Annotated in this window: 56 protein-coding genes (2 of these 56 cut by a window edge); 40 read left to right on the top strand and 16 right to left on the bottom strand. The window is 36.7% G+C overall.

All coding sequences use genetic code 11. From position 1 onward, the window contains the following. On the bottom strand, positions 1 to 193 hold the start of the coding sequence (locus tag ACFQU5_RS06270; protein ID WP_390285838.1) for a DUF2935 domain-containing protein. The gene continues 569 nt to the left of window position 1, outside the view; 193 of the gene's 762 nt are visible here — the first part of the coding sequence; its start codon is at positions 191 to 193; its stop codon lies off the left edge, out of view. A 166-nt stretch (positions 194 to 359) separates the two neighbouring features. On the opposite strand from ACFQU5_RS06270, the gene ACFQU5_RS06265 reads away from it, so the two are divergent. Next, complete coding sequence (locus ACFQU5_RS06265; protein ID WP_390285836.1) at positions 360 to 1,145, top strand: class I SAM-dependent methyltransferase; 786 nt, start codon at positions 360 to 362, stop codon at positions 1,143 to 1,145. A gap of 82 nt (positions 1,146 to 1,227) precedes the next feature. Continuing rightward, entirely contained in the window at positions 1,228 to 1,887 is a 660-nt protein-coding gene (locus tag ACFQU5_RS06260) for a potassium channel family protein (protein WP_390285834.1), read from the top strand. A gap of 126 nt (positions 1,888 to 2,013) precedes the next feature. Here ACFQU5_RS06260 and rnjA read toward each other — a convergent pair whose 3' ends face one another. Both rnjA and ACFQU5_RS06250 read right to left on the bottom strand, forming a co-directional pair. Further along, positions 2,014 to 3,681, bottom strand: coding sequence for a ribonuclease J1 (gene rnjA, locus ACFQU5_RS06255; protein ID WP_390285831.1), 1,668 nt, complete (start codon positions 3,679 to 3,681; stop codon positions 2,014 to 2,016). Positions 3,682 to 3,687: 6 nt separating this feature from the next. Then, entirely contained in the window at positions 3,688 to 3,897 is a 210-nt protein-coding gene (locus ACFQU5_RS06250) for a DNA-dependent RNA polymerase subunit epsilon (protein ID WP_390285829.1), read from the bottom strand. A 585-nt stretch (positions 3,898 to 4,482) separates the two neighbouring features. On the opposite strand from ACFQU5_RS06250, the gene ACFQU5_RS06245 reads away from it, so the two are divergent. Beyond that, positions 4,483 to 5,253 carry a Cof-type HAD-IIB family hydrolase gene (locus tag ACFQU5_RS06245; RefSeq protein WP_390285827.1) on the top strand — a complete coding sequence of 257 codons (771 nt, stop codon included), beginning with the start codon at positions 4,483 to 4,485 and terminating at the stop codon, positions 5,251 to 5,253. A 161-nt stretch (positions 5,254 to 5,414) separates the two neighbouring features. Here the strand turns inward: ACFQU5_RS06245 and def are convergent, their stop codons facing one another. Further along, a complete protein-coding gene (gene def / locus ACFQU5_RS06240) occupies positions 5,415 to 5,972 on the bottom strand; it encodes a peptide deformylase (RefSeq protein ID WP_390285825.1) in 558 nt (185 codons plus the stop codon). 484 nt (positions 5,973 to 6,456) lie between these two features. On the opposite strand from def, the gene pdhA reads away from it, so the two are divergent. From pdhA to ACFQU5_RS06185, 11 genes are all read left to right on the top strand, one after another. After that, positions 6,457 to 7,569 (top strand): pyruvate dehydrogenase (acetyl-transferring) E1 component subunit alpha, encoded by a 1,113-nt coding sequence (gene pdhA / locus ACFQU5_RS06235; RefSeq protein WP_390285823.1) that lies wholly within the window; start codon positions 6,457 to 6,459, stop codon positions 7,567 to 7,569. A gap of 3 nt (positions 7,570 to 7,572) precedes the next feature. Next, positions 7,573 to 8,550: an alpha-ketoacid dehydrogenase subunit beta gene (locus ACFQU5_RS06230; protein ID WP_390285821.1), complete on the top strand. Its 978-nt coding sequence runs from the start codon at positions 7,573 to 7,575 to the stop codon at positions 8,548 to 8,550. 24 nt (positions 8,551 to 8,574) lie between these two features. Continuing rightward, on the top strand, positions 8,575 to 9,933 hold the full coding sequence (locus ACFQU5_RS06225; protein WP_390285819.1) for a dihydrolipoamide acetyltransferase family protein: 1,359 nt from the start codon (positions 8,575 to 8,577) through the stop codon (positions 9,931 to 9,933). 3 nt (positions 9,934 to 9,936) lie between these two features. Continuing rightward, the gene (gene lpdA, locus ACFQU5_RS06220) at positions 9,937 to 11,349 is read left to right on the top strand and encodes a dihydrolipoyl dehydrogenase (protein ID WP_390285817.1); all 1,413 of its coding nucleotides are present in this window, start codon (positions 9,937 to 9,939) and stop codon (positions 11,347 to 11,349) included. 272 nt (positions 11,350 to 11,621) lie between these two features. Next, positions 11,622 to 13,253, top strand: a complete 1,632-nt coding sequence (locus tag ACFQU5_RS06215) for an ATP-binding protein (RefSeq protein ID WP_390285815.1) — start codon at positions 11,622 to 11,624, stop codon at positions 13,251 to 13,253. Further along, complete coding sequence (locus ACFQU5_RS06210; RefSeq protein WP_390285813.1) at positions 13,222 to 13,914, top strand: response regulator; 693 nt, start codon at positions 13,222 to 13,224, stop codon at positions 13,912 to 13,914. Before ACFQU5_RS06215 ends, ACFQU5_RS06210 begins: the two co-directional genes overlap by 32 nt. 264 nt (positions 13,915 to 14,178) lie before the next feature. Then, positions 14,179 to 15,195, top strand: a complete 1,017-nt coding sequence (locus ACFQU5_RS06205; RefSeq protein WP_390285811.1) for a tripartite tricarboxylate transporter substrate binding protein — start codon at positions 14,179 to 14,181, stop codon at positions 15,193 to 15,195. Positions 15,196 to 15,354: 159 nt separating this feature from the next. Continuing rightward, a complete protein-coding gene (locus tag ACFQU5_RS06200) occupies positions 15,355 to 15,810 on the top strand; it encodes a tripartite tricarboxylate transporter TctB family protein (protein ID WP_390285809.1) in 456 nt (151 codons plus the stop codon). A 14-nt stretch (positions 15,811 to 15,824) separates the two neighbouring features. Next, positions 15,825 to 17,351, top strand: a complete 1,527-nt coding sequence (locus ACFQU5_RS06195) for a tripartite tricarboxylate transporter permease (RefSeq protein ID WP_390285807.1) — start codon at positions 15,825 to 15,827, stop codon at positions 17,349 to 17,351. A gap of 149 nt (positions 17,352 to 17,500) precedes the next feature. Next, positions 17,501 to 18,091, top strand: coding sequence for a CidA/LrgA family protein (locus ACFQU5_RS06190; RefSeq protein WP_390285805.1), 591 nt, complete (start codon positions 17,501 to 17,503; stop codon positions 18,089 to 18,091). After that, positions 18,066 to 18,743 carry an LrgB family protein gene (locus ACFQU5_RS06185; protein ID WP_390285803.1) on the top strand — a complete coding sequence of 226 codons (678 nt, stop codon included), beginning with the start codon at positions 18,066 to 18,068 and terminating at the stop codon, positions 18,741 to 18,743. The genes ACFQU5_RS06190 and ACFQU5_RS06185 overlap by 26 nt, the downstream gene beginning before the upstream one ends. A gap of 104 nt (positions 18,744 to 18,847) precedes the next feature. On the opposite strand, the gene ACFQU5_RS06180 is transcribed toward ACFQU5_RS06185, so the two are convergent. Then, positions 18,848 to 20,317: an aminotransferase class I/II-fold pyridoxal phosphate-dependent enzyme gene (locus ACFQU5_RS06180; RefSeq protein ID WP_390285801.1), complete on the bottom strand. Its 1,470-nt coding sequence runs from the start codon at positions 20,315 to 20,317 to the stop codon at positions 18,848 to 18,850. A 142-nt stretch (positions 20,318 to 20,459) separates the two neighbouring features. On the opposite strand from ACFQU5_RS06180, the gene ACFQU5_RS06175 reads away from it, so the two are divergent. Both ACFQU5_RS06175 and ACFQU5_RS06170 read left to right on the top strand, forming a co-directional pair. Continuing rightward, positions 20,460 to 21,419, top strand: a complete 960-nt coding sequence (locus ACFQU5_RS06175; protein ID WP_390285799.1) for an NAD(P)H-dependent flavin oxidoreductase — start codon at positions 20,460 to 20,462, stop codon at positions 21,417 to 21,419. Between the two features lie 21 nt (positions 21,420 to 21,440). Beyond that, a complete protein-coding gene (locus ACFQU5_RS06170; protein WP_390285797.1) occupies positions 21,441 to 21,710 on the top strand; it encodes a UPF0223 family protein in 270 nt (89 codons plus the stop codon). A gap of 96 nt (positions 21,711 to 21,806) precedes the next feature. On the opposite strand, the gene ACFQU5_RS06165 is transcribed toward ACFQU5_RS06170, so the two are convergent. Together ACFQU5_RS06165 and ACFQU5_RS06160 are read right to left on the bottom strand one after the other, a co-directional pair. Beyond that, positions 21,807 to 23,048 (bottom strand): NAD(P)/FAD-dependent oxidoreductase, encoded by a 1,242-nt coding sequence (locus ACFQU5_RS06165; protein ID WP_390285795.1) that lies wholly within the window; start codon positions 23,046 to 23,048, stop codon positions 21,807 to 21,809. Between the two features lie 403 nt (positions 23,049 to 23,451). Beyond that, positions 23,452 to 24,078 (bottom strand): YktB family protein, encoded by a 627-nt coding sequence (locus ACFQU5_RS06160; RefSeq protein ID WP_390285793.1) that lies wholly within the window; start codon positions 24,076 to 24,078, stop codon positions 23,452 to 23,454. Between the two features lie 117 nt (positions 24,079 to 24,195). On the opposite strand from ACFQU5_RS06160, the gene ACFQU5_RS06155 reads away from it, so the two are divergent. Further along, entirely contained in the window at positions 24,196 to 24,393 is a 198-nt protein-coding gene (locus ACFQU5_RS06155) for a hypothetical protein (protein ID WP_036202626.1), read from the top strand. A gap of 185 nt (positions 24,394 to 24,578) precedes the next feature. Continuing rightward, entirely contained in the window at positions 24,579 to 25,370 is a 792-nt protein-coding gene (locus tag ACFQU5_RS06150) for an inositol monophosphatase family protein (protein WP_390285791.1), read from the top strand. Positions 25,371 to 25,573: 203 nt separating this feature from the next. Here the strand turns inward: ACFQU5_RS06150 and ACFQU5_RS06145 are convergent, their stop codons facing one another. Then, positions 25,574 to 25,759: a DUF5325 family protein gene (locus ACFQU5_RS06145; protein ID WP_390285789.1), complete on the bottom strand. Its 186-nt coding sequence runs from the start codon at positions 25,757 to 25,759 to the stop codon at positions 25,574 to 25,576. A gap of 143 nt (positions 25,760 to 25,902) precedes the next feature. Here ACFQU5_RS06145 and typA point away from each other — a divergent pair, with 143 nt between their 5' ends. The 5 genes from typA to ACFQU5_RS06120 all read left to right on the top strand — a co-directional run bounded on the left by typA (position 25,903) and on the right by ACFQU5_RS06120 (position 30,913). Continuing rightward, positions 25,903 to 27,744: a translational GTPase TypA gene (gene typA, locus ACFQU5_RS06140; protein ID WP_390285787.1), complete on the top strand. Its 1,842-nt coding sequence runs from the start codon at positions 25,903 to 25,905 to the stop codon at positions 27,742 to 27,744. A 135-nt stretch (positions 27,745 to 27,879) separates the two neighbouring features. Next, the gene (locus ACFQU5_RS06135) at positions 27,880 to 28,185 is read left to right on the top strand and encodes a YlaH-like family protein (RefSeq protein WP_390286538.1); all 306 of its coding nucleotides are present in this window, start codon (positions 27,880 to 27,882) and stop codon (positions 28,183 to 28,185) included. Between the two features lie 174 nt (positions 28,186 to 28,359). Further along, a complete protein-coding gene (locus ACFQU5_RS06130) occupies positions 28,360 to 29,358 on the top strand; it encodes an ABC transporter substrate-binding protein (protein WP_390285785.1) in 999 nt (332 codons plus the stop codon). Further along, positions 29,359 to 30,126: an ABC transporter ATP-binding protein gene (locus ACFQU5_RS06125; RefSeq protein ID WP_390285783.1), complete on the top strand. Its 768-nt coding sequence runs from the start codon at positions 29,359 to 29,361 to the stop codon at positions 30,124 to 30,126. Then, on the top strand, positions 30,119 to 30,913 hold the full coding sequence (locus ACFQU5_RS06120; RefSeq protein ID WP_390285781.1) for an ABC transporter permease: 795 nt from the start codon (positions 30,119 to 30,121) through the stop codon (positions 30,911 to 30,913). The genes ACFQU5_RS06125 and ACFQU5_RS06120 overlap by 8 nt, the downstream gene beginning before the upstream one ends. Positions 30,914 to 31,165: 252 nt before the next feature. Here ACFQU5_RS06120 and ACFQU5_RS06115 read toward each other — a convergent pair whose 3' ends face one another. Both ACFQU5_RS06115 and ACFQU5_RS06110 read right to left on the bottom strand, forming a co-directional pair. Then, complete coding sequence (locus tag ACFQU5_RS06115) at positions 31,166 to 31,369, bottom strand: YlaI family protein (RefSeq protein WP_390285779.1); 204 nt, start codon at positions 31,367 to 31,369, stop codon at positions 31,166 to 31,168. Positions 31,370 to 31,385: 16 nt separating this feature from the next. Then, the gene (locus ACFQU5_RS06110; protein WP_390285777.1) at positions 31,386 to 31,886 is read right to left on the bottom strand and encodes a peptidyl-prolyl cis-trans isomerase; all 501 of its coding nucleotides are present in this window, start codon (positions 31,884 to 31,886) and stop codon (positions 31,386 to 31,388) included. 176 nt (positions 31,887 to 32,062) lie between these two features. Here ACFQU5_RS06110 and ACFQU5_RS06105 point away from each other — a divergent pair, with 176 nt between their 5' ends. The 3 genes from ACFQU5_RS06105 to pyc all read left to right on the top strand — a co-directional run bounded on the left by ACFQU5_RS06105 (position 32,063) and on the right by pyc (position 37,099). Continuing rightward, complete coding sequence (locus ACFQU5_RS06105; protein WP_390285775.1) at positions 32,063 to 32,344, top strand: Fpa/YlaN family protein; 282 nt, start codon at positions 32,063 to 32,065, stop codon at positions 32,342 to 32,344. A gap of 138 nt (positions 32,345 to 32,482) precedes the next feature. Then, positions 32,483 to 33,652, top strand: coding sequence for an FtsW/RodA/SpoVE family cell cycle protein (locus tag ACFQU5_RS06100; RefSeq protein ID WP_390285773.1), 1,170 nt, complete (start codon positions 32,483 to 32,485; stop codon positions 33,650 to 33,652). 12 nt (positions 33,653 to 33,664) lie between these two features. Continuing rightward, positions 33,665 to 37,099: a pyruvate carboxylase gene (pyc, locus tag ACFQU5_RS06095; RefSeq protein WP_390285771.1), complete on the top strand. Its 3,435-nt coding sequence runs from the start codon at positions 33,665 to 33,667 to the stop codon at positions 37,097 to 37,099. Positions 37,100 to 37,257: 158 nt separating this feature from the next. On the opposite strand, the gene ACFQU5_RS06090 is transcribed toward pyc, so the two are convergent. Then, the gene (locus tag ACFQU5_RS06090; RefSeq protein WP_390285769.1) at positions 37,258 to 38,190 is read right to left on the bottom strand and encodes a COX15/CtaA family protein; all 933 of its coding nucleotides are present in this window, start codon (positions 38,188 to 38,190) and stop codon (positions 37,258 to 37,260) included. Positions 38,191 to 39,418: 1,228 nt separating this feature from the next. On the opposite strand from ACFQU5_RS06090, the gene coxB reads away from it, so the two are divergent. The 6 genes from coxB (at position 39,419) to ACFQU5_RS06060 (ending at position 45,007) form a co-directional block, all read left to right on the top strand. Next, a complete protein-coding gene (gene coxB, locus ACFQU5_RS06085; protein WP_390285767.1) occupies positions 39,419 to 40,489 on the top strand; it encodes a cytochrome c oxidase subunit II in 1,071 nt (356 codons plus the stop codon). Between the two features lie 38 nt (positions 40,490 to 40,527). Next, positions 40,528 to 42,420: a cytochrome c oxidase subunit I gene (locus ACFQU5_RS06080; RefSeq protein WP_390285765.1), complete on the top strand. Its 1,893-nt coding sequence runs from the start codon at positions 40,528 to 40,530 to the stop codon at positions 42,418 to 42,420. Further along, positions 42,420 to 43,043 carry a cytochrome (ubi)quinol oxidase subunit III gene (locus ACFQU5_RS06075; protein ID WP_390285763.1) on the top strand — a complete coding sequence of 208 codons (624 nt, stop codon included), beginning with the start codon at positions 42,420 to 42,422 and terminating at the stop codon, positions 43,041 to 43,043. Before ACFQU5_RS06080 ends, ACFQU5_RS06075 begins: the two co-directional genes overlap by 1 nt. A gap of 1 nt (position 43,044) precedes the next feature. After that, positions 43,045 to 43,386, top strand: coding sequence for a cytochrome C oxidase subunit IV family protein (locus ACFQU5_RS06070; RefSeq protein ID WP_390285761.1), 342 nt, complete (start codon positions 43,045 to 43,047; stop codon positions 43,384 to 43,386). 176 nt (positions 43,387 to 43,562) lie between these two features. Beyond that, the gene (gene ctaG / locus ACFQU5_RS06065) at positions 43,563 to 44,483 is read left to right on the top strand and encodes a cytochrome c oxidase assembly factor CtaG (RefSeq protein ID WP_390285759.1); all 921 of its coding nucleotides are present in this window, start codon (positions 43,563 to 43,565) and stop codon (positions 44,481 to 44,483) included. Positions 44,484 to 44,545: 62 nt separating this feature from the next. Then, positions 44,546 to 45,007 (top strand): DUF420 domain-containing protein, encoded by a 462-nt coding sequence (locus ACFQU5_RS06060; RefSeq protein WP_390285757.1) that lies wholly within the window; start codon positions 44,546 to 44,548, stop codon positions 45,005 to 45,007. 224 nt (positions 45,008 to 45,231) lie between these two features. Here the strand turns inward: ACFQU5_RS06060 and ACFQU5_RS06055 are convergent, their stop codons facing one another. Next, entirely contained in the window at positions 45,232 to 45,597 is a 366-nt protein-coding gene (locus ACFQU5_RS06055; RefSeq protein WP_390285755.1) for a YugN family protein, read from the bottom strand. Between the two features lie 149 nt (positions 45,598 to 45,746). Here ACFQU5_RS06055 and ACFQU5_RS06050 point away from each other — a divergent pair, with 149 nt between their 5' ends. The 3 genes from ACFQU5_RS06050 to ACFQU5_RS06040 all read left to right on the top strand — a co-directional run bounded on the left by ACFQU5_RS06050 (position 45,747) and on the right by ACFQU5_RS06040 (position 49,133). Continuing rightward, on the top strand, positions 45,747 to 46,817 hold the full coding sequence (locus ACFQU5_RS06050; RefSeq protein ID WP_390285753.1) for a CAP domain-containing protein: 1,071 nt from the start codon (positions 45,747 to 45,749) through the stop codon (positions 46,815 to 46,817). A gap of 136 nt (positions 46,818 to 46,953) precedes the next feature. Beyond that, positions 46,954 to 48,432: a UDP-N-acetylmuramoyl-L-alanyl-D-glutamate--2,6-diaminopimelate ligase gene (locus tag ACFQU5_RS06045; protein ID WP_390285751.1), complete on the top strand. Its 1,479-nt coding sequence runs from the start codon at positions 46,954 to 46,956 to the stop codon at positions 48,430 to 48,432. 251 nt (positions 48,433 to 48,683) lie between these two features. Next, positions 48,684 to 49,133: a YlbF/YmcA family competence regulator gene (locus ACFQU5_RS06040; RefSeq protein WP_390286536.1), complete on the top strand. Its 450-nt coding sequence runs from the start codon at positions 48,684 to 48,686 to the stop codon at positions 49,131 to 49,133. Positions 49,134 to 49,413: 280 nt separating this feature from the next. Here the strand turns inward: ACFQU5_RS06040 and ACFQU5_RS06035 are convergent, their stop codons facing one another. After that, positions 49,414 to 50,340, bottom strand: a complete 927-nt coding sequence (locus tag ACFQU5_RS06035; RefSeq protein WP_390285749.1) for a glycerophosphodiester phosphodiesterase family protein — start codon at positions 50,338 to 50,340, stop codon at positions 49,414 to 49,416. Between the two features lie 335 nt (positions 50,341 to 50,675). Here ACFQU5_RS06035 and ACFQU5_RS06030 point away from each other — a divergent pair, with 335 nt between their 5' ends. Continuing rightward, positions 50,676 to 50,948 carry a YlbG family protein gene (locus tag ACFQU5_RS06030; RefSeq protein WP_107933808.1) on the top strand — a complete coding sequence of 91 codons (273 nt, stop codon included), beginning with the start codon at positions 50,676 to 50,678 and terminating at the stop codon, positions 50,946 to 50,948. Positions 50,949 to 51,456: 508 nt separating this feature from the next. Here the strand turns inward: ACFQU5_RS06030 and ACFQU5_RS06025 are convergent. Then, positions 51,457 to 51,846: a DUF7147 family protein gene (locus ACFQU5_RS06025; protein ID WP_390285747.1), complete on the bottom strand. Its 390-nt coding sequence runs from the start codon at positions 51,844 to 51,846 to the stop codon at positions 51,457 to 51,459. Between the two features lie 55 nt (positions 51,847 to 51,901). On the opposite strand from ACFQU5_RS06025, the gene ACFQU5_RS06020 reads away from it, so the two are divergent. The 3 genes from ACFQU5_RS06020 (at position 51,902) to coaD (ending at position 54,459) form a co-directional block, all read left to right on the top strand. Continuing rightward, positions 51,902 to 53,314 (top strand): stalk domain-containing protein, encoded by a 1,413-nt coding sequence (locus tag ACFQU5_RS06020; RefSeq protein ID WP_390285745.1) that lies wholly within the window; start codon positions 51,902 to 51,904, stop codon positions 53,312 to 53,314. A 72-nt stretch (positions 53,315 to 53,386) separates the two neighbouring features. Continuing rightward, positions 53,387 to 53,941, top strand: a complete 555-nt coding sequence (rsmD, locus tag ACFQU5_RS06015) for a 16S rRNA (guanine(966)-N(2))-methyltransferase RsmD (RefSeq protein ID WP_390285743.1) — start codon at positions 53,387 to 53,389, stop codon at positions 53,939 to 53,941. Between the two features lie 32 nt (positions 53,942 to 53,973). Then, positions 53,974 to 54,459 (top strand): pantetheine-phosphate adenylyltransferase, encoded by a 486-nt coding sequence (gene coaD, locus ACFQU5_RS06010; protein WP_390285741.1) that lies wholly within the window; start codon positions 53,974 to 53,976, stop codon positions 54,457 to 54,459. A 95-nt stretch (positions 54,460 to 54,554) separates the two neighbouring features. Here coaD and ACFQU5_RS06005 read toward each other — a convergent pair whose 3' ends face one another. Further along, a complete protein-coding gene (locus tag ACFQU5_RS06005; RefSeq protein WP_390285739.1) occupies positions 54,555 to 55,466 on the bottom strand; it encodes a hypothetical protein in 912 nt (303 codons plus the stop codon). A gap of 108 nt (positions 55,467 to 55,574) precedes the next feature. On the opposite strand from ACFQU5_RS06005, the gene ACFQU5_RS06000 reads away from it, so the two are divergent. Then, positions 55,575 to 56,621 (top strand): SepM family pheromone-processing serine protease, encoded by a 1,047-nt coding sequence (locus ACFQU5_RS06000; RefSeq protein ID WP_390285737.1) that lies wholly within the window; start codon positions 55,575 to 55,577, stop codon positions 56,619 to 56,621. 807 nt (positions 56,622 to 57,428) lie between these two features. Here ACFQU5_RS06000 and ACFQU5_RS05995 read toward each other — a convergent pair. Then, positions 57,429 to 57,671, bottom strand: the end of a protein-coding gene (locus ACFQU5_RS05995) for a nucleotidyltransferase (RefSeq protein ID WP_390285735.1). Its footprint extends 966 nt past the window's final position; 243 of the gene's 1,209 nt are visible here — the last part of the coding sequence; its start codon lies beyond the right edge, outside the window — the gene reads right to left on this strand; it ends in the stop codon at positions 57,429 to 57,431.

Raw genomic sequence — 57,671 nt, 5'->3', positions numbered from 1 at the left:
AAAGAATTGTAGATTCATCTTGCTGATTCAAATCGTTATACAAATAATCAAATACTTGAATAAATTGAGTAGCTTTTGCGATATCCTCTTGCTCAGATGGATAAAGAGAGTCATGAATAAATCGGGAATGGTCGCCCAAGATCCTTAGCCAAAACTGATGTTCAAACACAGCACTTTCAAAAAAGAGAGCCAAGCTGTTTACGCCTCCTTAGTTAGTACTACAAAATAAGGTATTCATTTGGTTATAAGTTTATTAAAGAGTTGGTCTTATTCCTTTTACTTATAAGGCTTATAATTTTTTTGAAATATTCATTGGGGAGAGTTAGGGGTAAAATATAAGTTAAATAGGAGGGGTTGCCATGGTAAAAGCAGTAAACGATCAGTGGAATGCCAATTTATATGACCAAAGCCATTCATTTGTATCTCGGTACGGTAAGGATCTGGTACAACTTCTGGCTCCAAGAGAAAAGGAAAAGATACTGGATCTTGGTTGTGGTACAGGAGATTTAGCATATAAAATTTGGACTTTGGGTGCTAATGTGACGGGCGTCGATAAATCGATCAATATGGTCGAACAGGCGAGAAGTAAGTATGAAGATATAACTTTTGATGTAAAGGATGCAACCGAATTAGAATATAAGGAAGAGTTTGATGCCGTATTTTCCAACGCCACACTGCATTGGGTAAAACCCCCAGAAAAAGCTCTATATTGCATCTACAGGAGCTTAAAACATGATGGACGATTTGTTGCAGAATTTGGTGGGAAAGGAAATGTACAAACCATAACTAATGAAATAATTAGTGAAATTCAAGCAGAGGGAATGGAGTTTAAGGAAATTCAGTTTCCATGGTTTTATCCAAGTATAGGTGAGTATACAACATTAATGGAAATCGCGGGGTTTAGAGTTACATATGCCGAGCATTACAACAGACCAACAAAATTAGACGGAGAACAAGGTTTAAAGAATTGGATCAAGATGTTTGGCGGACAATTATTTAGCGGTATTGATGAACAACAAAAGCAGGACATTATTAGCCGTGTTGAGAACAATTTAAGAGAGGTTTTATTTACAGAGGGAAATTGGCATGCAGATTATAAAAGAATTCGTGTGGTTGGTAAAAAAGAAGCGAATATAAATCTTTAGCAAATTTTTCAATGGATATTTGTACAAAATAATGACACTAAGTTAAAATAGTAGCATTGATGATTTTGTACGGAGGGTTATGATGAAAAAAGAATTTGTAGTTGTAGGTTTAGGGCGTTTTGGTGGCAGTATCGTTAGAGAGTTGATCCGTCTCGGAGCAGACGTTTTAGCCATTGATACTCAAGCAGAGCGTGTAGATGAATTTGCTAGGATTGCAACTCAAGCAGTTATTGCAGATACGACGGATGAAGAAGTGATTATATCCTTGGGTCTTCGGAACTTTGAACACGTTATTATTGCGATTGGCGAGAATATTCAAGCCAGTATTTTAACAACGTTAATCTTGAAGGATCTCGGGGTAAAACAGATTACAGTTAAAGCCCAAAATGATTATCACGCAAGAGTACTCCATAAAATTGGAGCAGATCAAGTGGTGCATCCAGAGCGTGATATGGGGATTCGAATAGCGAATAATATGATGTCGAGCAATGTTCTGGATTATTTAGAGCTATCAGACGAACATTCCATTATGGAGATTCGAGCAAATGACCGAATTGCTGGTTTTTCACTAATTGATCTAGACATCCGAGCAAACTATGGTATTAACATCGTCGGGATAAAAAGGGGAGAATCCATAGTCATCTCCCCGGCTGCGGATGACAAAATATTGCTGGGTGATATATTACTTGTAATTGGCGCAGACGTTGATATTAATCGATTTGTCAAAAAAATGATGAGCTAGTAGTGCAGTATCTAAATTCATGACGATTTATACGGATTTATATGTGTCGATGACTAATATCCAATCATTGGCGAATATTATAGATACAATAAAAAAAAGTTGTCCAATATTGGACAACCTTTTTTATTACACTTCCATAATAATTGGTAGTATCATTGGACGTCTTTTTGTTTTCTCAAATAAATACGGTCCTAAAACGTCAGTAATTTCATTTTTCATTTCTGTCCATTGAGTAGACTTCACTTGAACCATTTCATTTAAATGGCTATTTAACATTTTTTGGGCTTCACTAATTAGTGAGCCTGATTCGCGCATATAAACAAAACCACGTGAAATAATGTCGGGTCCAGAAACAAGTTTTTGTTTTTTCATATCAACACTTACAACGACGATGACCAATCCTTCTTCAGATAGGATGCGTCTGTCGCGTAAAACGATATTACCAATATCACCAATACCGCTTCCATCAATATAAACATCTCCAGAAGGGATTTTACCAGTAACCTGAGCTTCGTTCGAGCTTAAAGCAAGTACTTCGCCATTTTCCATGACAAATGTATTGTTAATCGGAACATCGCAATCCTCTGCTAGTTTAGTATGCATTTTTAACATGCGATATTCACCGTGAATCGGCATGAAGAACTTCGGCTTCATTAAACGGAGCATCAACTTTTGCTCTTCTTGAGATCCATGACCAGATGTATGGATATTATTCAAAGAACCATGGATGACTTCGGCACCAGCACGGAATAAAAGATTAATAATTTTATTGACACTCATTTGATTTCCTGGAATTGGTGAAGAAGAGAATACAACAGTATCTCCAGGTTGAATCTGAATTTGTCTATGTGTACCATTCGCAATTCGTGATAAAGCCGCCATTGGTTCACCTTGTGAACCTGTACATAAAATCAGTACTTCATTAGCTGGCAAACGATTGATCGTTTGAGCATCGACAAATGTCTCTTTTGGTGCTGTAATATAGCCTAATTCACGTCCGATTGTAATGGCATTATCCATTGAACGTCCAAATACGGCGATTTTACGACCGAACTGCGCTGCTGCGTCAGTTACTTGCTGTAGTCGATGGATATTAGAAGCGAAAGTCGCAAAAATTATACGACCATCTACTTTACGTAAAATATCATCAATGCTTTCGCCAACTTTACGTTCAGACATTGTAAAATTCGGTACTTCTGCATTTGTACTGTCAGAAAGTAAGCAAAGGACACCATCACGACCGATTTCAGCCATTTTAGTTAAGTTCGCAGGTTCACCAACTGGCGTGAAGTCGAACTTGAAATCTCCGGTATGAACAATATTGCCGGGTGGTGTTTTCACAACGATACCATATGCATCTGGAATACTGTGAGTTGTACGGAAGAAGCTAACTGATGTTTTTCTAAATTTGATGACATCGTCTTCTTTGATTTCAATAAGCTTTGTTGTACGCAATAATCCATGCTCATCTAGTTTATTTCGCAATAATCCCAGAGCAAGCTTCCCACCATAGACCGGAATATTTAATTGGCGTAATAGATAAGGAATTCCGCCAATGTGGTCTTCATGTCCGTGGGTGATAAATAAACCTTTAATTTTATCAACATTTCGTACTAAATACGTGTAATCCGGAATAACATAGTCGATTCCTAATAAATCATCATCCGGAAATTTGATTCCAGCATCAATGACAATAATTTCATCCTGGAATTGTACTGCATATGTGTTTTTTCCGATTTCGCCCAGTCCGCCGAGAGCGAATACCGCTGCTTGATCATTTTTTACAAATTTCATAATGATCTAAGCATTCTCCAACTGAAAGTTCGGGCTATTTTTTTCATATTCTAAATAATTGCCCTCAAGTAATTGGATATACTCGATATTGTAGTTACGATCTTTAAGATAGCTGCGGACTTCTCTTTCTGAAGCTGCTTCTAAATAAAGACTTTTAGTATTTTCGCGAACTGGTACTTCTTGAGCATTGTCTTGGTAATAAACTTTGTAAATCATGATTTCTCTCCTTTAATTAACGTACATTTACGTGCATCGTTTCGATTATTTTAAAGTGAACTACTTGCCATAAAAAGAGTAGCGTAACAATTGCATAAGATAAAGATAATAAAAAATGATATATCAAAAGCTACCGATTTTGCAAAAAGCTTTATCTTCTTTTCAATAATTTTCTTAACACGAAAAAACACTTGTACCCATTTTACCATCAATTGGTTAAAGAGTCTTGTTCTACTGTTAAGGTAATTGAAATTTCGAAAAGAACAGTATAATTTAGACATTGATTTTGTATGATTGGATAGAGTTTGTCTTTTCTATAATGAAAGAAGATAAATGTCAATAATCTTGGTTAAAGATGCATTTCCTTTATATTATCATGCGTCTGTCTTAAAATAAAGAAAAGCCCTCCAATTTGAAGGGCTTAAGCAATTGATTTTTTTCCGAGGATTCCATTTAATCGTTTCAAAATTCTCTTTTTGAGTCGCTTTAACATGGCGGATCACTCCTAACTTAGAGAATAATGACTTTTTCTATATGTAAAGTATTTTCCGTTTACATATAAATATGTGTAGAGTGGGGTAAGAAATGACAAGTATAATATTTTTTGATGTTGACGGGACTCTTTATAATAGTGAGAAAAAAATTCCCGATTCTGCAAAAAAGGCGATTGAAGCAGCACGAAACAATGGTTATGAAATTGCGATTGCAACTGGCAGAGCACCTTTTATGATTCAAAGCATATTAAAGGAGCTGGAGATTGATACATACGTTACTTTCAATGGTCAATATGTCGTATATAAAGGCGAAGTAATTTATACAGATAGTGTACCGAAAGAATATTTAGCGAAAATTATCGATTTTGGACTAGAGCGAAATCATCCTGTCGTGTTTATTGATGACAAGGAAATGGTCGCTTCGATTGAAGGACATTCCTTTATCGAACAAAGTTTAAATACCTTAAAATATTCATATCCCTATAGCAATCCGTTATTTTATGAATCTAATGAAGTGTACCAAACTCTAATTTTCATGGAAGAATCGGCCGAACCATTGTATAGAGAGACGTTTTCGGAAGTCAATTTTGTTAGATGGCACCCATATTCATGCGATATTCTGCCAAAAGACGGTTCAAAAGCAAGAGGAATTAAGAAATTATTAGAAAGAGTAAATATACCGATTGAAAAAGCGATCGCTTTTGGTGATGGATTAAATGATATTGAAATGCTTCGTGAAGTTGGCACTTCTGTTGCTATGGGCAATGGGGTAGAAGAGGCAAAGGCAGTTGCTGATATTATTACGGATCATGTGGATCGCGATGGTGTAGCAAAAGCCATGAAAATCCTTAATATCATTTAATCTATGTAAAACTTGCACCATATGATTATAAAAATACCTTTCTTAATTAGTCTATGTAGTATGTTTTAGAATGCTTAGACTATAAATAAAATATTTTGTTAATAATGAAGGGGGCGTCTGAAAATAATTGTGAGACGCCCCCTTTACTATTATTAAATGACCTACTCTTCACCAAATGGAAATGAATTTTGCTCTTGTTCGAATGGATTTTCGCTATTTATGTGATCGTAAAACATAACCCCGTTTAGGTGGTCTAGTTCATGTTGGAAGGCAATGGCCGGGAATCCCTTTAGACGCATTTTCTTTTCTTCGCCATCAACTGTCAAGAACTTAACAGTAATTCTAGCGTATCGAGGGACAAACCCTGGGATTGACCGGTCAACTGAAAGACACCCTTCACCAGAAGGAAGGTATGTTTTTTCTACAGAGTGACTAACGATTTTAGGGTTAACGGCAACAAAGCTTAATTGTTCTCCTGTATCATCTTCTAAATGTAGGGCAAACATTCTTTTTAATGAGTTTACTTGATTGGCTGCCAACCCAACTCCAGGACGAAGACCATACTTTTCGGAAAGTTCAGGATCTTGACTATTGATGAGGTATTCCAGCATATCACTTGCCAGTTTTCGGTCATCGTCAGATAAGGGAAACTTAACTTCCTCTGCTTTTGTTCTTAAAGTAGGGTGGCCATCTCGAATAATATCTTCCATTAAAATCATACTTAAACTTCCTTTCAATAAAAAACTATCTACTTAAATTATAGTAGTAAACTTTGCTTATCGCCAAGTATTCTTAATCTTTGTTTTAATGCACATTTCTAGTTGAACAGTAGCCCAGTTTTCTTTGTTTGCAAAAAACTGATTTTATCTTCTTTCAAAAATATCATATGTTGCTTTTTTTTGCTTTAGAAAAGTTTAGTTATAATAGTATATGTGAATACAAATAAAAACGAATCTGGTGGGGAAAGTTATTTGAGGAAACTAATAACTACATGAGTTGCCACTTTCTGTTGTAATACAGTTTCGCTATTAATATATAACAGAATTAGAAAAATAGATGAAGAACCATTAAGGAAAAAAGTGCAAAATAAACAGAAATCAATGATTGACCGAATGAATTTATTTTTATATACTCAATTTAACAAGTTGTTGTACTAATATTTTTGAAATTTATTTTAATACAGTATATAAGGAGAGGTGCTATATGGGAGAAAAATCTTTAAAACAATTTGAACCAGCTGCTACTTTAGAGTCAATCGAAAATAAGTTTGAAATGTTCCAAATCTTAAATGAAGAAGGAAAAGTTGTGAATGAGGATGCAGTTCCGAATTTATCTGACGAAGAGTTAGTTGAGCTGATGTCACGTATGGTATATACAAGAATTTTAGATCAACGTTCTATCTCATTGAACCGTCAAGGAAGACTAGGTTTCTATGCGCCAACTGCTGGGCAAGAGGCATCTCAATTAGCTTCACACTTTGCATTAGAGAAAAATGACTGGATTCTACCAGGTTATCGTGATGTGCCGCAAATCGTTTATCATGGTTTACCGCTTTGGAAAGCTTTCCTATTTAGTAGAGGACATTTTGTAGGAAATCAAATTCCGGAAGGTGTAAACGTTCTACCGCCACAAATCATTATCGGTGCTCAATACGTTCAAACTGCAGGGGTTGCACTAGGTATTAAAAAACGTGGTACTGCTGATGTTGCAATCACTTATACAGGTGACGGCGGTTCTTCTCAAGGCGATTTCTATGAAGGAATCAACTTTGCAGGTGCGTTCAAGGCACCAGCCATATTCATTGTACAAAATAACCAGTTTGCTATATCAACACCACGTGAAGTACAAACAGCAGCAAAAACAATTGCACAAAAAGGGATTTCTGCTGGTATCCCAAGTGTATTAGTAGATGGTATGGATCCACTTGCTGTTTACGTGGCGACTAAAGATGCACGAGATCGTGCGGTTAGAGGTGAAGGTCCATCATTAATCGAGACAATGTGTTATCGATATGGTCCACATACAATGTCTGGTGATGATCCAACACGTTACCGTACTTCAGATATAGATAATGAGTGGGCAGCAAAAGACCCAATCGTTCGTTTCCGTATCTACTTAGAAGGTAAAGGTTTATGGAATGAACAAAAAGAAACAGAAGTAATTGAACAAGCGAAAGAAGAAATTAAAGCGGCAATCAAAAAAGCAGATGAAACACCTAAACAAAAAGTTACTGACTTAATTTCAAATATGTATGAAGAAAAACCGTTTAATCTACAAGAGCAATATGAAATCTTTGAAGCGAAGGAGTCGAAATAACCTATGGCACAAATGACAATGATTCAAGCGATTACGGATGCACTCCGTTGCGAATTAAGAGATGATGAAAATGTTTTAGTGTTCGGTGAAGACGTAGGTGTAAACGGTGGTGTTTTCCGTGCAACTGAAGGTCTTCAAAAGGAATTTGGTGTAGACCGCGTATTTGATACACCACTTGCTGAATCTGGAATCGGTGGTTTAGCAGTAGGTTTGTCATTAACAGGTTACCGTTCTGTTCCTGAAATCCAATTCTTCGGCTTCGTATTTGAGGTAATGGACTCAATTAGTGGACAGTTAGCTCGTTATCGCTACCGTACAGGAAATACTTTCAATATGCCTGTAACGATTCGTTCTCCATTCGGAGGCGGCGTTCATACACCTGAAATGCACTCTGATAGTTTAGAAGGTTTAATGGCACAGCAACCCGGGTTAAAGGTAGTTATTCCATCAACACCGTACGATGCGAAAGGATTGTTAATTTCGTCGATTCGCGATAATGATCCGGTAATTTTCTTAGAACACTTAAAATTATATCGTTCTGTAAAGGAAGAAGTACCTGAGGAATCATATACAATTCCACTTGGAAAAGCGGATGTGAAACGTGAAGGAAGAGATTTATCGATCTTTGCTTATGGCTTAATGGTCCACGAAAGTCTAAAAGCAGCTCAGGAGCTTGAAAAAGAAGGGTACTCGGTAGAAGTGGTGGATTTACGTACGGTTCAACCACTAGATATAGAAACGATTATTGCGTCAGTTGAAAAAACAAACCGTGCAATCGTCGTTCAAGAAGCACAAAAACAAGCAGGTATTGCTGCAAACGTTGTAGCTGAAATCACAGAGCGTGCCATTTTAAGCTTAGAGGCACCAGTATTACGAGTAGCAGCACCCGATACAATTTATCCATTCCCACAAGCCGAAAACATTTGGTTGCCAAACTATAAAGATATTCTAGAAACTGCGAAAAAAGTTTTAACGTTCTAATCATAGGAAGAAAGGGTGAAAAATATGGCGTTTGAATTCCGCATGCCTGATATTGGAGAAGGTATACATGAAGGTGAAATCGTAAAATGGTTCGTTAAAGCGGGCGACAAAATTCAAGAAGATGATGTACTATGTGAAATTCAAAATGATAAAGCAGTTGTAGAGATGCCTTCACCTGTAGAAGGAACAATTCAGGAAATCCTCGTTGAAGAAGGTTCAGTCGCAGTCGTAGGCGATGTCATCATTCGAATTGATGCACCTGGCTACGAAAATCTTCAGTTCAAAGGTGACGATCACCACAAAGAAGAGTCAACTTCTACTACAAGTGCTCAAGTTCAAGGTACTGCTGAAGATGGCGACCCGATAGAAAAAGCACCAGTAGAAGGAGATTCTAAAGAAGATCCAGCTGTTGACCTTTCAGCAGACTCTACGGAAAATGCAAAACGTATCATTGCGATGCCATCCGTTCGTAAATATGCTAGAACAAAAGGCGTCGATATTCAGCTTGTCAGTGGTTCAGGTAAAAATGGACGTATTCTGAAAGAAGATATTGACAACCACTCAAATGGTGGAGCAACAACATCTAAAGCTGAAGTTGTAGAACAAACACCTGTGGTTGAGGCTACAACATCTAATGAAGAAACTGTGACTACAAGTGGTCAAGTCAACTTGGAAGGGGAATTCCCGGAAACTCGCGAGAAAATATCTGGAATCCGTAAGGCCATTGCTAAAGCCATGGTTCACTCTAAACAAACTGCACCACATGTTACTTTAATGGACGAAGTAGATGTAACAGAATTGGTAGCACATCGCAAAAAATTCAAGGATATTGCATCAGAAAAAGGAATCAAATTAACTTATCTGCCATATGTAGTCAAAGCGCTAGTTTCTACATTACGTGAATACCCTGAATTCAACCGTTCATTTGATGATGCAACAAATGAAATTATCCAAAAGCATTACTTCAACATCGGAATTGCTGCAGATACTGAAAAAGGATTACTTGTACCGGTAGTAAAACATGCTGATCGCAAATCAATATTCAATATTTCTGCTGAAATTAATGAATTAGCAACAAAAGCTCGTGAAGGTAAACTTTCTCCAAATGAAATGAAAGGCGGTTCATGTTCAATTACGAATATTGGGTCTGCTGGAGGTCAATGGTTTACACCAGTAATTAACCATCCTGAAGTAGCGATTTTAGGAATTGGAAGAATTTCTGAGAAACCAGTGATAAAAAATGGTGAAATTTTAGGTGCACCTGTGTTAGCATTATCTTTGAGCTTTGATCATCGAATGATCGACGGAGCCACAGCACAAAATGCTTTAAATCATTTAAAACGTTTGTTAAGTGACCCGGAACTTTTATTAATGGAGGCGTAAAAAATGGTAGTAGGAGATTTCGCAATCGAAATTGACACTTTAGTCGTAGGGGCTGGACCTGGTGGATATGTTGCAGCAATTCGTGCAGCTCAAACTGGTCAAAAAGTTACAATTGTAGAAAAAGATGTAGTAGGTGGCGTTTGCCTTAACGTAGGATGTATTCCTTCAAAAGCGTTAATTTCAGTTGGTCACCGTTTCGAGCAAGCACAACATTCAGAAGATATGGGTGTTTTCGCTTCTGAAGTTAAACTTGATTTTGAAAAAGTACAAAACTTCAAAAACAGTGTAGTTAATAAATTAACTGGCGGTGTTGAAGGGCTGCTAAAAGGTAATAAAGTTGACATCGTTAAAGGTGAAGCATACTTCAGTGATGCAAATACAGTTCGTATTATCAATGGAGATTCTGCTCAAACATATACTTTCAAAAATGCGATTCTAGCAACTGGTTCTCGTCCTGTTGAAATTCCAACTTTCAAATATACAGAACGTGTACTTAACTCCACAGGTGCTCTTAACTTAAAAGAATTACCGAAAAAATTAGTTGTTATTGGTGGCGGATACATCGGTACAGAATTAGGTTCTGCTTTTGCAAACTTCGGTACTGAGGTAACAATCGTTGAAGGCGGAAAAGATATCTTAGCTGGCTTCGAAAAACAAATGACAGCAATCGTGAAAAAAGGCCTAAAGAAAAAAGGTGTTACAATCGAAGTAAACGCATCTGCTAAAGGTGTAGAAGAAAACGAAAATGGCGTTATCGTTACTTATGAAGTTGGCGGAGAAGAGAAAAAAGTTGAAGCTGACTACGTATTAGTAACTGTTGGTCGCCGTCCAAACACAGATGAAATCGGATTAGAGCAAATCGGTATCGAGTTTGCTGAACGCGGTTTAATCAAAGTTGATAAACAATGCCGTACAAATATACCAAACATCTATGCGATTGGTGATATTGTTGATGGTCCACAACTTGCTCACAAAGCATCTTACGAAGGTAAAGTTGCTGCTGAAGCAATTGCTGGTGAACATTCGATTGTTGACTACTTAGCAATCCCGGCTGTATGCTTCACAGATCCAGAAATGGCTACTGTTGGTTACAGTGAAGAATCTGCAAAAGCTGAAGGCTTAGAAGTAAACGTTGCAAAATTCCCGTTTGCAGCTAACGGCCGTGCATTAGCTTTAAACCAAACTGAAGGTTTCGTTAAACTAGTTGCACGTAAAGAAGACGGTTTACTGGTGGGTGCTCAAATTATTGGGGCTGGTGCTTCTGACATGATTTCTGAGCTTTGCTTGGCAATCGAAGGCGGCATGACTGCTGAAGATGTTGCACTAACAATTCACCCTCACCCTACATTAGGGGAAATTACAATGGAAACTGCTGAAGTACTTCTTGGCAACCCGATCCATATTATTTCAAAATAATCTTTTAATCTAAACGCATTATGCTACAACCTTTTGTAGCTAATGTGTTTTTTTTATATTGAGGAAAACAAAAATTTTAACTTGAATCAATTTTTTTTATTCTATATCTAGCTAAATTATCAAGTCTTTATATGCTAGATTGCCCTGAAGTGTTTTCAAGAGTAAATAGGGAGAAATAGATCATTGTTGCTTCAAAAATATATTGCAAAGCTACAAAAAATTTAAAAAATTCTTTATAATGGAATTATTAATGATTATATTCGGGGGATTAAATGAAGCTAGATTCCATGCAATCGAAAATATTTTTATATAATATTATTATTATTTTTTTACTCTCTGTTGCTATCGGGATATCTTTTTATCTCACATTATCCAATGCTATTAAAGATGAAATTGGAGCCAAGGCATTGCAAATCGCAAAAACTACTGCAATACGTGATGATGTTAAAGCAGGTTTTAATTCTAATAATCCTTCTGATATTTTACAACCCATCGCTGAAGAAATACGTAAGGAAACAGGTGCTGAATATGTTGTAATTGGAAATCTTAATGGGATACGTTATGCACATCCAGTCGAAAGTCGAATTGGACAAAAGATGGTAGGAAATGATAATAATGGAGTGCTAGAAGAGGGGTTATCTTACATTTCAGAAGCAACGGGTTCGCTTGGGCCGGCCATAAGAGGAAAGACGCCTGTGTTTGACGATGATCATCAAATTATAGGTGTAATCTCGGTAGGGTATTTAAAGAAAGATATTAGCGATATCTTCTCTAAATATATAGATAATATTGTTTGGATAATTGCTTTTTTTATTTTCGTTGGGTTGATTTTTGCTTCACTTTTATCTACTAGAATAAAAAAAGATTTACTAAATTTTGAGCCAATCGAGATTGCAGAACTTTTAAAACAACAAAACGCACTAATTGAATCAGTTCGGGAAGGAATTATTATGGTCAATGATGAAGGGATAATTACTGTTCTGAATTCTGCAGCATATAAGATGTTATCGAATGGGGAAGAGATTCAACTTGTGGGAAAACATATTCGCAACGTATTACCAAACACGCAAATGGATCAAATTTTATCAACTGGCGAAAGACATCTCGATCGTAATATGGAAATCAACGGAAATAAAGTATTGGTAAATCGAATTCCAATATTGAATGGAGATAGAGTAGTAGGGGTTGTCTCGAGTTTTCGCCTGCAATCTGAAATTGATCGACTGTCTATGGAACTTTCGCAAGTAAAAAAATATACGGAAGCATTAAGAGCTCAAACACATGAATATAATAATTTTTTGTATACAATATCTGGACTTATTCAACTACAAAATTATAAAGAAGCTCTTGAGTTAATTCATAGTGAACGAGAAGCGCAAGGGAATTTAATTCACTTTATTTCAGATCGACTGCAAGATCCGTTTATAAGTGGCATCTTAATCGGTTTTTTCAACCGAGCCAAAGAGTTAAAAGTAAGATTAATCTTTGATGAAGATAGTAAACTTAAATCTTTACCTAAACATATTCATAAACATCTATTTGTTTCGATAGTTGGAAATTTAGTGACAAATGCATTTGAAGCAGTTGAACATCTGCCTGAAGAACAAAGACTGGTTCGTATATTAATACTAGATAACGGAAAAGAGCTATTGATAGAAGTAGAAGATAGTGGGAAAGGAATTGATAACAAAGTTAAAGATATTCTCTTTGAAAAAAGAGTTTCAACAAAAGGGGTAGATAATGGTCGGCATGGCTTTGGTCTAATGAAAATCAAAGAGAATCTCCTTGAGTTAGGAGGAGAAATATATACGGAGAATGGTGATCTTGGGGGAGCGCTATTTATCGTTGTGGTACATAAGGGGGAGAATGAGCATGAAGGACAAAATAGAGGTGTTAATTGTTGAAGATGATAAAAGAATCGCAACTATTCATCAAAAATTTTTAAGTAAAATTGAAGGTTATGAATGCATTGGGGTAGCCCATAACGGAGAAGAAGCATTTGAATGGATTGAAACTGTAAAGCCAGATTTAGTGCTGCTGGATGTATACTTTCCTGACTTATTGGGTACAGAAGTCTTAGACTATATTAAAGTTAATAGTAGAGAGACTGATATTATATTTATTACTGCCGCATCTGAATCAGACATTTTAAAGAAAGCATTACGAGGCGGAGTAGTAGATTATTTATTAAAGCCAGTAACATTTGAAAAATTTGAAGAATGTATGGAAACCTATCGTTCCAAAAGGAGACTTCTTGAGAAAAATTCGTCCCTTGAGGAAAATGAAATTAAAGAACTATGGAATGTATCGAAACCAATACAGATAAACGAAATAACACCAAAAGGAATCGATGTCATTACAAATGGGAAAGTATTTGATTACTTGCGAAGATACCCAGAAGGAATAACAGCAGAAAAACTAGGAAAGGATTTAGGATTGAGTCGTTCAACTGCACGTCGGTACTTAGAATATTTAGTTTCAGAAAGTAAAGTGTATACAGATTTAATTTATGGGACGGTTGGTAGGCCGGAAAGACGATATATACCAGAAAAAGCAATATTGTAGATAAAGTTGGTAACTCAATACTCGTTTAATAGACGAGTTTTTGAGTTGCTTTTTTATTTTTGATTAATTTTTTTACTTGAAAAGCACAAGGCAAACTGCAATATTCATTCCAATATACCTTTCGTGAACAATATGAGCAAAATCAAGTTTATGGAAAAAATATCAACTTATTAGCGTTTTATTGTAAAAAGTATGCGCTTTCATTAAGTTATTTATATACATTTATATTGAAAAGTGAATGTATAAAAAGGGGGAAAATAAATAATGAAGAGGATAGTATTAATTTGTTTGGCTATTTTTATGGCTGCAGTTCTTACAGCATGTCAAGGGGATACAGGTGGAACTACAGAGGCTGAAGGTGCTTCTGGATATCCAGAAAGCAATATTACGATTGTAGCGCCATCAGGAGCTGGTGGTGGCTGGGATTTAACAGCACGTGCAATTGCCAAAGTTATGTCAGAAACAGGTTTAGTTGAAAAACCGATTACAGTTGAAAATAGAGCAGGTGGCGGTGGAGCTGTGTTTATGGCTGAATATGCCACAAAAGAAGCAGAGAATGATTATATGCTCATGGCTAAATCACCTCCTATTATCATTAATAATTTAAAGGCAGAAGGAAATAGTCCTTATGGTTATAAAGATACTACTCCACTTGCACAATTAACGCGTGATTATGGTGCGATTGTTGTAAAAGCTGATTCAAAATTTAACACATTAACTGATTTGTTAGATGCTATTAAAGCAGACCCGACATCTATTACTATGGCAGGTGGTTCAGCGCCTGGTTCAATGGACCATCTGGTAGGGATCTTGCCAGCATACGGATACGGGATTGATCCTAAAATTGTAAAATATGTGTCTTATGATGGCGGCGGTGAAGCGATTGCAGCATTATTAGGCGGCAATGCTGATGCCATAGCAACAGATGCATCCGCCATTGGTGAATATGTCAAATCTGGAGATGTAAAAGTGCTAGCAGTAAGTTCTACTGAAAGATTATCTGGTGAATTGGAAGAAGTTCCAACATTCCAAGAGTTAGGTATTGATGCAGAGTTTACAATCTGGAGAGGATTATTCGGTCCTAAGGATATGTCTGAAGAGGCAGTGAATTATTGGACTGCAAAGTTAAGTGAATTGGCAGAAAGTGAAGAATGGACTGCTGAATTAGAAAGAAATGGTTGGCAAAATGAATATAAAAATGCAGAAGAATTTACTAAGTTCTTAGAAGAACAAGAGACAGTGGTTAGTGAGTTGCTCGAAGCATTAGATATGCATAAATAAAGGGAAAGCTGTCCGATAAGCTACGTCTTATAGGACAGCAGTTTTTTAAATGGATAGGAATTTATAAGTTTTTCGTAGATAACCGCATAAGAAAAGACATCGATTTTCGCCATTAGGGAGATAAATCGTGGTTTTCCAAAATGAATGGAGGTGCAGGGATTGATAAAATCTTTTGATAAAATTAGCGGAATTGCTTTTTTAATTATTAGTCTATTATTTATTTCTGGAAGTTTACAGATTTCTGGCAGTGCGTACGGATCCGCGGTTGGACCAAAAACATATCCATTAATCCTGGGAATTGTTTTAGGTCTTTTAAGCTTACGTCTGTTATACGAAAGCTTTAAAAAGAATGCCGAAACTCAACATAAAGATAAATCGCAAATGTATTACAAGAATTTCGGCATCATTTTAATTTCTGCTATTTTATATGTTTGCTTATTAGAAGTTTTAGGATTCGTAATCTCAACATTTCTATTTTTGTTAGTTTCTTTCCAAGTAATGGAGAAAGGGAAAATTATATCATCAATAATAATAGCAGCAGTTTTCTCAATGGGGCTTTACTTGATGTATGTAAATCTACTTGGAGGAGCATTACCGAAATTTTCTTTATTTTAAAATGGGGGATGTAAATGGGGACAGTTCAATTCTTAATGGATGGATTTGCTACAGCATTACAGTGGCATAATATATTATTTGCACTTGTTGGCGTTATTATTGGAACGGCAGTTGGAGTTCTGCCGGGAATTGGTCCAATGAGTGGTGTGGCATTGTTGATTCCAGTAACTGCAACAATAACCTCGGGAATGCCAACTGAAGCAGCAGCAGCTAGTTCAATCATTCTTCTTGCGGGAGTATATTATGGAGCAATGTATGGGGGATCTACAACGTCAATTTTACTAAATACCCCAGGTGAATCTTCCTCCGTTGTGACAGCTTTGGATGGATATCAAATGGCAAAGCAGGGGAGAGCGGGAGCAGCATTATCAATTTCAGCAATAGGCTCGTTTGTCGCGGGAATTATATCCCTTATAGGATTAGTTTTGTTGGCTAAACCTTTATCAAGTATTGCTTTGGAGTTTGGACCAGCAGAATATTTTTCATTGATGCTTTTAGGGTTGTGTGCAGTCAGTGGTTTAGCTGGTAAATCGGTAACAAAAGCATTGATTATGACAGTTCTTGGGTTAATGCTTGGAACTATCGGGATTGATGCAGTATCGGGAATAGCGCGGTTTACATATGATATTCCAGTTTTATATGGAGGCATAGAATTTTTAACAATTGCTGTTGGATTATTTGCAATTGGTGAAGTGTTTAAGACCATTTTAGAACGTGAAGCGGACGATCAACCTATCGCAAAGATTAATCGAATACTGCCAACGAAACAAGATCTAAAAGATAGTGCCAAACCTATAGCACGAGGATCGTTCTTGGGATTTTTTATAGGAGTGCTTCCGGGAGCTGGGGCAACCCTTGCATCCTTTTTCTCTTATATAACAGAAAAAAAAGTTAGTAAAAACCCAAACTCTTTTGGAACAGGGAATATTGCTGGTGTAGCTGGTCCTGAATCAGCTAACAATGCTGCCTCAGGAGGAGCCATGATTCCTCTATTAACTTTAGGTATTCCCGGCTCAGGAACAACAGCGATTTTGATGGGTGCACTTATTATGTACAACGTGCAGCCAGGCCCATTATTGTTCAATGATCACCCTGATATTGCTTGGGGTTTGATTGCAAGTATGTTCATCGGGAATTTAGTGTTATTAATATTGAATATGCCTTTAGTTAAGGTGTTTGCGAAGATTATTCAAACGCCCAAAAAATATTTGCTGCCAATTATTATTGCAATTTCCTTCTTTGGTGTTTATGCTGTACAATATTCGACTTTTGATTTATTTTTATTAATTGCTTGTGGGGTATTCGGATATCTATTTACCAAGAATGATTATCCTGTAGCGCCATTAGTTTTAGCATTGGTTTTAGGTCCGATGATTGAGAATAACATGCGTCGGGCACTTACTATTTCCAACGGAGAGTGGAGTATATTTGTGACAAGTCCTTTATCGTTAATATTTTTAATCATTGCAGTTGCTTGGATTGTAGTTCCGCTTATTTTAAAACTTTTAGGGCGAAATGTAATAATCAATGACGAAGAATAATAGGGGATGAGATGAAGAAGTAGAAGTTACTTCTTTGTCCCATCTTTTCTTATTTCGGGAATTTTCTCTTAATTTATTAAGTTTTATTTCGAAGAGTTATAGACATTGTTATACTTGAAGAGTAAAATATCGTTTATTAAGGGGGGTGAATGGCAATAAAAGTGGTTGCGCTTAGTTATTGCCTGCTGATGAGAATCATGAGGACCATCGCTCAAATTCTAATACTTTATGTTTTTTACTATATAGGGGTTTTTATTGTCGAAATAACTGGACTGCCTCTGCCAGCAAGCATTCTAGGTTTAGTACTCTTAGCTTTCTGTCTGCAAATGAAATGGGTGAAGGTGGAATACATTCGAGAGGGTGCTGGGTTTTTAATTGCCTTTATGACACTATTTTTTATTCCTCCGATTGTAGGAATCATTGATTATCCTCAATTATTATCGGTAGAAGGTTTTCTCCTGCTGGGGACAGTTTTTGTGAGTACGTTATTTGCCATCTTAATATCGAGCAAATTTAGTGAAATCATTGAAAAAAAAGAATTGGAGCTAATCGAGAAGAAAGAATTTAGAATTGCTATAAGAAAAGAAAAAAAACTGGTTCAGCAACCTCTATCAGAAGAAGATGGACCCTCGAAGGCTGAAAATCAACCCGTTCCCGTTTCTTTAGATAAAAACAAACCACAACACAATGAAAGCTTAAAGGAGGCTGGGGCACTTGAAAGCAATCATCTTCGTCGTTAGTACGATAGCTATATTTGCAATTATGTATAAGATTCATAGAAAGTATCCATATCCATTTTTATTGCCGATTTTAACGACGACAATTGTAATAGTTGTTGTTTTATTAGTTTTTCAAATTCCGTTTTCGGATTATATGGAAGGCGGGAAATATATCCAGCACCTATTAGGCCCAGCTGTTGTTGCTTTAGCTTATCCTTTATATAATCAAAGGAAACTGATTATGAAATTTAAATATACGATTCTATCGGGCATTCTAGTAGCAATGATCAGTGGATTAATAAGTGTCTATGCCATGTTGAAATTAATGAAAATGGATACTGATTTAATCTTAACGTCTTTGCCAAAATCGCTCACAACTCCTGTAGCAATGCAAGTGAGCGAAACAATTGGAGGTATCGCACCTCTGACTGCTGTTTTTGTAATGATTGCTGGTTTCACAGGTGCACTTTTTGGCCCAGCTATTTATAAGTATTCAAAAGTAACTTCTTCGATTGGCAGGGGAATTTCAATGGGGAGTGCCAGCCATGGAGTAGGGGTTACAAAATTAAAGGATTATGGAGAAGAAGATCTGTCAGTTGGTTCTTTATCAATGGGTCTAAGTGCCGTGGTTGGTGCAGTAATCTGTCCAATCTTTGTATTCCTCTTTATATAGAAGTGTCAAAATGTATCGAAAAGATAGACTTATATAAGAAAACACGATTTTCCGCTAGTTAATAGGGAAGAATCGTGTTTTTTAATGTAGAATCATTGGGAATTTTAAATGATTGGCATACGCTCTTTGATCACGCGAATCGTTTTAAGAGATAGATCTTCTGGACCTTGAACAGGTAATCCTGCCTCAATATTCTTTTTGATATACTTAATAATATCGTCGGTAATTATTTCCCCGGGAATGAATATTGGGATCCCTGGAGGATAAACCATGATAAATTCTGCGCAAATATACCCAACTGATTTTTCTAAAGGCATTACTTCTGTGCTAGCGTAGAATGCATCACGTGGTGTCATTGCTAGTGCAGGGATATCCGGTACATTAACAATTGTCTCTTTTTGAATCGCCTCTGATTCGAAAGTTTGCGACATTCTTTGCAGTGCATTGATAAGAAGGTTTATTTCTTTCTTAGTATCTCCTAAAGTGACAAGACAAAGGATATTGTATAGGTCAGATAATTCAACTTCGATATTGGCATTAAAGCGTAACCATTCCTCCGCTTGATGACCTGTAATTCCTAAATCTTTAACACTAATTAGGATTTTTGTTGGATCCATATCATATGTTGCAGACGAGTGAAGTTTTTCTCTTCCCGCTACTTTTAAATGAGGAATTTTATTAATTCGTTTTCTTGCGTCCTTTGAAAGACGAATTGCCTCATCGATTAAATCATACCCATGAACCGCTAATTGGCGTCTTGCACAGTCTAACGAAGCTAAGATTGGATATGATGTTGACGTCGTTGTCAACATTGACAGAACAGATTGTACTCGATTTACCGATACAAGTCCTTCCCGTACATTCAATACAGAGCTTTGTGTCATTGACCCACCAAGTTTGTGAACACTTGTTGCAGCCATATCAGCACCTGCTTCCATTGCGGATAGCGGCAGCTCATCATGGAATTTGATGTGTACTCCATGAGCTTCATCCACAATAACAGGGATGTTGTGTGCATGTACGATATCAACAATACGTTTTAAGTCAGTTGCAAAACCAAAATAAGTAGGGTTAATTACTAACATTGCTTTTGCATCAGGATATGTTTTTAATGCTTTTTCGACAGATTCTGCAGAAATACCATGTGCAATTCCATACTCTTCATCAACTTCTGGATGGATAAAAATTGGAATGGCCCCAGATAAAACAATAGCAGACATTGTTGATTTATGAACATTCCGTGGTACCAATATTTTATCACCTGGACTAACGACGGATAAAATCATCGTCATGATGGCGCCACTAGTACCTTGAACGGAAAAGAATGTATGGTCAGCACCAAAGGCTTCAGCTGCTAAACTTTGTGCTTCTTTAATCGCGCCTTTTGGTGAATGTAAGTCATCTAGTGGAGCAATATTGATTAAATCAATTGATAAAACGTTGTCGCCGACGAACTCACGAAAAGCTGGATCCATTCCTTGACCTTTTTTGTGTCCGGGAATATGGAATTGTATTGGATGTCTATTTCGATGTTTGAGTAGTACGTCGAACAATGGAGTCTCTAACTGTGACAACGCAGGTACCACCTCGCTTTATATAATTTTGAAAACAAAAAGAATTATAGCATCTATTGTACTTCATGACTACAAAAATTAAAGGATTTTTTTCTATTAAAGAGAAGTATTTATTTAATGATTGCAAAAAGGGGTTGAAGTATTGAGCTGGGATACTAGAATTTCACGATTACTAGGAATAAAATATCCAATCATACAAGGGGGCCTAGCATATCTAGCCTATTCAGATTTAGCAGCAGCAGTCTCTAATGCGGGTGGTCTAGGTCAAATAACTGCAATGAGTTTGAAATCTCCACAGCTTCTAAGAGAGGAGATACATAAGGTTCGCCAAAAAACGGATCAACCATTTGGCGTAAACTTTGCTATTGGGATGCACGGTAAAGGGTACGAAGAAATGGTCAAAGTTGCAATAGAAGAAAATGTACCTGTAATTTCAATGACAGGTGGTAACCCGGCACCGATCTTTGACTTATTAAAAGAAACAGATATAAAAAAATTGGTATTAGTAGCAGCGAGAAGACAGGCACAAAAGGCAGAACAACTTGGTGCGGATGCTGTTATGGTAGTTGGTCAAGAAGGTGGTGGCCATTTGGGGCGTGGTGATGTCGGCACTATGGTATTAGTTCCCCAAGTTGTCGATAGTGTTTCCATTCCAGTAATAGCTTCTGGTGGGATAGGGGATGGCCGAGGGTGGATGGCTGCACATGCCTTGGGAGCAGAAGGTATAGAGATGGGAACTAGATTCATAGCAACTAAGGAATGCGTGCACGCTTCTCCTGAATATATAAAAAGTTTACTAAATAGTACTGAGGCGGATACAACGATTATTAAACGATCCATTGGAGCCCCGGCACGTTGCTTGAAAAATGAGTTTACAGATATAATAATAGAAATGGAAAAAGTTTCTCCAACTTATGAGGCATTAAAAGAGTATATAGGTGGTGAAGCTAATAAAAGATTTATTTATGATGGCGATGGAGCAAATGGTTTTGGTTGGGCGGGTCAGGTTACTGGAATGATACAAGACGTTCCAACGGTACAAGAGTTAATTAGCCGTATGGTTGCACAAGCAGAAGAAATCAGAGTAAAATGGGGTCACTAAATAAGAAGGTAGGTTCTTACTATGGAATACTCATATCCATTTTCACCGGATTGGTCAACAACAGAAATTATTGATGTTGTACGCTTTTTCGAGGGCATTGAACAAGCATATGAAAAAGGAATTAAAAGAGAAGATATGCTGGCAAGATATCGTCGTTTTAAAGAAATCATTCCTTCCCAGGCGGAGGAAAAAACCGTGTTTCGTGAATTTGAAGAGGTAAGCGGTTATGTAAGCTACAAAGTTGTGAAACTGACGAAAGAGCAAGAAGACGGCAAAGTGATTAAGATGTAACAGCTAGAGGGTGATTCAACTGAGCGATTTATAGACGTTCATATGTAATCACCCACTTTTTAATAGAAGTTATTCTGAAATTGAATCTACTTCAGTTCAGGCTATTGAGGAAAATGGTAGGCTGTCAGTACCAACCTTTCTTAAAGGTGAAACAATACGGGCATCATCATTTTCCCTTCCTGCAATCAGATCGCTGATAATTTTCGAACCTAGTGCACTATATACAGTACCATTCCCCCCATATCCAAGCAGGTAATAATGGTGTGGTTTTTTAGGATGTGCGCCAATAAATGGTAATTGATCTTTGGATTGGGCAAAGATTGAAGCATAGCAACAATCAACTTCAAGTTCTAAATGTGGAAATAATGACTGTGTTTGCTGTAATAGTTTTTCAGCATAGTTTTCAATATCCTTTTCATCCACTGTAGCTTCAGCTATATTTTCATCCATTCCTCCTGCCATAATGGCTCCTTCGGCTGTAGTACGTAAATAAAGATAGGGTCTTTTTGTTTCCCAAACCATCGCCTTTTCATGCCAATGTGTATTGGTCTCTATGGGTTTTGTTACCATTACATAAGACCGGTTAAATATAGTATCTTCTTTCTTTGCATTTTGTTTTGTTTCATAGCCTATTGTATATACTACATCTTTTGCCTTGAAAAGATGTGTCGTCGTTTTTAGTTGAACAAGCTGATTTTCATATGATGTATCGGTTACCTCTGTCTCATCAAATAAATCAACGCCATGATCCTGTAGATAAGTCAATAAACTTGTGATGAATTTCAAAGGATTTATTTCTGCATCTCGAAATGTAACAATTGCAGCAGGCTTCTTAAATGGCATATAGAATGACAATGTGGACTCATCCCAAAACTCGCATGGGAAATGGTTCATATACAATGTTTCATATTCGGTACGCAGTTTATTTGCATCGCATTTATCGCTTGCATAATAGATACTTGGTCTACGTAAGAAATCCACTTCATGAGGCAACTCATTTACTATTTTCTCAATGTCATCCAATGCTTCAAAACATAATTGATAAAACCGGACCGCATCTTTTTCGCCGATTTGTTGAATCAGTTCTGAGAGCATAAAATCATTAGAATATTGCAGTAAACCTGTATTTGCAGATGTACTTCCTTGTCCAAATTTTCTCTTCTCTAATATAGCGACAGATAAGCCTTGTTTAATCAGTTCATAAGCGGTAAGACAGCCGGACATTCCACCGCCGATGACAATGGCATCATATTGTTTTTTTGGTTGTTTTGGAGTTTTTACATTTAATTCAATAGTATTTGTTGTTGGCCAATATAAAGTTCCGTTATGAAGTTTCATCTAAAATACACTCCTTGAATTTGTCAAATAACGTCCTATGACTTTACCCTTATTTTTTTCTTTTAATCATTCAAGAGTAACTTGGCATCTAAATTAGGCGAAATAGACCAATATTTAAGGAGTTAATAAAAGAAGGTAAATTGAAAAAAGAAGTATGTATTTTTGAGGAGTTGAGAAAACTTACTGGAACAAAGCATTAAAAAAATTTTAAAAGAATTAGTAGAAATATGTAATGTTTGTAAGTATCTTGTGCATATTAATTATACAACACACCTAAAGTGAAACAGTTACTCTCATTAACCTTACTTTTAATTGCTAAATCACTAAATCTAGGAAAGAGTATCACTCTAATACAAAAGGCAAAAGTTAAAAATTAACTTTTGCCTTTTGGTAACAGTTCATATTATTTGCCAATGATCGTATTGTAAATGGGCATTAATGCTTCAAATGTTTCTTCTGTTAGTTGTAAAAATTGTTCCGATGAAAGTTTGACGGCATCTTCCCGTGTAATGTGTCGCCCTACCACAAACTCACCCTTTTTAACGTCTCTTAATCGAATAATTAATTGTTCCAGCTGTTTTTCACGCCCTGTTTTTAAAGAAATTGAGTCTTGTGACATATGATCGCCTGAAAGTATAAATGAGTCAGGTAACTCATCAAACAAGTCGATCGCGTTTAGTAAGCGAGTTGCCATTTCAGATTTTTGTGGCGCTTCATAAATAATTGCCACAATAATGAATAAATGTGTATTCCAAAGCCCAATTTGAAAATGAGGAAGAGATTTATATCCACGCTTGTAAGGGGCAAATGCTACCCATGAATCTTTAGGTGGATTTATAGTCCGTCTAGCATGTTTTGCAACATGAGGGAAAAATTCATCACCTGTTCTAGCACTAAAGTAACTTGAAAACATTTCACCTAGTTCATGGAATTTTGGGCGAACAATTGTTGTTAGAGCTTCCATTCGTTGTTCTAAACCATCAATTTCAAAAACTTCAAAGTCTTTGTTTGTCCATTTAGTTTTGTTCATTTATTTGAGCCACCTCTTGATTTTATGTTTATTTTATCTGCTTTTTGGGAAAAATTTTGTAACAAACCAATTCATAAGACTAAAATTTATATAAAAATGAAAGGGAAGTGATTTAATATGAAACAGATGATTAAAATTATACGTAAAGTTGATATTGAAAAGCAATATGAACAAGTTTTACGCCTAGAGCTTGATTATGAACTTGCCTCGTTATATGTAGCAATGCAGGATAAGGATGAAAAAGAAATGGATAAAAGCAAAAAACGTCTTAAGGAAATCCAAGATGAATTAGATGGTCTCCACGCATATGTATAACAATTTAATATTTTATTAAAAATCACTTGCTCTCATTTTGACTGCAAGTGATTTTTGTTATACTAAGGTAAAGAAAGAATTTTTCGAATACTGGGTGATACTCTTTTATCTACATTCGGCTGAATCATGATGGAGGAATACCTTATATTCTTAAAAACGGATTGTTCAAAGAAGGTGGGGGTTTAATGGATTTACGTGAAGTGGATCAGTTTGCCAAGACAATTATTATTGAAGCTGGAAAACGAATCAGGGATGCTTTTTCATATGATATCAAAGTAGAGACAAAAGCTGATGCGAACGATTTAGTGACAAATATTGATCGCGAAACGGAAATTTTCTTTATCGAAAAAATTAAAGCCTTTAATCCCAGTCACAAAATTTTGGGTGAAGAGGGAATGGGTGAAGGTATTGAATCGCTGGAAGGGTCAGTTTGGATAATTGATCCGATAGATGGGACGATGAATTTTGTAAAGCAACATCGTCATTTTATGATTACTATTGGTTTTTTTGTTGATGGAATAGGGAAACTTGGGTACATATTTGATGTGATGAGACAGGACTTGTTTTATGCAATAGAAGGAGAGGGTGCTTGGTATAATGATACACCATTAAGGCAATTGCAACCTGTACCTCTGGGAGAAGCCATTATTGGCATCAATGCAAGCTGGATAGCACCTAATAGACGAGTAGACCATAAAAAGATGATTGATTTAGTTCATACAGTCAGGGGGACACGTTCCTATGGTTCGGCTGCTATGGAGATCGCATTTGTTGTCAGCGGAAAATTAGATGCTTATATTTCCATGAGATTATCTCCTTGGGATATAGGTGGTGGAACGATTATCGCTCGTGAGGTTGGTGCCATCGCCACTAATTTAAGAGGTGAACCATGCAATTTATTAACTCAAGATACTTTCATCATCGCCAATCCATCAATTCACCAACAAATAATAACTGACTATATTGAAGAAAAGTAAATTTCTCGTAGAAAGCAAATAGTCCATTTGTTTTCTGCTTTTTTCTAGCCGATAATTTGCAACGTTCGACAACCGAAGAAATTAATTGGTTGATTTTTCAAATTTGAAAGAAATAAACACGATTTGTCGAATTGAATTTACAACAAAATCGTGTTTTACATATGAATTAATTCAATTACATGTGGCAGTCTATTTGTATAGGATTATAATAGACCTTGTTCGCGGAATTTACGTTTCATTTTGAAGCCGATGAACATGACAGCAAATAAGGCTGCTAGTCCTGCAATCGCTCCAAGGAATGTTTTTGCTGCAATTGCATATCCGATGGAAATCATGGACAACATTGCTGCGACTGCAAAAAGAAACATGACTGCTTTCGCTTTATTCATGGAAATATGCCTCCTTAATATGTACGGAAAATGGATTTATTAATAATATTGTCGAATTGTAAAAAAACATGAAAAGACAATATGAACTTCTTGTGCTATAATAACACAGTTAATCATATGAAAAAAGAATATGGAGTGGAATAATGACAAAGTTACGCGAAGATGTACGCAATATCGCAATTATCGCCCACGTTGACCATGGGAAAACAACATTAGTAGACCAATTGTTAAAACAATCAGGAACTTTTAGAACAAATGAACATGTAGAAGAACGTGCAATGGACTCAAATGATATCGAACGTGAACGCGGGATTACAATCCTTGCTAAAAATACAGCTGTAAACTACGAAGGAACAAGAATTAATATCCTTGATACACCTGGACATGCCGATTTCGGTGGAGAAGTGGAACGTATCTTGAAAATGGTAGACGGCGTTTTACTTGTTGTCGATGCATATGAAGGTTGTATGCCTCAAACTCGTTTTGTATTGAAAAAAGCACTAGAACAAAAATTAACACCGATTGTTGTAGTAAACAAAGTCGATAAAGATTCAGCTCGTCCTGAGGAAGTAGTAGATGAAGTAGTTGACTTACTTATCGAACTAGGTGCTGACGAAGATCAATTAGAATTCCCTGTAGTATTTGCTTCAGGTGTTAATGGTACTGCTTCTCTTGATTCAGACCCATCTAAACAAGAAGAAAATATGAAATGCCTATTCGAATCAATTATCGAGCATATCCCTGCACCGGAAGATACAACTGAAGAACCATTACAATTCCAAGTAGCTTTACTTGACTATAATGACTTCGTTGGGCGTATCGGGATTGGTCGTGTTTTCCGCGGGAAAATTCATGTTGGTCAACAAGTAGCGCTTATGAAACTTGATGGCTCTGTGAAAAACTTCCGTGTAACAAAAATCTTTGGTTTCTTCGGTTTAAAACGTGAAGAAATCCAAGAAGCATACTCAGGTGATTTAATTGCCGTTTCAGGTATGGAAGAAATCAATGTTGGTGAAACAGTATGTCCAGTAGAGCATCAAGAAGCGTTAACACCATTACGTATTGACGAACCTACTTTACAAATGACTTTCTTAGTAAACAATTCTCCATTCGCAGGTCGTGAAGGAAAATGGATTACTTCTAGAAAAATCGAAGAGCGTCTTCGTTCACAATTACAAACAGACGTATCTTTACGTGTAGAAGATACAGATTCACCAGATGCTTGGGTCGTTTCAGGTCGTGGTGAGCTTCACTTATCTATCTTAATCGAAAACATGCGTCGTGAAGGCTACGAATTACAAGTGTCAAAACCACAAGTAATCATTCGCGAAATTGATGGAGTGAAATCTGAACCAATCGAACGCGTACAAATCGATGTACCAGAAGATAGTGTTGGTTCTATTATCGAATCTCTTGGTAACCGTAAAGGTGAAATGTTGGATATGATCAATGAAGGAAACGGACAAGTTCGTTTAATCTTCATGGTTCCAGCTCGTGGATTAATCGGCTACACAACTGAATTTATGTCACTAACAAAAGGTTTCGGTATCATTAACCATACTTTCGACTCTTATCAACCGGTTGTTGCAGGTCGTGTAGGTGGACGTCACCAAGGTGCACTTGTATCTATGGAAACTGGTAAAGCAACTACTTATGGTATGATGCAAATCGAAGACCGTGGTACACTATTTGTTGAACCGGGTACTGAAATTTACGAAGGTATGATCGTTGGCGAGAACAACCGTGACAATGATATCACTGTTAATATTACTAAAATGAAACAAAAAACAAATGTACGTTCAGCAACAAAAGATGCAACGAACGTTATTAAACGTCCTCGTATTTTAACGCTTGAAGAAGCACTAGAATTCTTAGATGAAGATGAGTACTTGGAAGTAACACCTGAATCTATCCGTTTACGTAAACAAGTTCTAGATAAAAACGAACGTGAAAAACAAGCGAAAAAGAAAAAATTCGCTGAATAATAATTAAAGTTTTTCGTTTTTTGTTTGCTGGAATTATGAAAGGTGTTGTAGAAGTTGAACTTGTTTGGGACACTAAATTATATTCAAGCATCCGCACCTACGACTACGGGTGAAACGGCCTTTGTATTCGAACGTATGTCAGGTATAACTCGATATCTATATGAAAATGTGCCAAGCTATGCGGTAGCCGGATATATAACATTTTTGTTAATCTTTATCCTATCAGCGATTGTTTATAAACTTGGATTTGCTAAAAATGATTTGAAATTAATACAAAATATTATTATTTATATTTTCCTATTTATTGGATGTATCGTTTTAACGTTTTTAGCACTTTTCTTACCGATGATCGAAGGTTTAATAGTAGCAGCATTAATCTTGATTCTTTATAAGACACGTTTATGGCGTGAAAAACGAGAAGAAAAAAGAGCTGCATCATAATTATCTGATTTATAAAAAAGAGGATGACTCAAATGGTTGTTTAAAAAAGACAACTGTTGGGGTCACCCTCTTTTTATGTTGGAGCTATTGCAGGTTCTCTAGGTATTCACACAAATTTACTCAATAGCATACTCTACTCTTGATAAACAAGTATGTTAAAGGGAGGTTGGAGCATTGAAAAAATGGGTGAAGTCTAGTCTGTTGGTTATTATAACAAGTCTAATGGTTCTTCTCATTGCAGCATGTAATGATTCAGAGGAGCTTCAAACGGTCAAAGTCGGTGAAGTTACTCGCTCCATTTTCTACGCACCTCAATATGTAGCTATTACCCAAGGTTATTTCGAAGAAGAAGGGTTGAATATAGAATTATCTACAGTCGCTGGTGGAGACAAAACGATGACTGCTTTATTATCCGGTGGTATTGATATTGCCCTTGTTGGTTCGGAAACATCTATTTATGTGTCTGCGCAAGGAGCAAATGATCCGATTAAAAACTTTGCACAGTTAACTCAGACTGATGGCACATTTTTGGTTGCTCGTGAGGAAATTAAAGATTTTTCGTGGGATATGCTAAACGGTACTACATTCCTCGGTCAGCGTAAAGGTGGAATGCCTCAGATGGCTGGAGAATTTGTTTTGAAGAAACATGGAATTGACCCACAAGCGGATTTAGAGTTAATTCAAAATATTGATTTTGCGAATATTTCAACAGCCTTTGCTTCTGGTACAGGGGATTTTGTACAATTATTTGAGCCAACTGCTAGTGTATTTGAACAAGAGGGAATCGGACACATTGTTGCATCATTTGGTACGGAATCAGGTCACCTTCCCTATACAGTTTTCATGGCAAAGGATAGCTTTATGAAAGAAGATCCAGAAACAATAGAGAAGTTTACAAGAGCATTGAAGAAAGCCCAGGACTTTGTTTACGAAGCTTCGGCGACAGAAGTAGCTGAAGCTATTCATCCGTATTTCGAGGATACAGATGTTGAATTAATTGCAACGGTGGTTGAACGTTACCGTGAACAAGAGTCCTTTGCAAAAGATCCGATTTTAGATGAAGAAGAGTGGAACAACTTGCAAAATATTATGGATGAGGCTGGCGAATTACCTAAACGTATGGATTATCAAGATCTAGTAGACACGACATTTGCGGAGAAGGTTCTGGAGTAAATGTCCTTTCTAAGTGTCAGCAACGTCCACCATGCGTATTTTTCCAAAGAGGCAGCATCTGTGGCCTTAAATGACATTAATCTTACAATAGATCAAGGGGAATTCGTTTCCTTTATCGGCCCCAGTGGCTGTGGTAAAACAACTCTTCTCTCCATTATTGCGGGTCTTTTTGAACCCACTTCAGGTTCGGTTAAAATTGAAAATCAAGAGGTTTACGGAAATAAGGATTTATCGATTGGGTATATGCTGCAACAGGATTATCTTTTTCCTTGGAAAACAATCGAGGAGAATATCATTCTAGGTTTAAAGCTGTTAAAAGATGAAAAGAAAAGCTATGAAAATGTGGCTGCCACTCTTTTAAGGGATGTCGGCTTACCACCCTTGGAGAAAAAGTATCCAAGGGAATTATCGGGTGGGATGCGACAAAGGGTAGCATTAGCTAGAACCCTTGCAGTAGATCCGAAAATTTTGCTTTTAGATGAGCCATTTTCAGCGCTTGATTACCAATCGAAGTTAAAGCTTGAGGATTTAGTTTCCAACAAATTAAAAGAATATGAAAAAACAGCGGTTCTGGTTACTCATGATCTTGGTGAAGCCATTGCCATGAGTGATCGGATTTTTCTTTTCTCTGCACGTCCCGGAAGGATACACAAAACATTTGTGGTACCAGAGGAATTAAGAGTTCTGACGCCTTTTGAAGCAAGAGCACATTCAAGCTATTCATCCCTATTCCAAATTATATGGAAGGAGCTTGAAAGTCTTGAATAATCAAAAACTGCATGAGCAATTTTTACAATCTCTTAGAAAAGAAAAAAGATGGGTTCGAATATATCAATTGTTAATCCTTATTGCATTTTTCGGGTTATGGGAAATTGCCTCCCGTTTAAGATGGATCGATCCTCTAATCTTTAGTTCACCTTCAAAAGTAACGAATTTGCTAATTGATAATATTGCGGATGGTTCCATTTTAGTGCATATAAGCTATACGTTATTTGAAACAGTACTAGGGTTCATAATAGGGACATTGCTGGGAACAATATTAGCTGCGATTCTATGGTGGTCACCATTTTTGTCTAAGGTGTTGGATCCATACTTAGTAATATTGAACTCCATGCCAAAAGTTGCGCTCGGTCCAATATTAATTGTGGCGATGGGACCTGGAATGGGTTCAATTATTACCATGGGGGCAATTATCTCAGTCATCATTTCAACCATTGTGATTTACACTTCTTTTAGAAATGTAGATGCCAATTATTTAAAAGTATTGCAAACCTTCAATGCAACCAGGTCACAAATGTTTAAAGAAGCGATTTTACCATCATCCTTTCCAACAATTATATCGACATTGAAAGTAAATGTAGGTTTATCGTGGGTAGGGGTTATAGTTGGGGAGTTTTTAGTATCATCAAAAGGACTTGGTTATTTAATCATTTACGGCTTCCAAGTATTTAATTTTAACCTTGTTCTTATGTCGCTGCTCATCATTGCCGTCTTTGCTACGATTATGTACCAGTTAGTGGAATTGCTTGAAAGAAAGTTAATTAAAAGTGGATGAAAAGGCTGTTACAGAACAAAAAACATCAAATTTCTCCTTAAGAAATTTGATGTTTTTTTGCTGCTGCTAAATTGATTTCCGTTGCGGGGACGCTTTCCGGTGGCAGGATCTACACGAGCGTCTCTCCCTCGTGTTCCCCAAGGAGTCGCCCCTCCACTCCAATCAATTTATAGTATAATTTTTTAATACAGATTCTCTTCTCGTTCAAAGAGCTTTCTACTTCGGTTCGATACTTTTTTAATTTGTAGTTGTTTAGAAATCTTCATCAATCGGTGACGAAGTGCGGAAAAAACGAAAATTTCCGGTTGCTAATCTGCTTTCTGTATTCACGGCGACTCGACCATAACATTCTGTACACATATACGTGTGAATCGGTCGGTTACGTAATTTCTTAGCTAATGGCAGGTCATCATCAAGCTCATTGATAGAATCACAAATCACACATTTAACACGCATTTACATTGGCCTCCTACTAATCAACTCGAATAGCTGAAATGTTTTTTATAGGATTGTCAACGTTTGAACCATCAGCAAATAGAAGATGTACAGGACCACCATCAATAATGGGTTTACCATCCTGGCTATATTTGAAAATAACTGTATTTGCTTCATCAATGGACATAGCTACTTCTTGACCATCCGTTAATTCGAAGACAACTTGATTTGCGTGCTCTTCAATTTCAGCATTTTTTAGGAAATGTTTAATCTCCATACCAAATGTACCGGTCTTCATACCTTGTCGATCAAATTTTCTTTCTGTTTTTAAAGTCGGAGGAAACGTAGCTCCTTCCATAATTTCACGAGACCAATGTCTGCCTGTATTTAATAGGTACTTTAAGTCTTCATCTTCAAATTCTGGTTTTTCCAGGAAGTAAGTATTTAAATCTATACGACGATCATCAAAAATCCATACAGTAGGATCTAATGTGATTCTATATTTAACTGCACCTTTAACTGGTATAATACCTTCCATTTCAAAAGTCCCCCTAAATCTATATATCCATTTTAGTATAACGCTAATTAAGGCAAATAATAAAGAAATATAAATCAAAGTTACCTTTTCATATGTATACACTTGCATTTTTATCAGCTAAAAGATAAACTTTAATAAGATAGAATAGAAGAAATTCAAATGATGGGGGCGTCCTCATGGATACGAAATCACAAGCTTCCTTCCAGGAACAAGCTTTAGAATTACTGCTTAAGGATGCAGATAAAATTGCACGTTTAATAAAAGTTCAAATGGATCATTTAACAATGCCATCATGTCCTTTATATGAAGAAGTTCTAGATACTCAAATGTTTGGCTTATCGCGTGAGATTGATTTTGCTGTAAAGCTTGGATTAATTGATCGTGAACGAGGAAAAGATATTCTAGATACATTAGAAAAAGAGCTTTCCTTGTTACATGAAGCGTATACAAACAAATAATTTAAAACTCAAACGCATTTTGGCGATTTGAGTTTTTTTTACAGATAAGAAAGTTCAAAAAATTTTATCTGCACAATGGAAATTAAGGCTATTGCGCAAGGCATAAGCCAGTTTTCTAACTAAGATGGGGAAATGAAAATGAAAAAATATCTAAATTACTATGTGAAGAATTTTGATTATCCTTTGTTCTTTACGTATTTGTTTTTATGTCTGTTTGGACTTGTTATGATTTATAGTTCAAGTATTATGGTCAGTATTGTCAATGAAGATGGTACTCCTACATACTATTATCGAAAGCAATTAATAAACTTGATTATCGCAGCTTTTGCATTTCTTGTGGGTGCATTTTTCCCATATAAACACTTCAGCAGCAAACGTATAATGCAAATAATGCTATTCATGACATTCATATTCCTTTTATGGGTAAAAATTGATGGAATAGAGGCAGGGGGAGCAAGAAGCTGGATTAGTTTGTTTGGGCTTATGAATTTCCAACCTTCCGAATTTGCTAAACTATTTATAATTTTATATTTTGCTGGGGCATTTTATAGAAAAAGTCTAAATAACCCGATGGAAAATCTAGAGCCGAATAATATTGTATACCCAATAATTGTTTGGTTGGCAATTATCCTATTTGTAGGCACGGAAACAGATTTAGGTGGGGTTTTAATCCTGTCTGGTATCGCGGTATCTGTTGTTGCTGCCAGCGGTATCCAATTTAAGAAGTTTATAAAATTTTTCACGGTACTGATTGGCTTTGGTTCCGCGCTAATTGGCTTGATAATATTAGTAAAAGGCAGCGAAATTCTTACAGATAACCGAATGGGCCGAATCAAATCCTTTTTAAACCCTTTTGAATATGAAAGCGGCTCCAGTTATCAAGTAATTAATGGATATATAGCAATTGGTTCTGGTGGCTTGGAAGGGGTTGGTCTAGGGCAATCGATACAAAAGTTGGGTTATCTTCCTGAGCCTCAAACCGATTTTATCATGGCAATTATTGCAGAAGAACTTGGAATTACAGGTGTAATTATTGTTATAGGCGGTTTAGGTTTTATTATATTTAGAGCCTTGACTATTGCATTAAAAACAAAAGATCCACTTGCTAGAATGATAGCGGCCGGTATCGGCAGCTGGATTGCTGTTCAATCGTTTATTAACCTTGGGGGATTATCGGGACTTATCCCGTTAACCGGTGTGACGCTACCATTTATCAGTTATGGCGGAACATCTATATTATTATTATCTTTTGCAATGGGAGTATTAATTAATGTTTCCATGTATGTCAAGCTGGAGAAGAAGTTATAAGGGGGAATCGTTGTGAAGAAAATTAACAAAATTTTAGTTGCAAACCGGGGAGAAATCGCAATTCGTATTTTTCGTGCCTGTAACGAATTGAAGCTTAAAACTGTTGCTATTTACTCAAGGGAAGATAGTGGTTCATATCATCGTTATAAATCGGATGAATCTTACCTGGTAGGGGAAGGTAAGAAACCGATTGATGCTTACTTGGATATCGAAGGAATCATCGAAATCGCAAAGCGAGCAGACGTTGATGCTATTCACCCTGGATATGGCTTCTTATCAGAAAATCTTGAATTTGCCAGACGTTGTGAAGAGGAAGGTATTATCTTTATCGGCCCGACTTCAGCACATTTAGATATGTTTGGTGACAAGGTAAAAGCAAGGGAACAAGCGATTGCAGCAAAAATCCCTGTTATCCCTGGAAGCGATGGCCCGGTTTCTAATATCGACGAGGTATTGGAATTTGGTGAGTCTCATGGCTATCCATTAATGATTAAAGCTGCTCTGGGAGGCGGCGGTCGTGGAATGCGATTAGTCCATTCAAAAGATGAGCTGGCGTCTAGCTACGAACGTGCAAAATCCGAGGCAAAAGCTGCTTTCGGTTCCGATGAGGTCTATGTAGAAAAAGCAATTATCAAACCTAAGCATATAGAAGTACAAATTCTTGGAGACACATCCGGTAATATTATTCACCTTTATGAACGTGATTGTTCGATTCAAAGGCGACATCAAAAAGTAGTCGAAATTGCTCCATCCAATTCCATATCAAAAGAGCTTCGTGATCGAATCTGTGACGCTGCTGTACAATTAATGCAAAATGTAGACTACATAAATGCAGGTACTGTAGAGTTTTTAGTTTCGGGCAATGAATTTTATTTTATTGAAGTAAATCCTAGAATTCAGGTAGAACATACAATTACAGAAATGATTACCGGCATTGATATTGTTCACGCACAAATTAAAATTGCTGAAGGTCATGATCTGCATTCAGAGGATATTGGGATTCCGGTGCAAAGTGAAATTCCACTATTCGGTTATGCTATTCAGTCACGTGTAACGACAGAAGATCCAGCGAACGATTTTATGCCAGATACAGGTAAACTAATGGTTTACCGTTCAAGTGGTGGTTTTGGGGTCCGTTTGGATGCAGGAAATGGTTTCCAAGGAGCTGTAGTAACGCCTTACTACGATTCACTGCTTGTTAAAATTTCTACTTGGGGCATGACATTTAAAGAAGCTTCTGCGAAAATGCATCGTAACTTGCGAGAATTCCGTATTCGTGGAGTTAAAACAAATATTCCATTTTTGGAAAATGTAGTACTGCATGATCATTTTATCTCTGGTGAGTTTGATACAAGCTTTATCGATACAACACCTGAATTATTTAATTTCCCTGTACGTAAAGACAGAGGAACAAAGATATTAAATTACATTGGGAACGTAACGTTAAATGGCTTCCCGGGAGTTGAGAAACGCTCAAAACCGATTTTTGTTCAACCAAATAAGCCGAAATTCGATTTGAAAACTGAAATTCAACCAGGAACAAAGCAAATTTTGGATGAGCGTGGAGCAGAAGGATTAGTTTCGTGGATTAAAGAGCAAAAAGAAGTATTGCTAACTGATACAACTTTCCGTGATGCGCACCAATCTTTATTAGCTACTCGCGTACGTTCACAGGATATGTACCAAATTGCGGATTATAATGCCCGCATGTTAAATGACTTCTTCTCATTTGAATTATGGGGTGGAGCCACATTTGATGTAGCTTATCGATTTTTAAAAGAAGATCCATGGGCTCGACTTGAAAAATTGCGTGAACAAATGCCGAATGTATTATTCCAGATGCTGTTACGTGGAGCAAATGCAGTTGGGTACAAAAACTATCCAGATAATTTAATCCGAGAGTTTATTAGAGAAGCAGCATCTTCTGGAATCGATGTATTCAGAATATTCGATAGTTTAAACTGGATTAAAGGAATGGAAGTCGCGATTGACGAAGCTCGTCAAACTGGAAAAATTGCTGAAGCGGCAATATGCTACACGGGGGACATTTTAGATGATTCCCGCGCTAAATATTCTGTCCTGTATTATAAAGAAATGGCCAAAGAATTGGAAGCAGCAGGGGCACATATACTAGCAATTAAAGATATGGCAGGGTTGTTAAAACCGGAAGCTGCATATCGTTTAATTTCAGAATTAAAAGAATACACTGAATTGCCAATTCACCTTCATACACACGATACAAGTGGCAACGGTATTTATACTTATGCAAGGGCAATAGAGGCTGGTGTAGATATTATTGATACGGCCCTTGGTTCAATGTCAGGGTTAACTTCACAACCAAGTGTAAATTCATTGTATTATGCCATGAAGGGCAGTAAACGTGAATTACGTGCGGATATCGATGCACTTGAGCAATTATCAACATATTGGCAAGATGTTCGAACTTTCTATAGTGATTTTGAAAGTGGCATGAATAGCCCGCATTCAGAAATCTATGTGCATGAAATGCCTGGAGGACAATATAGCAATCTTCAACAACAGGCGAAAGCAGTTGGTTTAGGAGACCGATGGGATGAAGTGAAAAAAATGTATGCACGGGTCAACCTTTTATTCGGTGATATCGTGAAAGTAACGCCTTCATCAAAAGTAGTTGGAGATATGGCATTATTTATGGTTCAGAATGACTTGAATGAGGAAAATATTTTTGAACGCGGTTTAACAATCGACTTCCCAGATTCAGTAGTTGAATTGTTCCAAGGTTATTTAGGCCAAATTCCAGGTGGCTTCCCTCAAAAACTACAAAAAGTCATTTTAAAGGATCGAGAAGCTATTACTGTAAGACCTGGTGAATTACTTGAACCTGTGAATTTCGAAGAGCTGGAAGAAGCATTAACACAAAAGTTGGGCCGTTCCGTTACACATCAAGATATATTAGCGTATGCTTTATATCCGAAAGTGTTTGAAGACTACGTAACAGCACAAGAATTATTCGGGGATATCTCGGTACTGGATACACCAACTTTCCTTTACGGATTAAAATTGGGAGAAGAGATTGAGGTTGAAATCGAAAAAGGAAAGACCTTAATTATTAAATTAATAGAAATTGGCGAGCCCCAACATGATGGGACACGTATCATGTACTTCGAATTAAACGGTCAATCTCGTGAGCTGGTAATCCAAGATATGACTGTGGAAGTGGATGGAAACGTAGCATTGAAGGCAAACCCAAGCAATCCAAATCAAATTGGTGCAACAATGCCGGGGACTGTACTCAAAGTGGTGGTATCAAAAGGAAGCCCAGTTAAACGTGGTGACCATTTATTGATTACTGAAGCAATGAAGATGGAAACAACGGTTCAAGCTCCAAAAGATGGTATTGTCAAAGAAGTGTATGCATCTGCTGGAGATGCCATCTCGACAGGCGACTTATTAATAGAATTAGAATAGTAGAATAATAGGCATCGGAGAAATCCGTTGCCTCGGAGTGTAGACAAAGTCGATTATTCGATTTTGTCTTCACCTGTTTTTAGGAACATTTCAAAATAGTGATGGATACCAGATTGTCTTGAACAAATAAAAAAGTGTAGCGGATAATCCACTACACTTTATTTATTACTTTTTTCATTATAGTTACTGCGTGAGACTAGTAAAATCATATAACAGAATAGACCAAATAAACACGAGATAAATAATGAGTGCAATAAAGCCACGATTAAGTTAAGCTTTGTCAAAACAGCAAGCATTCCAGTCGTAACCTGTGCCAACATGATAATGAATGCTATGATCCAACCCCAATAAATAACAAGTTGGTTTTTATAATTCTTAATGGCATGAATCATAATATATGTAACCCAAATAAAAATTAATAGTACTGCAAATCGGTGTCCCATCTGAACCCATTCATACATATTATCTGGCAATGCAAACGGATTTTCATTGTTGCAGAATGGCCAGTCGGTACATACTAAACTAGATTGTGTATGACGCACTAAAGCACCTGTATAAACTACTATATAAGAATATAATGAAACGCCCAGTGTATGCCATTTAAGTTTTTTACCAATAAATACTCTATCGGCATCAAATTTTGTATCCACTTCAAATACAATCATTGCTAATAATAAAACACTTGCAAATGAAATTAATGATATACCAAAGTGCAGTGCAAGGATAAAGTCTCCTTGTCCCCATAGAACTTGAGCAGCACCGATTAATGCTTGAGCTAGTAAGAAAAAGATTGCTAAACTGCCTAAAAATTTTACTTCGCGAATGGAACCAAGTTTACGCCAGGTCCAGATAACTAAAGCCAAGACAAGTATTGAAACGGAACCTGTTACTAAACGATGTGAAAATTCTATTAAAACTTCTGTTGTTATTTCTTTTGGAATAAGGGACCCATTACAATCCGGCCAGTTTCGACCGCAGCCTAAACCGCTTTCAGTCTTTGTAACAAGGGCTCCACCAAGAAGAATAAGCAACATACCGATTGTTGTAGCCAAAGCGATCCACTTCAATAATTTGCTTTGATTATGTTGCATTTTATGAGCCACCTACTTTTTCTAATCAATACGCTTAAAGAAAAACACGATTCAACGCCAATTAAGGCTATATACATGTCTTTTTAAACACTGATATCCTAAAATATTTTTATTTCTATCAGTGTCAAAAGCATCTCTGCCTTTATGATGATAGCGAATAAATAGATAAAAGACAACTTCAAACGGTAGAAGGTTTCACATCACGAAAGGGTTTTCACAAATTGTTCATAATTTCGTACTAATACATTCACAAATGTTCCAGTAAAATGCATTACTATAGATATGTTCATATTACATATGGCTAACATATCATGGATTTTGACAAACTTCATCGAAATTTAACGTAATGTCTAGAAATCCCGGACAAATTTCGATATAGTTATTGTTAGCGAAATATGCTTACAAAAATGAAAGGAATAAATCAACAGTTCTTTGTTTAAAGCTCATCTTATGTTTAAGACCTGCGCCGACTTGCTTTTTAAAGATTTTCTTGCACTTATTAAAATAGAATTTTAATTCTAATCTGAATCCGCTTTGTTGGAATCTAGAGTTAATGACTCTTATTAGAGCAGTTTGTTAGGTATGAAATGAAGGAAGTAAGTCCTAGTTATTGTCTTAACAAAGAGGAGCAAAAAGGACGTCTTGATTGAACTGCTTTACATTTTGTGAGTGAAGTTTTGTTATGTAAGGCGATACAACTTGCCAACATGTGTGACTGGTTGGGGAATTAGCGAATGTCTTAGTCAAAGAAAGTCCAGTAACAAAGTATTGAGATTCTTTTAGATGAAGGTAAAACTTCTAATGGTATAAAGCTTTACTCTAGATGTGTACTAAATCACTAACATTATTTTTACATTAAGCTATAATTGTACGTAGGAATATCAAACAGCATATATACCAATGCTATTATGAAGAAATGTTGAAACATCCTAACATAATTATGGTAATATGGAGATTGTTTTAGTGGTCTCTTGTAGAAATACTTTGTACAGGCTGTATCATTTTTGGCTACACTATTGAAAATGGTTTGCTGGCACTAAAGGTTCTATGTTAAGGCACAGAGGAAATCTGTTTAAGACTTAATGCTTGTTTCTAATTGAAAAAGCATCTAAAAATGTGCTTTTTTACATTTGGAATTCTTCTTTGCAAAGGGATTCATATAGAACTAAAAAAACCAAAGTCATGGTTACACATGAAATACAACAAAGAAAGAGGGGTTAATTAAGCTATGATGAAAGGGCTTAAAAAATGGCGTCTTTTCTCACTGTTAGCTGTGATGACAGTATTTCTTTCTGCATGCGGTGAAGAGTATATTACAACACTTAAACCGACAGGTGCAGTGGGGAAAGAACAATTTAATTTACTATTATTCTCAATTGCAATTATGGCATTAGTAACAATAGTAGTATCTGTTCTTTATTTGTATGCTTTCATGAAGGCTCGCCGTTCTAAACTAGGCGAAGACTACATGCCGAAACAAGTAGAAGGAAGTCATACATTAGAAGTAATCTGGACAGTAATTCCAATCGTATTGCTTCTAATCTTAGCAGTTCCTACTTTAATCTCTACTTACAAACTTGCTGATGTTAAGGCAATGGACGAAGTAGATGAAGAAGGAAACAAAACAGCATTAACAGTTAATGTTACTGCGAAATTATATTGGTGGGAATTTGAGTATCCAGAACAAGGTATTGTAACAGCACAAGAACTTGTTGTTCCTACTGACGAAAAAGTTTACTTTAATTTAAAAGCTGCCGATGTTAAACACTCATTCTGGATTCCGGCTGTTGGCGGTAAAATGGATACAAACGTAGAAAACGTTAACAAATTCTATCTAGAATTCGGCAAAGAATCAGAAGGACTTAAGGACGGCGTATTCTATGGTAAATGTGCAGAGCTTTGTGGCCCTTCACATGCTTTAATGGACTTCAAAGTTAAAGTACTTGACCGTACTGAATTTGATAGTTGGGTTGCTGCAATGCAAGCTACAGAAGGTGCAACTGCTTCAGCTGAGTCAGCTGATCTAGGTGAACAAACATTTGCAAACAGTTGTTTAATGTGTCACGCAGTATCTGGTGTAGGTGCTTCTGGGGCAATGGGTCCAAACTTGACAACATTTGGTGATCGTAATCGTGTAGCAGGTGTACTTGAACATTCTAAAGAAAGTTTAGAAGAATGGGTTTCAGATCCAGAAAGCATCAAGCCAGGCAACTTAATGACTGGTAAATATGGTGAACTTTCGGATGAAGAAATTAGTGCAGTTGCAGATTACATTATGGGATTATCTATTGAAGAATAATACGAACTAGATAGTAACACTTGAAGGAGGTAAAAGTTGTGAGCTCTGCCGCAGTTACAAATAAAAAGGGCTTTGGAGCAACATTATGGGACTATTTAACAACTGTCGATCATAAGAAACTTGGCGTTATGTATTTAATCGCCGGGACTTTGTTTTTTGCGATTGCAGGTTTTGAAGCGTTATTAATGCGTATTCAGTTAATGATTCCAAACAATGATTTTGTTTCAGCCGGTACTTTCAATGAATTATTAACAATGCATGGTACGACGATGCTATTCTTAGCAGCTACACCATTGCTATTTGGCTTTATGAACGCAGTCGTACCTTTACAAATTGGTGCGCGCGACGTTGCATTCCCATTCCTAAATTCTTTAGGATTTTGGTTGTTCTTCTTAGGAGCACTTTTCTTACATTTATCATTCTTTTTAGGGGGAGCGCCTGATGCAGGTTGGACTAACTATGCGTCATTAGCTTTATACTCACCTGGACATGGTATTGACTTTTATGTATTGGGTTTACAAATCTCTGGGGCTGGTACGTTAATTTCTGGTATTAACTTTATCGTTACGATCATTACAATGCGTGCACCTGGTATGACATTTATGCGTATGCCATTATTTACTTGGACTTCTTTAATTACAAGTGCTTTAATTACATTCGCTTTCCCTCCACTAACAGTAGGTTTATTCTTAATGTTAGTAGACCGTATGTTCGATGCAAACTTCTTCGACCATACAATGGGTGGTAACACAATTATTTGGGAGCATTTATTCTGGATTTTTGGACACCCTGAAGTTTATATCTTAGTTTTACCGGCATTCGGTTTGTTCTCTGAAATCATTCCGGTGTTTGCACGTAAACGTTTATTCGGATACTCTTCGATGGTATTCGCAACAATCTTAATCGGTTTCTTAGGATTCATGGTTTGGGCTCACCATATGTTCACAACTGGACTTGGTGCCACAGCTAATGCCATCTTTGCCGTTGCTACAATGGCAATTGCCGTTCCAACGGGTATGAAGGTATTTAACTGGATTATGACGATTTGGGGCGGTTCGGTTAAAGTAACTGTACCAATGCTTTATGCACTTGGTTTCATTCCATCATTCGTAGCTGGTGGGGTAACAGGTGTTATGCAGGCAGCTGCACCACTTGATTACCAATTACATGATTCTTACTTTATCGTAGCTCACTTCCACTACGTAATCGTAGGTGGTATCGTTACAGCAATCTTTGGTTCTATGCACTTCTATTGGCCAATTATGTTCAACCGTGCTTTAAGCGAGAAATTAGGCGTATGGACTTTCTGGATCTTCTTTATTGGATTCCATTGTACATTCTTCATTCAACATTTCTTAGGTTTGATGGGTATGCCACGTCGTGTATTCACTTACCAAGCAGATCAAGGATGGGATTTATTTAACTTTATCTCATCAATCGGTGCTATTTTAATGGCAATTGGTGTAATTTTATTAGTAGTTAACATTATTATTACTGCTAAATCTAAACCATTAAATTGCCGCGACTACTGGGGAGATGGACGTTCACTTGAATGGGCTATCAAAACACCGGTACCGTTCTATAACTTTAAACAAACTCCACTTGTACGTGGATATGACCCTTACTGGTTAGAAAAGCATGATGGTAATGAAGAAGGCATGATTTATGCAGAGCCACTTGGCGACATCCACATGCCGAACAATTCAATTTTACCTTTAGTCATGTCAATCGGTACTTTCGTTGCAGCATTCGGTGCTCTTTATCATCCAGATGGTAAAGCATGGGCAATTCCAGTATTAATTCTTGGCCTAGCAATTACTGTTGGTGCTATGATCGTTCGTTCTGTTAAAGATGATCTAGGTTTCCATGTTCATGTTGAAGAAATCGTAGCAACTGAAGAACAGCTTTATGGAAAAGGGGGTAACAAATAATGGAAGAAACAAAATTCACCCCTCAAACTTGGCCTGATAAGCCAGAACAAGCAACAATGGAAGGGAAAAATAAATTCGTAGGAATTTGGATTTTCATTTGTAGTGATATCACACTATTTGCCAGTGTATTTGCTACTTACCTTTCTTTAAAAGATAAAGGTCCAGCTGGTATGGAGTTCTCTGCTGCAACATTATTTGAATTACCATTAGCATTTGTAATGACGATGTTCCTTTTAACATCATCACTAACTTCTGTTTATGCAATGTATCATTTGAAAAACCATAATTTCAAAGGCGTTCAAATCTGGATGAGTATTACTGTATTATTAGGTCTTGGATTCCTTGCCCTTGAGATTTATGAGTTCTATCACTATGTACACATTGGCTTTGGTTATACACAATCAGCGTTCTCATCTGCATTCTTTACGTTAGTAGGAACGCACGGATTGCACGTAGTTATCGGTTTGGTTTGGATTATATGTTTAATCGTTCGTAATGCAAAACGTGGATTAAGTTTATACAATGCTCCAAAATACTATGCCGCTTCAATCTTCTGGCACTTTATCGATGTAATTTGGGTATTCATCTTTACTGTAGTTTACTTGATGGGGGTGTTAGGATAATATGGGACACGATACACAAGTTCAAGCAAAGTCAAAAAAACAGTATGAGTATGATCGTCATCACAATGCTGTACACATGCGTAAGCAAGTAATTAATTTTGCGATAATGATTTTCTTAACATTCTTAGCATTTGCTGTAGTAGTAGCAGACTTTTCAGCTTATTACATTAAACCTGTAATTCTGCTTTTAGCTGGTGTTCAAGTTGTATTACAATTATATTCATTCATGCATATGGATGATAAAAAAGCTAGCCATATGGGCGTAATTTCTACATTCGTATGGTTTGGCGCAGTAATTTCATTTACGATTTTCTTAACATTCTTAACGATTATTTGGTGGTAAGAATATAAAAAACAAGTCGCTCCCTATGAGCGACTTGTTTTCAATTTTAAGGGATATTCTTTAACTGAACCTATTAAAAAGGGGGAAATTGCTTTTAATTGTCATACTTCGTTCATTGATGTTACGATGTAAGCGTTCTATAATAGAACTACTGAAGTTTAAAGGAGCTCAAGATTATGCCATTAAGTATATTTGGTTTTCAAGCACTATGGAGTCCTTATTTAATAGGAGTTATTCTATTTTTAACTGTTGTCTATTTTTTAGTAACAGTTGTGTGGAGAAAAGATTTTAAAGTTAGTGAGCCTTTAAAAAAAGGCGAAGCAACTTATTTTATATTAGCAATGATTTTACTATATGTGATTAAAGGATCTCCCATTGATTTAATGTCCCATATTATGTTTACATATCATATGGTCCAAATGGCTTTTCTTCTATTACTAGTACCAATGCTCATAATAAAAGGTATACCGTGGTGGATTTGGAAAGTAGTTGTTGAGGCGCCGGTTGTTCGAAGTATTTTCAAGATATTTACACAGCCTGTTGTATCGGCATTTGTATTTGCCATGATGTTCTCGCTGTATCATATGCCAGGTATTTTTGATGCTATAAAGCTTAATGAGACTTTACATGGGATTTTCTCTTTCTTCTTATTTCTGGCAGCCTTCTTTATGAATTGGCCATTAGTTGCCAATATTCCTGGTCGAAAGCAAATGAAACCTTTATACAAAATTGCTTATATAATTGCGAATGCAGTATTAATCACACCGGCCTGTGCTTTAATTATCTTTAACCCTAATCCTATGTACTCTACATACACAGATGGGGAAGCTTGGTTAAAAGCAATGGAACTTTGTGTACCAACTGCTACACTATCTGGTTTGTCCCTTTCCGGCCCGGAACTTTTCAACAATATGAAACCACTTGAAGATCAACAATTGGGTGGCGTTTTAATGAAAATCATTCAAGAAATTATCTTCGGTATTGTGTTAGCTACTGTTTTTAGAAAATGGTGGATACAAGAAAAGAAAGATGATAAAGCAATTACAGAAAATGCATTAAGAGATTTTCAAGCCAAAAAGCAGAGTCAACAGTTTTAATCGCTTAAGAATGGCTTAACTTTTATAAAGATATAGATTACTAAATGATAGGAGAAAGTAAAATGAGTGTACCTATTCTACCTACAATTAGTACTACATTTATTGTTATTAGTGCTGTGCTAGTCGCAATTGGATGGGGTCTAATTTATAAGAAAAAAATTGAAGCACACAAAAAGGTAATGGTAGCAGCGGGAGTATCAGCCTTAATCTTCTTTATTATCTATGCTTCCAGAACCATTTTTATCGGGAATACATCATTTGGTGGTCCAGACGATATCAAGCAATATTACACATTCTTTTTAATTTTCCACATCATTTTAGCTACCGTGGGTGCAGTATTCGGTGTTGTAAGTATTATGACTGGGTTAAAAACAAAACTAAGTATTCATCGGAAAATTGGACCGATTACAAGTATTATTTGGTTTTTCGTCGCAATTACAGGAGTAGCAGTTTATTTGCTATTGTATGTAATTTACCATGGTGGAGAAACAACTTCACTAATTAAAGCAATATTAGGGTTTTAGTAAGGAATTAACAGTCTTTAAGCTTGTCTTATAAGACTGTTTTTTGTTGTATGGATTTTAAATGTGAAACCAGCTTGCTTCCAACCTTACGAGGGCGAGGTCGGAATACTTCCAAGCAATAAAGTGTTGTGCCATCTCTTCTAAGGGAGATTACTACTCTTTATAATAGATTAATAGAAAAAGGACATGGAGTATTTATCCAAGTCCTTTTTAAGATAGAGCTATTAAGCAACGATGCCAAAAGCAGCAAGTTCTTTTTTTACACTCTCTAGAATTTGTTCACATTCTGTTACTAGGTGTTTAGGGAATACTTCATCTTCACCGTACTCCACACCATGTGGGTAGTAATATTTGCCAAGTGCTGGTTTAGCGATTGTTAATACAGCTGAGCGATTACCAACGTCTCCTGAAATTGCTTTACAGAATACACGCAAATAATAACGACCTTCTTTTAAATCAAAGCGTTTATCGAAAGTCATACGATCAAAATCCCAACCACCATCACATTCAAGGCCGTTTTTTTCCATAACGCTAACAAGTAGTTCTTGTTCAGCAGTTATATTTTCAAGTGTTTTGTTGTTGAAATACATATAAAAATCCTCCTTTAGCTAACTCATACATTAAGTATACGCTCATTTTCTATAATAGAGGAAAATTTCTTTTGTTTCAATGGCAACATTGTGTCAACAACTATATTATTGATATAATAGTACCAATAAACATAAAGGATAGAGACCGAATGAAAACTCTTTTTCGAATATTAATTGTCCTTTCTTTTCTTGCAATTATCTTTTTTTATTCTTCAGGCTCGAATAATTACGAACCTTTAGAAGGCCCAAATTCTACATCTCAAATACTTCCAAAAACGATTAATGAACCAGAAACTCCTGAGGACTCCTTACCACGGCCAGAAAAAGGATTATCAACATTGATCGGTAAAAGTAGTGATGAACTAGTAAAGCTTTATAGTAGTCCCGCACGGCTTGATCAATCTTCCTACGGGTATGAATGGTGGATCTACAATCAAAACCCAAGCCAGTTCATGATGTTTGCTGTAACGAATGGTATGGTTACACAAGCATATACGAACGCTACAAATTCAGATATAAGTCCTTTTAAAATGGAACAATCTCTCGAAGACATTTACAGTATGACGCTTATTGAATCGGAAGTGAATGCAACGATAGAAGATAATATTTACACATTTACCATGAGTGAAGATGATATGAATACAAGAATTTTAAAGAAGTTCGATAACATCTTTGCACAGCTTTATATTGATAGCGAAACTGGCACTTTAAGTGGAATTCGTTTTATGGACAGCAGAACATTAGTTATACATCGGCCCTATGAGATGTCATTTGTTGGGAAGTTGTTATCACCACCTAATCCAACTTCTTATCTAATAGAAGAAAGTAATAGGTCAAATGCAATTCAAATTTTTGACTTACTAAATGTTTTTAGAGTAAATAATGAAATACCTATTCTTGCTGAGAATGATGCTGTCACATTGGTTGCCATGGAGCATAGTGAAGAAATGTATTCTCAAAGTTACCTGTCGCATGAATCTCCAACTAAGGGTAGCTTAAAGGAAAGATTGGAATATGAAGGAATTGAATATAAAAAGGCAGAAGAAAATATTGCCACCTCCTATATTGATTCGATTGAGGCGGTTCATGGGTGGTTAAATTCCAGGGCGCATCGGAAATACATGTTAGATGAAGAGTATACCCACGTCGGTTCCGGGACATTTATGAATTATTATACACAAATCTTTATTGAAGAAGAAATTAGCGAAATAGAAGAATAGTGTGTTATCAGACCTCTTAGTCGAGTAGATTGACTATAGAGGTTCTTTTTTTAGAGAAAACAAAAATTTTTAGCGCCAACATATTTTAGTGTCACGATTGAAACCTAGGCATAAAATAGGGAAAAGGAGTGACAACTTGCAATTAGCAGAACTTTTAAAAGAATGGCCATGTACTGTAAAAGGTGGTTCTATTCGAGTTGAAGTAACTGGAATTGAGGATTATGCACAAGGTGTTAAAGAAGGCGATTTATTCATCGTAAGAAAAGGTCGAAAGTCTGATGGATTAAAATATGTCGATATGGCAATTAACAATGGAGCAGTTGGAGTCGTCATTGAAGATGAAAAACAGTTGGATTCATTAAAATTAACTGTGCCAGTCATCTGGGTTCCGAATGTCTTGAAATTTATGTCATATGGTGCTGCAAAAATAAATCAATTTCCAGCTGACGCAATGCAAGTTATTGCAATTACAGGTACGAACGGAAAAACAACTGTTAGTCACTTTATCGGACAGCTACTACATGCACTACATAAAAACGTAATAGTCATTGGAACTAACGGAATCTATATTAATGGCGTTGAAGTGAATATTGATTATGAGCATTTAACTACACTTCAGCCGAAACATTTACACAAAATTTTAAAAATAGCAGTTAGTCGTGGAGTAGAATATGTCGTCTTAGAAGCTTCCTCCATGGGTCTTGCAAAACATCGTCTTGATGATTGTTCGATTGATATTGGCGTTTTCTTAAATTTAGCAGAAGATCATATTGAGGACCATGGTTCTTATGAAAAGTATAAAGTTGCAAAACAGCTGCTTGCTACGCTTTCAGATCAACTTGTACTAAATGGGGACGATTCTTTTTGTCGTACAGTAGGTCTCCAAGCAAAAAAGAAAAAAGCATATTTTGGATTAGGAAATCGAGTAGATTATCAATTACAGCTTCTTGCTGAAGGATTTACGACCTCAACATGTTGTCTGCAAAGTAATAAAGGGCAAAAAGTGTTCTCAATACCTTTCGTTGGTGAACATCATCTACAAAATACCATTGCAGCCATTACAACTGTAAGTGAATTAGGTTTTCCAATAGAGGATATTTGCGATGTCGTTCATAAACTTACTTTACCAGATGGTCGGTTAGAAACGATTGAAAATACTTTAGATATAGATATCTATATTGATTATGCTCATACAGAAGCGGCATTAAGGGCAGTGTTGCAAACATTAAATAAAACAGTAAAAAGAAATTTAGTTGTTGTTTTCAGTTGTGGTGGTGACCGGGATAAACACAAAAGAATCAAGATGGGTGCGGTCGCCTCAAAATATGCTGATATGATCTATTTGACAACAGATAACCCGCGTAGTGAAGATCCAGAACTCATCAATGCTCAGATTGCCGCAGGCTTTTCCCCAAAGCAACAGTATGAAATGATATTAGATCGGGGAAAGGCGATTGAAACCGCGATTCGCCAGGCAAAAAAAGGAGACACTATCCTCATTGCAGGAAAGGGTCATGAGACCACTCAAACAATTGGTTCCACGGAGTTTGATTTCTCTGATTTTGAAAGTGTAAAGTTGGCACTTAAAAGAGTGTTAAAAGATCATGTTGAATAAAAGTTGTGTCCCAAAAGTTTGTTTAAGAGACTTTGGGACTTTTTTTGTATAGGAAAGTAGAAGTTTCAGAGATTATGGCGAATGATGTCCTCGATTTCGCGCTTTTTTGTCGAGTTGTATTTTTCTCCATAAACAAATTTTGGAACTAACTACAACAAAATTCATTAACCCCATTAAAATAAAAAACTTCTTAATACAAACTTTACTTAAATTCTGCTATGATTGGTAGTAGTAGATTGGAGGAAGTAATGATGATCATGACATCTGAATGGGTCTTCATTTTAGATGAAGCAGAGGAAATAAGTGCGATGATCCTTTCATCAGAACAAGCTCAAAAATTACGAAGTGCATATGATGAGGTTTATAGCGATGAAAATCTAGTCCATCAAATTAATGCATTTAATCGCATGAAAGAACAATATGAGGATGTCCAACGATTTGGAAAATACCATCCTGATTACCATACAATTATGAAACAAATTCGTCAGCAAAAAAGAAGTCTAGATTTAGATGAACGTGTTGCGAATTTAAAGATAGTGGAAAATGATTTTCAAGATTTGCTTGATGAAATCAGTTTAATCATTGGAAAATCCGTTTCAGAGGCTGTAAAGGTGCCAGTAAGTAATCCGTTTTTTGCAACAAGCTCTTCTTCTTGTGGTACGGGCTGTGGTACTGGAGGAAGCTGTTCTTGCTCTGCTTAAAAAAACATCTCTAGGGCAGAAACACTCAGAGTGTAGACAAAGTCGAATATCGACTTTGTCTACACTTTTTTTAATGATTTCTAAAAAAATATGTACCCAGACTGTAGGCGAAACCCGAGATTACGAGTTAGCCTACAGTCTTTTTATTTCGAAACAAAAGTTCATAGTCTTTTAAATTAAGTTAGTTGAAAGGAGTAGACACTTTGAATCGCTACTCTTTTTTAAAAAATTCTATTTGCATATACCTCTAAGAAACTTCAAATAACAGGGTTACTATCTATTATTCGTCTTCATTTTCCTCATCTTGTATGCTTTGAAGGACAGTGACTGCAATATCGGGTCGGTCAGTTACAATACCTTTCGCACCATTTTCGATTAAGCTTCTCATCGTGTCTGCATCGTCTATTGTCCAGTAGTGAACTGGAATGTTCAGCTTTGCAAGAAAGGCGATAAATCTCGGTGAATCTAAAGAAACCATGCCATGCTTTGTTGGTATTTGGAATACGTCAACTTTTGGGTGATACAGATGACCAAATTGACTTGTGAATGCTGTAAAGGCTTTTCTTACATCGTTTTCTCCAGCACCTAAAGCAACTCGATTTTGTGCATATAAGTTAAAACGATCGACTTGTTCGCTATAAAAACTTGTAATGACGATGCGGTTTTGTGCTTCAAATTCTTCAATGAGCCGCCATAATTTAGAAGGCATTAAGCTTCCTTCATATGTATCAGGATGATCTTTAATATCAATATTAATATACATATTAGGGAACACTTCTAACAGTTCACGCAAACTGACGATTTCAACTTTTTCTTCTTTATATGGGAATTGTCCTTCTAAATCCTCAAAGTGATAGCCAAAATTTAATTGTTTCAATTCTTCTAAAGTGAAATCTTTTACGGATCCCATACCGTCACTTGTACGTTCGACTGTTTCATCGTGGAATACTACAATTTCTTCATCCTTTGTTAAGCGTATATCAATTTCAAAACCATCTACACCCAAAGCTTGCGCTTTTTCGAAAGCAAGCATTGTATGTTCTGGGGCTAGTCGAGAGCCTCCGCGATGAGCAAGCACAATTGGTCGATCATATTGTAATACTTCTTTAGCTTCTCTTTTTTGTGGTCTTATGATTGCCTTACTACCAGCCCAAGCTGCTGCACTGGCAGCTGCAATAGCGATAGCTACTTTTGTTTTTTTACCCATGGTAATCCTCCTTCGATCCTGCTATGTGTTCAATATTCAAAAATGTTACAGCAAATATTCTTCTTTTAAATTTGGAGCAGGTACCCCTTAGTAATTGTAAGTTTAAAGTCCATCTTTATTAGGCGGCATTTCCTCTATCGTAGTTAAAAGGAAACGAAAAACCTGTATAATTAATAACTTCGATTATGGATACAAGTAAATCTAAATGAAAGTAAAAGAATTGTAAACTCTCTAGAAATGATTATAACGGAAATTATATACTAGTGTCACTAAACTCTGTTGCTATCAAAATTGAGATTATGGTATCCTTTTATGTAAGAAATGAGGGAAATGAAATGCAAGAGCGACAAGGTTTAATTGTATACATTCATCAGTTGAAACATGCAAAAAGTCTAAGAAAATATGGACATGTACATTATATTTCTCGAAAGCTAAAATATGTTGTTATTTATTGTAATCGTCAAGAAATTGAAGGAACAATAAATAAAATACAACGCCTTCCATTTGTGAAAGACGTTGTAGAGTCGTTTCGTCCCTTTTTGAAAACCGAGTTTGAAAATGCTAAACCGGACAAAGCGAAAGAATATGACTATAAAGTTGGTTTGTAATCATTTAAAAGATATGAAAGTATGATTTCGAGGAGTGTCTAGCTGCAGGTGCTAGCTCCTCGACAACTGGAAGAATCGCCTGCAAGGACAAAAAGCGTCCTTTTATCGATTCTTCCGCAGCACAGGATATGCAAGTGCCGACAAAGCCACAGGACGTGGCGTTTTTGTCGGCCAATTGTTGGGGCTCACAGGATGTGAGTCATGTCGACGATGCAGCAGGACGTTGCGGATTAGTCGACGCGGAGCATGCGAGCACAATCCGCTTTTCTTGTCTAGCTGCAGGTGCTAGCTCCTCTGACAATTTCAGAATCGTCTGCAAGGACAAAGAGCGTCCTTTTGCCGATTCTTCCGCAGCACAGGATGTGCAAGTGCCGACAAAGCCACAGGACGTGGCGTTTTTGTCGGCCAATTGTTGGGGCTCACAGGATGTGAGTCATGTCGACGATGCAACACGATGTTGCGTTTTCGTCGACGCGGAGCTGGGAGAGCACCTTCCGCTTTTCTACACTTATTGTTTTGGTGGAATAAAATGATTCATTCGTAATATGCCAATTAAATGCTGATAATACAAAACTGTTTCTGAAAATACTGAAGAGTGTTTTACTTCCATTGGAATTGCTTTCTTACCTAGTTCATGTAAGGTTTGTTCAAAGATTTCAAGTCGTTTGGATGGCTTTTCCGGATTATACGGAATCCCTTCGCGACATACATATATCGGCATAAATTTACTTTCCCCTACCGGTTTTAGGGCGACAGCAATGGAAGCAACCTGTGCGTCACCTTTTTTTGAAATAAAGATAAAGGCATGATGATATCTTTTTTCATTTGTTTTAATAAGTTCGCAAAGTTCATAAATGTCTCCAAACCCACGCCCAAGTTCTATAAATTGTTGAATCAACTTTCACACATCCTTTCCGATAACAATAGTATCACGACGAAAGGGGGGAAGGCACATGAAATATGCAATAAGTTTACTGGGAGTTTTACTGCTCGTAATTTGCGGAACACTCTTCCTTCAATATCAGGTATTTTCAGATAAGCTTGATACTGAAGTAGGTGATTTTACATATACTCAGGAAATTGAAATTACATATCGAAATGGAAGTTTGGATATTCGGCAACATATTCATAATTTAACTAACCAATCTATAGATATTTCTTGGCCGAACTTAGCGGTAAGCACAGATTGTTTTCTAGAATCAGAAACTAGCTGTGACCGATTAAGCGAAGACAAAACGAAATTTGAAGCTTCCACGAACAGAAATGCGTCTTTATCCTACATTATTCCTTTAAATGATGGGCTAAAGAGTAATCAACTATTAAAAGATATTTTTGTCACACTAAATAATGGTTATGCGGCGTATTCTACAGTTCATATTTCAACAGACAGTGACGTGCAGGGACAATGGATCACTGGGTTGCCGTTAATAGGAAAGCAGTCACTATCACTGGTCAACTATTCAATGTTTGCTGGGACGGGAGAGATTTCAGAAATTTATTGGCAAAGTGGAGAAATGAGTATTCAAAATGTAACTGACCAATTAACCTTTTATTCCCATAAGCCATTAAGCAAAGAATTAAGTAAACAGCTGAAAGCCATGCCATTTATAAGTGAAGATCATATTGTTGTTGTGCAAGGCGGTAAGAATATTGCCGTTCAACCAGGAAAACGTATTTTCTTTTTGGATGAGCTTTCGACGGCCTCCTTGAATGACAAGGTTATTCTTTCGCAAGTAAGAACACAATATGAACTAGAAGAAAGTCCGCAGTGGTTAAGTGAAGTGTTGGCGTCGTTTTTAACGGATTCGGCAATTGGCAGCAGCAAATCCGTTGAAATGTTTAAGACTTTAACAAACCAAATGTCAGATGCTCAGATGTTGAGCTGGGTAGAAAAGTTGAACGATATCAAAGGTTCTAAAGTTACACCAGAACAATTAGACGAACTATTATCTAATGTATTTGGCCTCCATACGGAATTTTTCGCAACGAATGAAATGACCGAAGATATTTTTCCGTTTTTATTCAATGACGAACGAGACGTAACTGTAGAAGGTGATCTGAAAGAAGAAGTGAAGATAATATTGAAAGATGGACAAATTCTTTACCCTCTAAATCCAATCCTAGAAAGCTTGGGTTATCAAACTTCGGTAGGAGAAAATGGCTATTACATTCAAAATGAAACACAGAAGTATAGATTCCCTCAAGGTTATGGGTTTTATGTTTACAACAATCAACGATATAATACAATTTCCGAACCACTAACGGTCATAGCAGATAACTACTATATCGAAGAGACATGGTTGCAAAAACTGTTTAGTGTAGACATACAAAAAGATGAAAGTTCCATAACAATAAAACAGCAATAAGAACAACAATATAATGTGGGCTTAGTGCTCTAGCTACAGCAACTTAACAATAATAAAAGGCTTGGTGATAAAATGCGAGTTGTAGCAGGTGAAAGAAAAGGAATGCCGCTAAAAGCAATTACAGGAACAACTACTAGACCGACAACTGATAAAGTAAAGGAATCTATTTTTAATATTATTGGTCCTTTCTTTGACGGTGGGATTGCGTTGGATTTATTTGCAGGTAGTGGGGGACTTGGCATTGAAACTTTGAGCAGAGGTGCCAGTAAGGCCATATTTGTTGAAAAAGATGGTCGTGCATTTCAAACCTTGCAGGAAAATATAAAAAAATGCCGTTATGAAGAGGTATCAGAATCCTTTAAAACGGATGCCACACGTGCTGTAAAAGGGTTATTAAAAAGAGACATTCAACTAGATTATTTGTTTTTGGACCCGCCTTACCATAAAACGGAATACTATAATTTACTAAACTTGTTAGTAGATCACGGGAAGCTGTCTGAAGATGCAATTATTCTTTGTGAACATTCCAATGAGGTAAGCTTGCCGTCAAATTATGGTCCATACGTTTTAACAAGGCAAGAAACATATGGAAGTACCATTATATCTGTTTATCGAAATGAGCTTTAAGGAAATTGCTAAAGGGAAATGGGGAGAAATCGTTGTCTGAAAAAATTGCAGTAGTACCGGGAAGTTTTGATCCAATAACGAATGGACATTTAGATATTATAAAACGTGCAGCAGATGTGTTCGACACCATTTATGTTGCTGTGTTAAATAATTCTTCCAAGAAGCCGCTTTTTTCGATAGAGGAAAGAATTGAGTTGATTTCGGAGGTTACGAAAGATATCCCGAATATTCGAATTGAAAGTTCTTCAGGATTATTGATTGATTATGCCAGAGCTAAAAATGCAAAAGCAATTGTTCGGGGGCTGCGTGCGATTTCGGACTTTGAATACGAAATGCAAATCACTTCCATGAACAAATTTTTAAACGAAGCAATTGAAACTTTTTTCATCATGACAAAGAACCAGTATTCTTTCTTAAGTTCAAGCATTGTGAAAGAGGTAGCACAGTATGGAGGTACAGTCACTGGCCTTGTTCCGGAAATTGTAGAGAAAGCATTGCTAGAAAAATTCAATAAATAACAAAAAATTATCATGCATAAATCTAACGACAGAATCCTAGAATAAGATTCTGTCGTTTTTTAGTCCGAAAATTTCGGACGACGATCTGGGGTCGATTACCATAGGAAGAGCAGGTAAAAAAGAGTAGGAATTAAAAATACAAATACAATTCTCATTAATATATATGGCTTTAGAGACAAGTGTTCACTTTTTGCAATAACTGCAACTTGCATATGGATACTCAGGCCTTGGCTTGTTAAAAAAGTAGCCATAAGGACTAGAAGAAGTGTATGATGATCGGCGAAGAGTTCTTGTGCTATCCGCAAACCGTTTGTCATTTCAAGCATTGCTGCAATAAGCAGCATGACATTATTATGTATGTCAGGGACTAAGCTTTTAACAGAATGCATGACAACCGTATAAATTGTAGTGAAAAAAATAATTGTAGCACCAACAATCAGGACTGTAGGAATACTATCCTTCACACTGCTAGTAAAAGGGTTGGATTGTTTTGATGTGGTATCAGTGAAGGCAATGGCTTTTCCCTTGTCCTCTCTGCGAAAGTAAAAAAATACCCCGCTTAAAATCAGTAGTGAAACAATATGATATAAAATTAAGAATTGCCAGCTAAAAGTTGTATCATTTAATAAATCATTTCCTACAAAACCCAATACGAAAAGAGGGCTTGGACTATGACAAATGCTTAAGAGAATATTCGCCTCTCGAAGGGATATTTGTTTGCTTTTCTTCAAGTAAGTAATCGTCGCAGCACCTGTGGGAAACCCCCCAAGAGCACTAATCCCGTAGGTTTTAAAATAAAGCTTGAACCTTGATGAAGAATTACTTGTATTTGGCGTTAATCTGATAAACCATTGAGTTAAGATTAAATAGGGCAATAAGTAGGGAAATAGAGCCTCCATAAATAATTCGACACCTAAATCAGTACCTTCATGTGCGATTCCTGGGAAAAATAATAATAAACAGATTAATGTGATACAGATAAATAAATAGAGTACAGGAATAAGCATCATCTCTTTTCAAATTTTTGTTTTCCATTTCCGCAAATGCTAAACTAATATATGCGACGTGTTAAAATTTTAGTCTTAAAAGGTTACTTTATGGAGGTGCTACATATATTGAAAAAATCATTGCTTTATATGATTATCCTGTTCGTCATCGTCTTTTTCTTAAGTTTTTATAGGCTTGATTACTATATTATGAAGCCTGGTAGTGCCTATGATGTTAGTGAATTTGTCACGGTGGAAGATGGCGATAAAAACCACGAAGGAACTATGAGTTTAATGACCGTAGCAATGGCTCAAGCAACACCTCTTACATATGCTGTTTCGTACTTTAAGGAGTTTGAGGAAGTTTTTAAAGAAGAAGATGTAAGACAAGAGGAAGAAGACGAAGAAGAGTATAGTGTACGTCAATTAAAGCTAATGTCGGATTCCCAATTTAATGCATTATTTATTGCCTTCCAAAAAGCCAACCTTCCGTACACAATAGAATACCACGGGGTAACGGTGCTAAATGTGCTAGCTGATGGCGCAGCAGATGGAGAGCTTGAACCGGGAGATGAAATAGTAGAAGTGGATGGTGTTTTAATCGAAAAAGCACAGGAGCTTACACATATACTAAGCGCAAAGAAAGAAAATGAGGCAGTTGAATTAGTTATCGACCGAAATGACAAACTGCTGGATCGAAAAATAGCTTTGAAACCGATACCCGGTAGTGAAAAAGTGGGGATTGGTATAACGTACTCCGAAAGCAAGCTTATCAAAACAGAGCCAAATGTAAATGTGGACGCCGATAAGATCGGTGGCCCCTCAGCAGGTCTAATGTTTACTTTAGAGATTCTAAATCAGCTACTCGATGAAGATCTAACAAAAGGATATAGTATTGCAGGTACAGGTGAAATGAATGAAGATGGTACAGTGGGGCGAATTGGCGGGATTGAAAAGAAAGTGGTCGCAGCTGACAAAGATGGGGTAGAAATCTTTTTCGCGCCAGATGATAATATCACTGAAGCAATGCTTCAAGTCAATCCACATCTAAAATCAAATTACGAAGCCGCAGTCGAAACGGCTGAAAAAATCCATACCGATATGGAAATTGTAGCTGTAAAAACAATTGATGACGCACTTGACTATTTGGAGAAACTTAAACCAAAAGATGACTAAGATTGTTGTGGCTATTTAGGAGGAGAAAAGGAAACGCCTTTTTCTCCTCCTTATTATTTTATTGGGAAGTCTTGTGGAATAGTGTCTGTGAGAAAAGTTGTCGCGGACAGGAGAAGAGGAAAATGTGTGCGAGCCCGTGAGAGAAGGTCTCGCGGACAGGAGAAGTGGAAAATGTGATAAACAAGTCCATGAGAAGCAGTCTCTTGGACAGGAGAAGTGGAAAATGTGATAAACGAGTCCATGAGAAGCAGTCTCTTGGACAGGAGAAGTGGAAAATGTGATAAACAAGTCCGTGAGAAGCAGTTTCGTGGACTGAGAAGTGAGAAATGTGATAAACGAGTCCGTGTGAAGCAGTCTCTTGGACAGGAGAAGTGGAAAATGTGATAAAGGAGTTCATGGGAAGCAGTCTCGCGGACAGGAGAAGTGGAAAATGTGATAAACAAGTCCATGAGAAGCAGTCACTTGGACAGGAGAAGTGGAAAATGTGATAAACGAGTCCGTAAGAAGCAGTCTCTTGGACAGGAGAAGTGGAAAATGTGATAAACAAGTCCATGAGAAGCAGTCTCTTGGACAGGAGAAGTGGAAAATGTGATAAGCGAGTCCGTGAGAAAGAGTCTCGCGGACAGGAGAAGTGGAAAATGTGATAAACGAGTCCATGAGAAGCAGTCTCTAGGACAGGAGAAGTGGAAAATGTGATAAAGGAGTCCATGGGAAGCAGTCTCGCGGACAGTAGAAGTGAAAATTGTGCAAATAGAGTCCGCCAGAAAAATTACGTTGCACTTATTCTTTATCCCCACTTTCCAATTTCTACAACCGTATCGGAGGGGTTTGATAATCTAATGCTATTTGCCTTCCTGACGACAGCTCCACCCCTAATGCAAACATTTCGGTTGCACGGATGTCCAATAACAACATTGGATCTTTAGTGGATGCTACACGGCTTATTAAGGGTAGTTGAAACTGTTTTTTATGCTGTGATAGGTAGGCCTGTCCGTTTTTTGTCATGCCTAATAATCGAATATAAGATGGATTTGCAGAATTGTGTAATTG

Origin of the sequence: Ureibacillus sp. GCM10028918, assembly GCF_042666115.1 — a bacterium.
Lineage (GTDB): Bacteria > Bacillota > Bacilli > Bacillales_A > Planococcaceae > Ureibacillus.
The sequence above is the reverse complement of the archived record's forward strand: the minus strand, read 5'-3'. Positions and strand labels throughout refer to the sequence as shown.

Bases quoted from the DNA above. Each gene is read 5' to 3' on its own strand.
- ACFQU5_RS06215 (WP_390285815.1), top strand. From the start codon at position 11,622: ATGAAGCTAGATTCCATGCAATCGAAAATATTTTTATATAATATTATT.
- ACFQU5_RS06075 (WP_390285763.1), top strand. From the start codon at position 42,420: ATGGAAGAAACAAAATTCACCCCTCAAACTTGGCCTGATAAGCCAGAA.
- pdhA (WP_390285823.1), top strand. From the start codon at position 6,457: ATGGGAGAAAAATCTTTAAAACAATTTGAACCAGCTGCTACTTTAGAG.
- ACFQU5_RS06060 (WP_390285757.1), top strand. From the start codon at position 44,546: ATGAGTGTACCTATTCTACCTACAATTAGTACTACATTTATTGTTATT.
- ACFQU5_RS06135 (WP_390286538.1), top strand. From the start codon at position 27,880: ATGTCAGGTATAACTCGATATCTATATGAAAATGTGCCAAGCTATGCG.
- ACFQU5_RS06050 (WP_390285753.1), top strand. From the start codon at position 45,747: ATGAAAACTCTTTTTCGAATATTAATTGTCCTTTCTTTTCTTGCAATT.
- ACFQU5_RS06105 (WP_390285775.1), top strand. From the start codon at position 32,063: ATGGATACGAAATCACAAGCTTCCTTCCAGGAACAAGCTTTAGAATTA.
- ACFQU5_RS06100 (WP_390285773.1), top strand. From the start codon at position 32,483: ATGAAAAAATATCTAAATTACTATGTGAAGAATTTTGATTATCCTTTG.
- rnjA (WP_390285831.1), bottom strand. From the start codon at position 3,681: ATGAAATTTGTAAAAAATGATCAAGCAGCGGTATTCGCTCTCGGCGGA.
- rsmD (WP_390285743.1), top strand. From the start codon at position 53,387: ATGCGAGTTGTAGCAGGTGAAAGAAAAGGAATGCCGCTAAAAGCAATT.
- ACFQU5_RS06040 (WP_390286536.1), top strand. From the start codon at position 48,684: ATGATCATGACATCTGAATGGGTCTTCATTTTAGATGAAGCAGAGGAA.
- ACFQU5_RS06125 (WP_390285783.1), top strand. From the start codon at position 29,359: ATGTCCTTTCTAAGTGTCAGCAACGTCCACCATGCGTATTTTTCCAAA.
- ACFQU5_RS06030 (WP_107933808.1), top strand. From the start codon at position 50,676: ATGCAAGAGCGACAAGGTTTAATTGTATACATTCATCAGTTGAAACAT.
- ACFQU5_RS06005 (WP_390285739.1), bottom strand. From the start codon at position 55,466: ATGCTTATTCCTGTACTCTATTTATTTATCTGTATCACATTAATCTGT.
- ACFQU5_RS06155 (WP_036202626.1), top strand. From the start codon at position 24,196: ATGAAACAGATGATTAAAATTATACGTAAAGTTGATATTGAAAAGCAA.
- ACFQU5_RS06190 (WP_390285805.1), top strand. From the start codon at position 17,501: ATGGCAATAAAAGTGGTTGCGCTTAGTTATTGCCTGCTGATGAGAATC.
- ACFQU5_RS06145 (WP_390285789.1), bottom strand. From the start codon at position 25,759: ATGAATAAAGCGAAAGCAGTCATGTTTCTTTTTGCAGTCGCAGCAATG.
- ACFQU5_RS06225 (WP_390285819.1), top strand. From the start codon at position 8,575: ATGGCGTTTGAATTCCGCATGCCTGATATTGGAGAAGGTATACATGAA.
- coxB (WP_390285767.1), top strand. From the start codon at position 39,419: ATGATGAAAGGGCTTAAAAAATGGCGTCTTTTCTCACTGTTAGCTGTG.
- ACFQU5_RS06245 (WP_390285827.1), top strand. From the start codon at position 4,483: ATGACAAGTATAATATTTTTTGATGTTGACGGGACTCTTTATAATAGT.
- typA (WP_390285787.1), top strand. From the start codon at position 25,903: ATGACAAAGTTACGCGAAGATGTACGCAATATCGCAATTATCGCCCAC.
- ACFQU5_RS06070 (WP_390285761.1), top strand. From the start codon at position 43,045: ATGGGACACGATACACAAGTTCAAGCAAAGTCAAAAAAACAGTATGAG.
- ACFQU5_RS06055 (WP_390285755.1), bottom strand. From the start codon at position 45,597: ATGTATTTCAACAACAAAACACTTGAAAATATAACTGCTGAACAAGAA.
- ACFQU5_RS06165 (WP_390285795.1), bottom strand. From the start codon at position 23,048: ATGAAACTTCATAACGGAACTTTATATTGGCCAACAACAAATACTATT.
- ACFQU5_RS06160 (WP_390285793.1), bottom strand. From the start codon at position 24,078: ATGAACAAAACTAAATGGACAAACAAAGACTTTGAAGTTTTTGAAATT.
- lpdA (WP_390285817.1), top strand. From the start codon at position 9,937: ATGGTAGTAGGAGATTTCGCAATCGAAATTGACACTTTAGTCGTAGGG.
- ACFQU5_RS06020 (WP_390285745.1), top strand. From the start codon at position 51,902: ATGAAATATGCAATAAGTTTACTGGGAGTTTTACTGCTCGTAATTTGC.
- ACFQU5_RS06250 (WP_390285829.1), bottom strand. From the start codon at position 3,897: ATGATTTACAAAGTTTATTACCAAGACAATGCTCAAGAAGTACCAGTT.
- ACFQU5_RS06210 (WP_390285813.1), top strand. From the start codon at position 13,222: ATGAAGGACAAAATAGAGGTGTTAATTGTTGAAGATGATAAAAGAATC.
- ACFQU5_RS06110 (WP_390285777.1), bottom strand. From the start codon at position 31,886: ATGGAAGGTATTATACCAGTTAAAGGTGCAGTTAAATATAGAATCACA.
- def (WP_390285825.1), bottom strand. From the start codon at position 5,972: ATGATTTTAATGGAAGATATTATTCGAGATGGCCACCCTACTTTAAGA.
- ACFQU5_RS06115 (WP_390285779.1), bottom strand. From the start codon at position 31,369: ATGCGTGTTAAATGTGTGATTTGTGATTCTATCAATGAGCTTGATGAT.
- ACFQU5_RS06230 (WP_390285821.1), top strand. From the start codon at position 7,573: ATGGCACAAATGACAATGATTCAAGCGATTACGGATGCACTCCGTTGC.
- ACFQU5_RS06195 (WP_390285807.1), top strand. From the start codon at position 15,825: ATGGGGACAGTTCAATTCTTAATGGATGGATTTGCTACAGCATTACAG.
- ACFQU5_RS06205 (WP_390285811.1), top strand. From the start codon at position 14,179: ATGAAGAGGATAGTATTAATTTGTTTGGCTATTTTTATGGCTGCAGTT.
- ACFQU5_RS06150 (WP_390285791.1), top strand. From the start codon at position 24,579: ATGGATTTACGTGAAGTGGATCAGTTTGCCAAGACAATTATTATTGAA.
- ACFQU5_RS06265 (WP_390285836.1), top strand. From the start codon at position 360: ATGGTAAAAGCAGTAAACGATCAGTGGAATGCCAATTTATATGACCAA.
- ACFQU5_RS06260 (WP_390285834.1), top strand. From the start codon at position 1,228: ATGAAAAAAGAATTTGTAGTTGTAGGTTTAGGGCGTTTTGGTGGCAGT.
- ctaG (WP_390285759.1), top strand. From the start codon at position 43,563: ATGCCATTAAGTATATTTGGTTTTCAAGCACTATGGAGTCCTTATTTA.
- ACFQU5_RS06170 (WP_390285797.1), top strand. From the start codon at position 21,441: ATGGAATACTCATATCCATTTTCACCGGATTGGTCAACAACAGAAATT.
- ACFQU5_RS06035 (WP_390285749.1), bottom strand. From the start codon at position 50,340: ATGGGTAAAAAAACAAAAGTAGCTATCGCTATTGCAGCTGCCAGTGCA.
- ACFQU5_RS06090 (WP_390285769.1), bottom strand. From the start codon at position 38,190: ATGCAACATAATCAAAGCAAATTATTGAAGTGGATCGCTTTGGCTACA.